Source organism: Microbispora sp. CA-102843 (assembly GCF_050936215.1).
GTDB lineage: Bacteria > Actinomycetota > Actinomycetes > Streptosporangiales > Streptosporangiaceae > Microbispora.
Map to the genome: position 1 here is coordinate 7,806,123 of NZ_JBNJNF010000001.1, position 56,710 is coordinate 7,862,832.

Annotated in this window: 49 protein-coding genes, 1 tRNA gene and 2 pseudogenes (2 of these 52 only partly in view); 17 read left to right on the forward strand and 35 right to left on the reverse strand. The window is 71.1% G+C overall.

Features of this window, described 5'->3' with window-relative positions; genetic code table 11:
• From narI to ACQEVJ_RS36125, 10 genes and pseudogenes are all read right to left on the reverse strand, one after another.
• On the reverse strand, positions 1-340 hold the start of the coding sequence (gene narI, locus ACQEVJ_RS36080) for a respiratory nitrate reductase subunit gamma (RefSeq protein WP_433109012.1). The gene continues 413 nt to the left of window position 1, outside the view; only the first 340 of its 753 coding nucleotides appear in the window; its start codon is at positions 338-340; the stop codon falls past the left edge of the window.
• Between the two features lie 187 nt (positions 341-527).
• Positions 528-989 (reverse strand): annotated as a pseudogene (gene narJ / locus ACQEVJ_RS36085) (nitrate reductase molybdenum cofactor assembly chaperone); the annotation flags it as partial.
• A gap of 79 nt (positions 990-1,068) precedes the next feature.
• Positions 1,069-1,281, reverse strand: a pseudogene (locus ACQEVJ_RS36090) (MFS transporter); the annotation flags it as partial.
• Positions 1,282-1,468: 187 nt separating this feature from the next.
• Entirely contained in the window at positions 1,469-2,263 is a 795-nt protein-coding gene (locus tag ACQEVJ_RS36095; RefSeq protein WP_433109014.1) for a lytic polysaccharide monooxygenase, read from the reverse strand.
• 107 nt (positions 2,264-2,370) lie between these two features.
• Entirely contained in the window at positions 2,371-7,779 is a 5,409-nt protein-coding gene (locus tag ACQEVJ_RS36100) for a non-ribosomal peptide synthetase/MFS transporter (protein WP_433109016.1), read from the reverse strand.
• Positions 7,779-8,927 carry a 2-oxo acid dehydrogenase subunit E2 gene (locus ACQEVJ_RS36105; protein ID WP_433109018.1) on the reverse strand — a complete coding sequence of 383 codons (1,149 nt, stop codon included), beginning with the start codon at positions 8,925-8,927 and terminating at the stop codon, positions 7,779-7,781. The genes ACQEVJ_RS36100 and ACQEVJ_RS36105 overlap by 1 nt, the downstream gene beginning before the upstream one ends.
• Positions 8,920-9,903 carry an alpha-ketoacid dehydrogenase subunit beta gene (locus ACQEVJ_RS36110; protein ID WP_433109020.1) on the reverse strand — a complete coding sequence of 328 codons (984 nt, stop codon included), beginning with the start codon at positions 9,901-9,903 and terminating at the stop codon, positions 8,920-8,922. Before ACQEVJ_RS36110 ends, ACQEVJ_RS36105 begins: the two co-directional genes overlap by 8 nt.
• Complete coding sequence (locus ACQEVJ_RS36115; RefSeq protein ID WP_433109022.1) at positions 9,900-10,907, reverse strand: thiamine pyrophosphate-dependent dehydrogenase E1 component subunit alpha; 1,008 nt, start codon at positions 10,905-10,907, stop codon at positions 9,900-9,902. The genes ACQEVJ_RS36110 and ACQEVJ_RS36115 overlap by 4 nt, the downstream gene beginning before the upstream one ends.
• Positions 10,904-12,445, reverse strand: a complete 1,542-nt coding sequence (locus ACQEVJ_RS36120; protein ID WP_433109024.1) for a condensation domain-containing protein — start codon at positions 12,443-12,445, stop codon at positions 10,904-10,906. The genes ACQEVJ_RS36115 and ACQEVJ_RS36120 overlap by 4 nt, the downstream gene beginning before the upstream one ends.
• On the reverse strand, positions 12,442-13,839 hold the full coding sequence (locus tag ACQEVJ_RS36125; RefSeq protein WP_433113171.1) for a class I adenylate-forming enzyme family protein: 1,398 nt from the start codon (positions 13,837-13,839) through the stop codon (positions 12,442-12,444). Before ACQEVJ_RS36125 ends, ACQEVJ_RS36120 begins: the two co-directional genes overlap by 4 nt.
• A gap of 290 nt (positions 13,840-14,129) precedes the next feature.
• Here ACQEVJ_RS36125 and ACQEVJ_RS36130 point away from each other — a divergent pair, with 290 nt between their 5' ends.
• The 4 genes from ACQEVJ_RS36130 to ACQEVJ_RS36145 are packed head-to-tail and all read left to right on the forward strand — an operon-like array spanning position 14,130 to position 23,684.
• Positions 14,130-20,264: an amino acid adenylation domain-containing protein gene (locus ACQEVJ_RS36130; protein WP_433109026.1), complete on the forward strand. Its 6,135-nt coding sequence runs from the start codon at positions 14,130-14,132 to the stop codon at positions 20,262-20,264.
• Positions 20,261-20,506 carry an acyl carrier protein gene (locus ACQEVJ_RS36135; protein ID WP_433109028.1) on the forward strand — a complete coding sequence of 82 codons (246 nt, stop codon included), beginning with the start codon at positions 20,261-20,263 and terminating at the stop codon, positions 20,504-20,506. The genes ACQEVJ_RS36130 and ACQEVJ_RS36135 overlap by 4 nt, the downstream gene beginning before the upstream one ends.
• Positions 20,503-21,840: a condensation domain-containing protein gene (locus ACQEVJ_RS36140; RefSeq protein WP_433109031.1), complete on the forward strand. Its 1,338-nt coding sequence runs from the start codon at positions 20,503-20,505 to the stop codon at positions 21,838-21,840. The genes ACQEVJ_RS36135 and ACQEVJ_RS36140 overlap by 4 nt, the downstream gene beginning before the upstream one ends.
• A complete protein-coding gene (locus tag ACQEVJ_RS36145; RefSeq protein ID WP_433109033.1) occupies positions 21,837-23,684 on the forward strand; it encodes a N,N-dimethylformamidase beta subunit family domain-containing protein in 1,848 nt (615 codons plus the stop codon). The genes ACQEVJ_RS36140 and ACQEVJ_RS36145 overlap by 4 nt, the downstream gene beginning before the upstream one ends.
• Before the next feature lie 77 nt (positions 23,685-23,761).
• Here ACQEVJ_RS36145 and ACQEVJ_RS36150 read toward each other — a convergent pair whose 3' ends face one another.
• From ACQEVJ_RS36150 to ACQEVJ_RS36175, 6 genes are all read right to left on the reverse strand, one after another.
• Positions 23,762-24,682, reverse strand: coding sequence for a LysR family transcriptional regulator (locus ACQEVJ_RS36150; protein ID WP_433109035.1), 921 nt, complete (start codon positions 24,680-24,682; stop codon positions 23,762-23,764).
• Positions 24,683-24,693: 11 nt separating this feature from the next.
• A complete protein-coding gene (locus ACQEVJ_RS36155; RefSeq protein ID WP_433109037.1) occupies positions 24,694-25,830 on the reverse strand; it encodes an NAD(P)/FAD-dependent oxidoreductase in 1,137 nt (378 codons plus the stop codon).
• The gene (locus ACQEVJ_RS36160; RefSeq protein WP_433109039.1) at positions 25,827-26,015 is read right to left on the reverse strand and encodes a ferredoxin; all 189 of its coding nucleotides are present in this window, start codon (positions 26,013-26,015) and stop codon (positions 25,827-25,829) included. Before ACQEVJ_RS36160 ends, ACQEVJ_RS36155 begins: the two co-directional genes overlap by 4 nt.
• Positions 26,012-27,196 (reverse strand): cytochrome P450, encoded by a 1,185-nt coding sequence (locus ACQEVJ_RS36165; protein WP_433109041.1) that lies wholly within the window; start codon positions 27,194-27,196, stop codon positions 26,012-26,014. Before ACQEVJ_RS36165 ends, ACQEVJ_RS36160 begins: the two co-directional genes overlap by 4 nt.
• Before the next feature lie 294 nt (positions 27,197-27,490).
• On the reverse strand, positions 27,491-27,943 hold the full coding sequence (locus ACQEVJ_RS36170) for a hypothetical protein (protein WP_433109043.1): 453 nt from the start codon (positions 27,941-27,943) through the stop codon (positions 27,491-27,493).
• Positions 27,940-28,098: a hypothetical protein gene (locus ACQEVJ_RS36175; protein ID WP_433109045.1), complete on the reverse strand. Its 159-nt coding sequence runs from the start codon at positions 28,096-28,098 to the stop codon at positions 27,940-27,942. Before ACQEVJ_RS36175 ends, ACQEVJ_RS36170 begins: the two co-directional genes overlap by 4 nt.
• A 52-nt stretch (positions 28,099-28,150) precedes the next feature.
• Here ACQEVJ_RS36175 and ACQEVJ_RS36180 point away from each other — a divergent pair, with 52 nt between their 5' ends.
• The gene (locus ACQEVJ_RS36180; RefSeq protein ID WP_433113174.1) at positions 28,151-28,474 is read left to right on the forward strand and encodes an HTH domain-containing protein; all 324 of its coding nucleotides are present in this window, start codon (positions 28,151-28,153) and stop codon (positions 28,472-28,474) included.
• Positions 28,461-28,997 (forward strand): NUDIX hydrolase, encoded by a 537-nt coding sequence (locus ACQEVJ_RS36185; RefSeq protein ID WP_433109047.1) that lies wholly within the window; start codon positions 28,461-28,463, stop codon positions 28,995-28,997. The genes ACQEVJ_RS36180 and ACQEVJ_RS36185 overlap by 14 nt, the downstream gene beginning before the upstream one ends.
• A gap of 66 nt (positions 28,998-29,063) precedes the next feature.
• On the opposite strand, the gene ACQEVJ_RS36190 is transcribed toward ACQEVJ_RS36185, so the two are convergent.
• The 11 genes from ACQEVJ_RS36190 to ACQEVJ_RS36240 all read right to left on the reverse strand — a co-directional run bounded on the left by ACQEVJ_RS36190 (position 29,064) and on the right by ACQEVJ_RS36240 (position 39,483).
• A complete protein-coding gene (locus ACQEVJ_RS36190; protein ID WP_433109049.1) occupies positions 29,064-29,357 on the reverse strand; it encodes a hypothetical protein in 294 nt (97 codons plus the stop codon).
• A 543-nt stretch (positions 29,358-29,900) separates the two neighbouring features.
• Entirely contained in the window at positions 29,901-30,656 is a 756-nt protein-coding gene (locus tag ACQEVJ_RS36195; protein ID WP_433109051.1) for an ISAs1 family transposase, read from the reverse strand.
• 292 nt (positions 30,657-30,948) lie between these two features.
• Positions 30,949-31,563: a hypothetical protein gene (locus tag ACQEVJ_RS36200; protein ID WP_433109053.1), complete on the reverse strand. Its 615-nt coding sequence runs from the start codon at positions 31,561-31,563 to the stop codon at positions 30,949-30,951.
• Positions 31,564-31,780: 217 nt separating this feature from the next.
• Positions 31,781-32,548, reverse strand: coding sequence for a GntR family transcriptional regulator (locus tag ACQEVJ_RS36205; RefSeq protein ID WP_357051085.1), 768 nt, complete (start codon positions 32,546-32,548; stop codon positions 31,781-31,783).
• Positions 32,549-32,640: 92 nt separating this feature from the next.
• A complete protein-coding gene (gene deoC / locus ACQEVJ_RS36210) occupies positions 32,641-33,348 on the reverse strand; it encodes a deoxyribose-phosphate aldolase (protein ID WP_433109056.1) in 708 nt (235 codons plus the stop codon).
• A gap of 42 nt (positions 33,349-33,390) precedes the next feature.
• A complete protein-coding gene (gene rbsD / locus ACQEVJ_RS36215) occupies positions 33,391-33,846 on the reverse strand; it encodes a D-ribose pyranase (protein WP_357051079.1) in 456 nt (151 codons plus the stop codon).
• Positions 33,843-35,387 (reverse strand): sugar ABC transporter ATP-binding protein, encoded by a 1,545-nt coding sequence (locus ACQEVJ_RS36220; protein WP_433109058.1) that lies wholly within the window; start codon positions 35,385-35,387, stop codon positions 33,843-33,845. Before ACQEVJ_RS36220 ends, rbsD begins: the two co-directional genes overlap by 4 nt.
• Before the next feature lie 4 nt (positions 35,388-35,391).
• Positions 35,392-36,411 (reverse strand): substrate-binding domain-containing protein, encoded by a 1,020-nt coding sequence (locus ACQEVJ_RS36225; RefSeq protein ID WP_433109060.1) that lies wholly within the window; start codon positions 36,409-36,411, stop codon positions 35,392-35,394.
• 59 nt (positions 36,412-36,470) lie between these two features.
• The gene (locus ACQEVJ_RS36230) at positions 36,471-37,493 is read right to left on the reverse strand and encodes an ABC transporter permease (RefSeq protein WP_433109062.1); all 1,023 of its coding nucleotides are present in this window, start codon (positions 37,491-37,493) and stop codon (positions 36,471-36,473) included.
• A gap of 14 nt (positions 37,494-37,507) precedes the next feature.
• Entirely contained in the window at positions 37,508-38,419 is a 912-nt protein-coding gene (locus ACQEVJ_RS36235) for a ribokinase (protein WP_363646263.1), read from the reverse strand.
• A 989-nt stretch (positions 38,420-39,408) separates the two neighbouring features.
• Positions 39,409-39,483: transfer RNA gene (locus ACQEVJ_RS36240), tRNA-Arg, on the reverse strand.
• Positions 39,484-39,611: 128 nt separating this feature from the next.
• Here ACQEVJ_RS36240 and ACQEVJ_RS36245 point away from each other — a divergent pair.
• The gene (locus ACQEVJ_RS36245) at positions 39,612-40,001 is read left to right on the forward strand and encodes a response regulator transcription factor (RefSeq protein WP_433109065.1); all 390 of its coding nucleotides are present in this window, start codon (positions 39,612-39,614) and stop codon (positions 39,999-40,001) included.
• Between the two features lie 74 nt (positions 40,002-40,075).
• Positions 40,076-40,696: a LysE family translocator gene (locus ACQEVJ_RS36250; protein ID WP_433109067.1), complete on the forward strand. Its 621-nt coding sequence runs from the start codon at positions 40,076-40,078 to the stop codon at positions 40,694-40,696.
• Here the strand turns inward: ACQEVJ_RS36250 and ACQEVJ_RS36255 are convergent, their stop codons facing one another.
• A complete protein-coding gene (locus ACQEVJ_RS36255; protein WP_433109069.1) occupies positions 40,697-41,404 on the reverse strand; it encodes an alpha/beta fold hydrolase in 708 nt (235 codons plus the stop codon).
• A gap of 81 nt (positions 41,405-41,485) precedes the next feature.
• Here ACQEVJ_RS36255 and ACQEVJ_RS36260 point away from each other — a divergent pair, with 81 nt between their 5' ends.
• Positions 41,486-42,079, forward strand: coding sequence for a TetR/AcrR family transcriptional regulator (locus tag ACQEVJ_RS36260; RefSeq protein ID WP_433109071.1), 594 nt, complete (start codon positions 41,486-41,488; stop codon positions 42,077-42,079).
• 256 nt (positions 42,080-42,335) lie between these two features.
• Positions 42,336-42,920 (forward strand): hypothetical protein, encoded by a 585-nt coding sequence (locus tag ACQEVJ_RS36265; protein WP_433109073.1) that lies wholly within the window; start codon positions 42,336-42,338, stop codon positions 42,918-42,920.
• A 56-nt stretch (positions 42,921-42,976) separates the two neighbouring features.
• Here the strand turns inward: ACQEVJ_RS36265 and ACQEVJ_RS36270 are convergent, their stop codons facing one another.
• From ACQEVJ_RS36270 to ACQEVJ_RS36285, 4 genes are all read right to left on the reverse strand, one after another.
• A complete protein-coding gene (locus ACQEVJ_RS36270) occupies positions 42,977-44,365 on the reverse strand; it encodes a glycoside hydrolase family 16 protein (protein WP_433109075.1) in 1,389 nt (462 codons plus the stop codon).
• Between the two features lie 429 nt (positions 44,366-44,794).
• Positions 44,795-45,670, reverse strand: a complete 876-nt coding sequence (locus tag ACQEVJ_RS36275; RefSeq protein ID WP_433109077.1) for an MFS transporter — start codon at positions 45,668-45,670, stop codon at positions 44,795-44,797.
• Positions 45,667-45,924: a hypothetical protein gene (locus ACQEVJ_RS36280; protein WP_433109079.1), complete on the reverse strand. Its 258-nt coding sequence runs from the start codon at positions 45,922-45,924 to the stop codon at positions 45,667-45,669. Before ACQEVJ_RS36280 ends, ACQEVJ_RS36275 begins: the two co-directional genes overlap by 4 nt.
• 136 nt (positions 45,925-46,060) lie before the next feature.
• Positions 46,061-46,567, reverse strand: coding sequence for an anthrone oxygenase family protein (locus ACQEVJ_RS36285; RefSeq protein ID WP_433109081.1), 507 nt, complete (start codon positions 46,565-46,567; stop codon positions 46,061-46,063).
• A 149-nt stretch (positions 46,568-46,716) separates the two neighbouring features.
• Here ACQEVJ_RS36285 and ACQEVJ_RS36290 point away from each other — a divergent pair, with 149 nt between their 5' ends.
• The 6 genes from ACQEVJ_RS36290 to ACQEVJ_RS36315 all read left to right on the forward strand — a co-directional run bounded on the left by ACQEVJ_RS36290 (position 46,717) and on the right by ACQEVJ_RS36315 (position 53,617).
• Entirely contained in the window at positions 46,717-47,664 is a 948-nt protein-coding gene (locus ACQEVJ_RS36290; RefSeq protein WP_433109083.1) for a cupin domain-containing protein, read from the forward strand.
• A 346-nt stretch (positions 47,665-48,010) separates the two neighbouring features.
• On the forward strand, positions 48,011-49,306 hold the full coding sequence (locus tag ACQEVJ_RS36295; protein WP_433109085.1) for an ABC transporter substrate-binding protein: 1,296 nt from the start codon (positions 48,011-48,013) through the stop codon (positions 49,304-49,306).
• Between the two features lie 63 nt (positions 49,307-49,369).
• The gene (locus ACQEVJ_RS36300; protein ID WP_433109087.1) at positions 49,370-50,392 is read left to right on the forward strand and encodes a carbohydrate ABC transporter permease; all 1,023 of its coding nucleotides are present in this window, start codon (positions 49,370-49,372) and stop codon (positions 50,390-50,392) included.
• A complete protein-coding gene (locus ACQEVJ_RS36305; RefSeq protein WP_142562647.1) occupies positions 50,385-51,209 on the forward strand; it encodes a carbohydrate ABC transporter permease in 825 nt (274 codons plus the stop codon). Before ACQEVJ_RS36300 ends, ACQEVJ_RS36305 begins: the two co-directional genes overlap by 8 nt.
• Entirely contained in the window at positions 51,206-52,621 is a 1,416-nt protein-coding gene (locus ACQEVJ_RS36310; protein WP_433109090.1) for a GH1 family beta-glucosidase, read from the forward strand. The genes ACQEVJ_RS36305 and ACQEVJ_RS36310 overlap by 4 nt, the downstream gene beginning before the upstream one ends.
• Positions 52,622-53,617, forward strand: a complete 996-nt coding sequence (locus ACQEVJ_RS36315) for a LacI family DNA-binding transcriptional regulator (protein ID WP_433109092.1) — start codon at positions 52,622-52,624, stop codon at positions 53,615-53,617.
• A 24-nt stretch (positions 53,618-53,641) separates the two neighbouring features.
• Here the strand turns inward: ACQEVJ_RS36315 and ACQEVJ_RS36320 are convergent, their stop codons facing one another.
• From ACQEVJ_RS36320 to ACQEVJ_RS36330, 3 genes are read right to left on the reverse strand one after another with little or no spacing between them, the layout of a single operon-like run.
• A complete protein-coding gene (locus tag ACQEVJ_RS36320) occupies positions 53,642-54,838 on the reverse strand; it encodes a hypothetical protein (RefSeq protein WP_433109094.1) in 1,197 nt (398 codons plus the stop codon).
• 2 nt (positions 54,839-54,840) lie between these two features.
• A complete protein-coding gene (locus tag ACQEVJ_RS36325) occupies positions 54,841-55,227 on the reverse strand; it encodes a Rid family detoxifying hydrolase (protein WP_433109096.1) in 387 nt (128 codons plus the stop codon).
• Positions 55,228-55,240: 13 nt separating this feature from the next.
• On the reverse strand, positions 55,241-56,515 hold the full coding sequence (locus ACQEVJ_RS36330; protein WP_433109098.1) for an alanine racemase: 1,275 nt from the start codon (positions 56,513-56,515) through the stop codon (positions 55,241-55,243).
• 103 nt (positions 56,516-56,618) lie between these two features.
• Here ACQEVJ_RS36330 and ACQEVJ_RS36335 point away from each other — a divergent pair, with 103 nt between their 5' ends.
• On the forward strand, positions 56,619-56,710 hold the 5' end (the start) of the coding sequence (locus ACQEVJ_RS36335) for a tetratricopeptide repeat protein (RefSeq protein ID WP_433109100.1). Its footprint extends 598 nt past the window's final position; the window shows 92 of its 690 coding nt (coding positions 1-92); the start codon lies at positions 56,619-56,621; its stop codon lies beyond the right edge, outside the window.

Consider the following 56,710-nt stretch of genomic DNA (forward strand, 5'->3'; position numbering starts at 1 on the left):
CGTCGACGAAGCGGCGGGCGACGAGCAGGACCAGTCCGGCGACGAGCATGGCGCCGGTCAGTGTGCCGCCCCAGACCGCGGTCAGGTGGTAGAGGTGCTCGGGGATCCGAAGCGCCTCGGTCACCGAGGCCGGCACCAGCAGCCCCATGGCGTGCCCGCCGATGACCCCGAACGCGCCGAGGTGGAACAGCGGCGATCCCAGGCGCAGGATCCGGTTCTCCAACAGCTGGCTGGTGTGCGTGGTCCAGCCGAACTGGTCGTGGCGCCACCGCCACACGTGACCGCCGACGAAAACCGCCAGGCACAGGTACGGCAGGACGATCCAGACGACGGTGTTCATCGCGTGGCCTCCGGCGAGGGGCAGGTGGGGTAAGGGGCGAGGCCGACGCCGCCGAGGGAGTCCGGAGGGCCAGTTCCGCGACGGCCTCCCGGTCGGTGCCGGTCAGCTCGGGCAGGACGGCGGTGACGGCGTCGAGGAGCAGGTGGTACGGCGTGCCGAGGTCGGCGAGGGCGGCGCGCAGCAGTTCGATGCCGCGCCGGTGCTGGCGCAGCGGCGCCTCCCCTTCGCCGGGGCCGACCGTGGCGGCGAACTCGAGCACGACGGGCAGCAGGTCGGGCAGTTCACCGGCGGCCAGCCGCAGGCCGTGGGCGCGGTAGCGCTGCTTGAGGATGAGCAGCGCCATCCCCCGCTTGCGGGTGTCGCCGTGCAGGTAGTACGTCAGGTAGAGGCCGGATCGGCGGCGCAGGTCGAAGGTCTGCACGTAGTGCCGCTGCACGTCGATCGGCGCGGTGCCGGCCAGCCAGGCGAGGAACTCCTCGGCCTGCCCGCGCAGCCGCGGGTGCTCGATCCGGGCGGCGGCGGCGCGCAGTTCGTCGCGGGTGCCGAGCAGTTCGGTGTCCGGGTAGGTGAGCAGCACCGACGCGAGCTGGAACAGCCGGGTCCGGTCGGCCGCCGTCACCGGGGCGGTGTCGATCGACGGTGTGGTCATGACCGGCCCCGCTGCACGGGGGGAACATGACGCGGCCGCCGTACCGGTCCGTCAGCGCACCGACCGGAATGCGGCCCAGCGACCCGACCACCACCGGCACCGCCACCACCAGCGCCTGCTGGAAGGGGCTCAGGTGCAGGGCCTCCTTGAACTTCGGCGCCAGCGGGCTGAGCAGCGCCCAGGCCCAGAAGTTGATCGCGAAGCCGACCGTGGCCAGGGTCAGCATCAGCGCCGGACGCCCGCCGGCCGGTCGGGCGTCCGGCTGTCCGACCGGCGCGTCCCCCGCACTCATGGTTGCCTCCACTGTGTATCCGCTCTGGTGCGGCGACCAGAGGTGTCACCGCCGGGCTTACACAGCGTCTCCGGCTGGTAGATCAGTGAGACAGGGACCTTTGACCTCTCTGTACGGGCCCCGCGTCACCCCTCACCGCCGCCGGCGACCGGCCACGAGGACCGGTCGCCGGCTTTTGGAGGAGGGGTCACACGGCCTGCCAGAGCGCCGGGACGTTCGGCGGCTCCCAGCCGGTCAGCGCGGTGTGCGCCTGGACGCACCGGTAGGTGCGCCCGTTGTAGGTGACCAGGTCACCGGCCTTGTAGGACGTGCCTGCGGTCCAGGCGCCGCCGGGCGTCGCCGAAGGGGTCGGGGTGGGCGACGGAGAGGGCGACGGGGAGGGTGACCGGGTGGGCGACGGGGTCGGGGAAGGACTCGGCGAGGACGAGGGCGTCGGGCTGGGACTGGGGCTCGGGCTGGGGCTGGGGCCGCCGGGGCCGACCTGGAGGTCGACGCAGTTGTAGAAGGCGTTCTCGGTGTCGGCGATGTTCCAGACGGCCAGCAGCTTGATCCGGCCGGTCCTGCCGCCCAGGCTCACCGTGTGCGTGACGACGGCCGGAGGCTCCTTGCCGTGGTCGTTGATGACCGCGATCCGCTCGTTGCCGATGTAGTACTCCCACGTGCTGGTGGCGTGGCGGGCCTCGATCAGCCACTTGAAGGTGACCGTGTCGCCGACCGTGGTGACGGGCCAGGGCTTGCTGTCGTCGTCGAGCGGAGCCCAGCGGGCGTCACCGCCGCTGCAGTTGTGCAGGCCCTTGGGCCCCTCGACGCTCTGCGGCTCCCAGATGATCTGACCGCAGTTGGGGACCTTGCCGGCGGCGCACCAGGCCTGCCGGCTCGGCGGGTCCGAGATGTAGCCGTGGGCCGAGGCGGGCGAGGCGATCACCACCACTGTTGTGGCGGCGACGACCAGCGCCGCCAGAGGCGCTAACAGTTTCCGCATGTCAGGCTTCCTCTTGCTGGGGGGTAGTGAGGCTAATATAAAAGAAAGTTTCCTAACAATAAACCCCGTAGTGGAATCCCGATACAGACGGGTGTCAGGAGCGGCGGCTACGCGGCCGCGGCCGTCTTCGCCTCGCGGCGCCTCTCGACGGTCTCCATGCCGACGAGGTCGTCCGGCAGCGCGTCGGGCATGTCGGCGTCGAAGCGGGCCAGTCGCCGTACGCGCAGCGCACCCGCCACGACGGCCGCCATGCCCAGCGCGCACACCAGGTAGAGGAACGCGACCCCGCGTCCGGGCCCGACGCCGATCAGCGCGCCGACGGTCGGGGCGAGCGCCCCGCCGGGGGCCAGCATGGGGTCGAACAGCGCGGCGCCCAGCGGTGCGACGAGTCCCATCCCGATCGGCAGGGTCGACCAGGCCACGAGCGTGTTCAGCGCGAAGACCCGGCCGTGATAGCGGTAGGGCACCTTGATCTGCACGATGGTCGAGTACATCGCGTTCATCAGGGTCAGGAAGTACGTCAGCGAGAACGCGCCCACACCGATCACGATCAGTGAAGGGCGGAGCCCGGTGACCACGCTGCCGGCCGCGACGGCCAGCGTCGACACGAGCACCCCGCGGAAGCGCCACTTGGCCGGCCCGCCCCATACGGCCATCGTCAACCCGCCCAGCATCACGCCGAGGCCGGTCACCACGGAGATCACGCTCACCTCGGTGAGCGTGGCGAACGACAGGACGAGCGGAGAGACGAGCAGCAGGAGCGGGGACAGGAAGATGTTCAGCACCGCGAAGAAGACGAGCATCGCCCGCAGGCCGCGTTCGTTCCACGTGTAGGCGAAGCCCTTGCGGATCTCGGTGCTCAGCGGTTCGCGCGGCCGCCACGGCAGCGTGTCCGGGAACCGGACCGCCAGCACGGCGACGATGGCGAAGACGTAGCTGGCCACATCGATGATCACGATCCCGCCCAGCTTGATCCAGGCCAGCAGCCCGGCGGCGATCAGCGGCACGACGAGCTGTGCGACACCGTTGGCCATCTGGGTGACGCCCATCGCGTGCCCGAGGTAGCGCTTGGGCACGAGCTGCGGAACGGCGGACGTGTAGGCCAGGCGCTGGAAGTTCGCCGCGATCGACAACGCGACGATCAGCAGGTAGACCTGCCAGAGCCGGAGCTCGCCGAAGAGGATCAGGCAGGCGAGCACGACCTGGATGCCCCCGCAGGCGAAGTCGGCCAGGAGCATGACCCGCCGTCTGTCGCCCCTGTCGACGATCGCTCCGGCCAGCGGCGAGATCAGCAACCCGGCCAGGTTGAGCACGGCCAGGATGGAAAACTGCGCGATCGAGCCGGAGTCGACGAGGATCGTCAGCGGCAGTGCCCATCCGGTCAGGGCCGACCCGATCATCGAGATCTGCTGGCCGGCGGCGACGGTGAGGAACCGGGTCATGCCGGGCCTGACGGCGGGCTCGGCCGCCGGGCCGGCATCGGACGTCCCCGACGCCGGGTCGGCGCTGGACGTCTCCGGCGTGCTCACGCCGTGGACCCACCACGTGTCGTCCGGCTCGTGCGGGGCGGGCCGGCCCAGCGAGCGGTGGGTCCGCAGGATCTCGGCCAGCTCGGCGGCCCGGTAGCGCAGGAAGTAGTGGCCGCCCTCGTCCAGCACCACGAGCGCGTTGGTGTCGGAGAGGAAGGCCCACTCCCGGTAGCGCTCCTCGTAGAAGTCGGTCGCCGGGTCGCGCTCGCCGACCACCGAGATGATCGGTGCCTTCAGCCGCCGCCGGTCCGGGGAGTCGAACAGCTCGGTGAAGAACTTCTCGGCCGCCTTCGAATCCCGCCGCATCGTACGGATGATCCGGTCGGCCACTCCGGGGTCGAGCTCGTCCAGGTCGACGCCGCGAGCCTTGAGCCGGTTGATATCGGTCTGGCTGCGGCTCAGCCGATCGACGTCCACGAGCCTCGACAGCCTGCCCAGCACTCCGCGCGGCCGGGCGAACGGGAAGATCGCCCCGATGTAGAGGGCCTCGACCTCGCGGCCCGCCGCCTCGACCCGGCGGGCCAGCTCGACCGCGAGAGCCGCGCCCACCCCGCAGTGGCCGTAGATCGCGATCGGTCCCTCGATCGAAAGGATCTCCTCGGCGCAGCGGGCCGCGAGGGCGTCGAACTCCATCGCCTCCTCGTCCAGGCCGATGTCGTGGCCGGGGATGGCGACGGCGTACAACGCGTGGTCGCCGGGCAGCGCGTCGGCCAGCGGCTGGTAGACGACGGCGCTGCCCGAGCCGTACGGCACGCAGACGTAGGTGAGGCCGGCGGTCCGTCCCGCCGGGGTGAGGCGCTGGAGCAGGGGTCGCGGACCCGCCGGGACCGGCCGCTCGGCGAAGGCGGCCAGCTCGCGCACGGTCCGGTGGGAGAAGACGTCGACCAGGCCGATCTGGCCGATGCCCGCCTTGCGCAGCTTGGCGACGATCTGGATGGCGAGCAGCGAGTGGCCGCCGAGGTCGAAGAAGTCGTCGTCGAGGCCGACCCGTCCGGCTCCCAGGACCTCGGCCCAGATGTCCGCGATCGCCTTCTCGGCGCCGGTCTCCGGCTCGGCATACTCGGTGTCGCCGGCGGAGGCGGCCGGGGCGGGCAGTGCCGCACGGTCGAGCTTGCCGTTCGGGGTGAGCGGCAGGGCCTCCAGGAAGACGAACTGCGACGGCAGCATGTATTCCGGCAGGATGCCGCGTACGGCCGCCCGCATCGCGGCCGCCTGGGCGGCTTCCTCCGGGACGCCGGCCAGGTAGGCGACGAGCCGGTCGGCCCGCACGACGACGACGGCCTCGCGGGCGCCCGCCCTCTCGCGCAGCGCCGCCTCGATCTCGCCCAGCTCGATGCGCAGCCCGCGCAGCTTGACCTGGTTGTCGAGGCGGCCGAGGAAGTCGACGGTCCCGTCGGGCAGCCAGCGGGCCGCGTCACCGGACCTGTAGAGGCCGTCGACGAACCGCTCGGCGGTCAGCTCCGGCCGGTCGTGGTAGCCGAGCGCGACGCCGACCCCGCCGATGTGCAGCTCGCCGGGCATCCCGACGGGCACCGGCCGGCGATGCCGGTCGAGGACGTGCAGCGTGATGTTCTGGATGGGCGAGCCGATCGGCACGCGTACGCGTCCCGAGAGCCGGTCGAGCGTGCACTCCCAGGAGGACACATCGATGGCGGCCTCGGTCGGGCCGTACAGGTTGTGCAGCTCCGCCGGGATCGTCCGCAGGCAGCGTGCGGCCAGGTCGACCGGGAGCTCCTCACCGCTGCAGATGACGCGGCGCAGGGAGGTGCAGGTGGCCGCGCCCTCCTCGGCGAGGAACACCGCCAGCATCGACGGCACGAAATGCGTGGTGGTCACGCCCTCGGCGTTGATCAGATCGCGCAGGTAGGCCGGGTCGCGGTGGCCTCCCGGCTCGGCCAGCACCAGCCTGGCCCCGGTCGTCAGCGGCCAGAAGAACTCCCACACCGACACGTCGAAGCCGGCCGGGGTCTTCTGCAGCACCACGTCGTCCGGGGTGAGGCCGTAGCGCTTCTGCATCCAGTCGAGCCGGTTGACGATGCCGCGGTGGCTGTTGGGCACCCCCTTCGGCCTGCCCGTCGAACCGGAGGTGTAGATCATGTACGCGGCGGTGCCGGGCTCTCCGGCGGGTTCAGGAGAGGTGACGGGCACGTCCGCCGCCTCCGCGAGCTCGTCCAGCAGGAGGACCGTGGCGTCGCCCGCGGCCAGATGCCGCTGCGCCAGCACCACGGGCGCGGCCGAGTCCGACAGCATGAACGCGAGCCGGTCGGCCGGGTAGTCCGGGTCCAGCGGCACGTACGCCGCGCCCGCCTTGAGCACGCCGAGTAGGGCGACCACGAGCTCGATCGAGCGTTCCGCGCAGACCGCGACCAGCGTGCCCGTGCCCACACCCAGGCCGGTCAGCCGGTGCGCCACCCGGTTCGCCCGCTCGTCGAGCTCCCGATACGTCAGCGACGCGCGCCGGAACGTCACGGCGGTCGCGTCGGGGGTGCGCGCGACCTGCTCCTCGACCAGGCCGTGCAGGGTGGCGTGGGCGGGGAAGCCCGCGGCGGTGTCGTTCCAGGACGCGATCAGCTCGGCGTCCTCCCCCAGCGGCAGCGAAAGCCTGCTGACCGGCACATCGGGCTCGGCGACGGCCGCCCGCACCAGCGCCTCCAGGTGCCCGGCCATCCGCTCGACCGTGCCGGCGTCGAACAGCGCGGTCTTGTACGTGAACGTGCAGGCCAGTCCGCCGCCCGGGGTGGGCACCAGATAGAGCTCCAGGTCATGGCGGGCCGAGCCGGGCCGCAGGGGAAAGTCCGACACCTCGCCGTCGTCGCTTCGGTTGGCGAAGTCGTGCATCGAGAACAACGTGTCGACCAGCGGCTGCCTGCTCGGGTCGCGCGGCACGCCGAGCTCGTCTACCAGCCGGCTGAACGGCAGCTCCTGGTGGTCGAGCGCCTCGATCACCGTGTCCCTGGTGCGGGCCAGCAACTCGGCGAAGCTCGGGTCGCCGTCGAGCCGGGCGCGCAGCACCAGCGTGTTGACGAACATGCCGACCACGTCGTCGAGCTCGGGCCGGGTGCGCCCGGCCACCGGGGTGCCGACCGCGAAGTCGTCCTGCCCCGAATATCGCGCGATCAGCGTCTGGAACGCTGCCAGCATCGTCATGAACCTGGTCGCGCCGTGCCGTCCGCCCAGCTCGGTGAGCCGGTCGACCAGCTCGGGGGCGAGCTCGTGGACGTGCGATGCGCCGTCGAAGCACTGGCGTGGCGGCCTGGGCCGGTCCAGGGGCAGGTCCGCCCTCGGCAGCGCGGCCAGTTCCCGCTGCCAGTAGACCTGCTCACGGTCGAACCGCCGCCCGCGCTGCCACAGCGCGACGTCGCCGTAGCGTACGGCGGGCGCGGCCGGGTCCTCTCCTCGGTAAAGCGCCAGCAGGTCGCGCATGAGCAGGTGGGCCGACTGGCCGTCGGCGACGATGTGGTGCACGAGCAGCGCGAGGACGTGCTCGTCCCGGCCCTTCTCCATGTCTCTGGCCACGAGCAGCGCCCTGAGCAGCGGCCCCTCCGCGAGGTCGAGCGGGGTCGCGCTCTCGGCGTCGATCAGGGCGACGGTCTCCTCGTCCGTCGCGGCCGCCGCCTCGCGCAACGGCACGTCCGCCTCGGGCACGACGTGTACGGCGGGCAGCCCCTCGTCCGTCGCCGGAAACCGGTGCCGCAGGCTCTCGTGCCGCTCCGGCAGCCGGGCCAGCGCCTGCCTGAGGCGGTCCACGTCGAGCGGCCCGCGCAGCCGTACGGCCATCGCGATCGTGTAGGTGGCGGTGCCCGGTGTGAAGTGCTCCATGAACCAGAGCGGTTCCTGGGCGGGGCCGAGCGGCGGCTCGACGCCCTCGGGGCGGCGCCGGATCGCCCCATCCGTTTGACCGGCCTCGCCGGACCGATCGGCCTGGCTGGACCGCAGTCGCTGTCTGAGCAGTTCCTTCTTCGCCTCGGACAGGCCGGCTGCGGACATCAGGTGAGCCCTTCGACGGTGGCTTTGAGCGCGTTCAGGAAGAGGGCTGCGTCCCTGCCGTTGATCAGGCGGTGGTCGTAGGCGAGGCCGATGTCGGCGAGGGTTCCTTCGCGCGGCCCGGCGACGGCGAGCGCGCAGACGGTGCCGGGGAAGACGAACGGGATCGCCAGCACGACCCCGTGCTCGGTGTGCAGGGTGACGACGAAGTTGGCGCCGGACAGGTCGCTCTCCGTGAACTCGCCGGTGGCGGCGGCGAGCCGGTGCTTCATCAGGGTCGTCGCGATGTCCTTCGTCGTACGGCTCCCCGCGTCGTGGACGACGGGGACGTACAGCCCCTCGCCGACGTCGACGGTGACGCCGATGTTCGGAGCTTCGGACAGCAGCGCCCTGGTGCCGTCGACAGTGCCGTCGACAGTGCCGTCGACAGTGGCGAAGAACAGCGGGAACCGCTCGTGCAGGCCCGCGACGGCCTGGACGAACACCTCCGCCGGCCCCACCGGGCGGCGGATCTCCATCGTCTTGGCCCGCGCGTACTCCAGCGCCGGGCCGAGATCCATGCGGACGACGGCGTACGCGGCGGGGATGGTCTGATGGGACAGCTCCACGGACCTGGCCACGGCCCGCTGCACCCGCGAAAGCCGGTGCTCGGCGCGCCCGTCGGTGGAGGTCTCGCCGCCGAGGGGTGTAGCGGCCACGCGTTCGACGTCGGCCCGCCGGACGACGGGGATGCCCAGTGCCCTGACTCGTTCGAGGTCGATGCCGAGCTCGTCGATGAGCGCCTGCGCGGGGGCCGTGATGAGCGGCGCCGAGTCCTCGGCCGTACCGTGCTGTGCCGTACCCCGCTGTGCCGTACCCCGCTGTGCCGTGACCGGTGACACCCTGTCCGGGGACGCCGGTTGGGGGCCGGAAGGTTCCGCCGTCCCGTCGATCGAGGCGATCACGTCGTCCGGGCGGCACCAGACCCCCGCCCGCAGCCGGTGGCGGAGGACGCCGGAGGCACCCGCGGTGAGCTCCTCGGCGGCCTTGGACGTCTCCACCAGCACGACCGCGTCGTCCTCGGCGACCCGCGCGCCGTCGGCGGCGAGCCACTCGACGAGGAGATATTCGGTGTCGTTGTTGTTCAGCTTCGGCACGCGGAGCTCAGCCACGGAGGGTCTCCCTGATCGCGCTGTGGATCGTGGACTCGTTCACGAGGGCCGCCCGCTCGAGATGAGCCGCGGTGGGAATGACCCCGCCGAGGGAGTGGATCAACGTGACCGGGTGGGCCAGGCGCCCCCAGTGCCGTCGATGGACGACGTGGGCCACCTCGGCGCCCCACGTCCCCCCGGCGGTGCTCTCCTCGACGACGAACACCCGGCGCGCCGCGCGGACGTCCGCGTCGAAGACATCGGGCAGGTCGAACGGATACAGCCGGGACGGCACCAGCAGCGTGCAGGCGATCTCCTCCTCGACCAGCAGCGAGCGCATCGCGGCCAGCACCCGGTGCGTGACCCCGCCGGGCGTGATGATCACGCAGTCGGGGGGACCGTCGAGGGACACCCTGGCCACGCCGTCGGAGAGCTCCACCGAGAACGGCGGCTCCACGGCGCCCATCGGGCGCGTGTAGAGGACCTTGTCCTCGAAGAACACGCACGGTTCCGCCCGGGCGAACATCTCCTCGAACACGGCCAGGTTGTCGTGGAACGGCGACAGCTCGTAGAGGGCAAGTCCGGGGATGCCGACGAAGTGCTTCTGCAGGCTCTGGCTGTGGGTCGGCCCGTAACCGCGCCCGCCGCCGACCGGGCAGCGTACGACCATGCGCATCGGCAGGCGGGAGCCGTACATGGAGACCGACTTCGACGCGAAGTTGAGCAACTGGTCGAAGGCGAGCGCGGCGAAGTCGCCGAACATGATCTCGACGATCGCCAGGTCTCCCGCCAGCGCGAGACCCGCGGCGACGCCGGTGACGGCGTTCTCGCTGATCGGGGTCGACAGGACGCGATCGGGGAAGCCGGTGGACAGCCCCCGAGTGATCTTGAAGGCGCCGCCGTACGGATCGACGACGTCCTCTCCCAGCACGTAGAGGTTCGGCTCCCGGGCGAGCAGGGCGGCCAGCGCCGCGTTCAGGTTCTCCGCGACCCTCACGGCCCCTCCCACCGTGCCCCCTCCCACCGTGCCCCCTCCCACCGTGCCCCCTCCCACCGTGCCCCCTCCCACCGTGACGGGGCCCTGCCCATGACCTCCGCGGCGACCGCGTCGATGTGCGCGCTCGCCTCCGCGTCGAGCCGCGGGAAGCGGTCGGGGCACGCCGCCGCGCACCGCGCGTACCAGTCCTGCTCGCGCAGAGCCTGTACGGCTGGGGCCGGCCTGGTGTCGTCGCCCTTGCTGTGCGGTCCGAGGCGCCGGGTGACGAACTCGACGACGAGAGGCGTCGCGCGGGAACGGACACGCGACACCAGGGGTTCGAGCGTGCGGCGGATCTCGGTGACGTCGGAGGTCTCGACGAGGCGGTGGTCGATGCCGAACGCCGCCGCCCGGCCCGCGATGCTCCCCGCCAGGTGCCGGGACGTGGGCGTCGACTGGGCGATGCCGTTGTTCTCGACGACGACGAGCAGCGGCAACGCCCACAGCGACGCGATGTTGAACGCCTCGTAGACCGCGCCCTCGCCGAACGTGCCGTCCCCGACGTAGACGCAGGCGAGGCGGCCGGGCTCGGCCCGCTTGAGGTGCAGCGCGACCCCCGCGGCGACCGGCAGGCTCTCGCCCTGCACCCCCGTGGACAGGAAGCGGTCCCTGTGGATGTGCTGGCTGCCGCCGACCCCGGCGCAGACGGCTCCCTCCCTGCCCATGATCTCCGCGAGCAGTCCGGCGGGGTCGCGAAAGCGTGCCAGGTAGTGGCCGTGCCCCCGATGGTTGCTGAACACGTGGTCGCGCGGGTCGAGCAGCGCCTCCATGGCGACCGGGATGTACTCCTGGCCGAGACAGGTGTGGGTCGTGCCGTTGAGCAGGCCCCTGCCGAACAGGTCGAGCAGCTTCAGCTCGAACGCCCGGATCATCAGCATGAGCGAGAGATCGGCGTCGTCCGGACCGGGCGTCTCCGCCGGGAAGACGGCCGGATCGGCAGGCTCGGCCGTGACGGGCCGCGTCACCGGCGGATCACCTGGAGCACGCCGGCGATCGTCGGGTTGTCGAAGAAGTCGTCCAGCTCGACCTCCACGCCCAGCCTCTTGCGCATGCGGGCGATGATCTGGGTGATGGTCAGCGAGTGGCCGCCGAGCTCGAAGATGTCGTCATTCGGCTCGATGGGAGCGAGCTTGAGCACCTCCTCCCAGATGGCGCGGATCTCGGCCGCCAGCGGATCGTCGAGATCCACTCCGGCACCGGTGTCCACGGTGTCCTCCACCGCCGGTACGGCACCCGCTGTCATGGAACTGGGGACGGGCCAGGCGACCACGGGTTCCCGGGTCGGCAGCATCTCCAGGGACCGGGTGGGATCCTGGGCGATCGCCGCCAGCACCGCCCGGAGGTCGTCGGCGAACCCGACCGGATCGGTCAGCTCGCCCGGGTCGTAACGGAGGCTGGCGGTCATTCCCGGCGCCGTCACCGCCGCGCCGTCGGAACCGTCGGTCCGGTCGGCAGGGTCGGCAGGGTCGGCAGGGTCGAGGACCTGGAGCTGCAGGGCGCCCCGCACCGCGTGGTTGAACGCCAGCCAGTCGACCTGACCGAACCCCTCCGCCGGTCCCGCGCCGTACGTCGCCGGAGCGCGCCGGTAGCTGACCGAGACGGGAGCGAGCGCCGCATGCGGTCTCAGCCCGGCGACCGCCCTGGCCAGGGGGACCTCGCGATAGGCGTACAGGCTCCTGAGCTCGGCGCGCAGCCCGGCGGCGAACGTCGCGAACGGCGCATCGGGCGACGGGCTCGAGAAGACGGCCAGTTCGTTGACGAAGGGGCCGACGTGTCCCGCCGACTCGGCGGTGCGGGTCGACAGGTCGACCGCGGTGACGACGTCGGCGTTGCCGTACGACATGAGGAGCGCGTGCAGCGCCGCGTGCAGCACCTCGAACCTGGTCAGGCCGGACAGGTCGGGGACGTCGAGCGTGAACTCCAGCAGCCGCCCCGGGCCGCCCCCGCGGGAGCGGAGCACCCCGCCCGGCACGACGGTTTCGTCCGGTTCGCGCCACCTGTCCGCCCAGAACGCGCGAGCCTCGCCGAGCAGGTCGGCCACCCGCTCCCGCTGACCGGCGGCGTGGTCGAGGGGTTCGAGCGGCGGCGGTACGGCACCGGCCGCGAAAGCGGCGAGGTCGGCGACCAGGATGTCCTTGGACCCGCCGTCGAAGACCAGGTGGTGGGCGACGATCACGAGGGTGTCGCCGACGAGCGTGAAGCGGACGAGCGGGCCGTTCTCCAGGTCGAAGGGCCGCCTGACGGCCTCCTCCACCGACTCCCCCGTCTCCAGGGACGGGGACCGGGTCGCGGGCACCAGGTGCGGCACGCCGTCGTGCTCCCGTACGGCCCGGCCCAGCAGCGGGTGCCGCGCGACCACGCTCGCGCACGCCTTGGCCAGGACGGCCGGATCGGGGGCGTGCGAGCCGTCGAAGCAGATCACGATCGGCATGTGGTACGCCGACCCCGCCCCCATCCGCTCGGTGACCCACATCCCATGCTGGGCGAACGAGACCTCCGTCATGATGCCACCTCTCGGAGTGAGCGCTTGTCGACCTTGCCGCCGTGGTTGCGTGGCAGGGCGTCGAGGGTGATGAGCCGTACGGGAAGCTCGTGCGGAGCGAGCAGGTCCTTCAGGAAGATCCGCAGCTCTTCGTGTGGGACGGTCCCGACGACGGCGACCGCGACGGCCTTGCCGAGCGTGGGGTGCGGCACCCCGAAAGCGGCCGCCTCGACGACGCCGGGGTGCCGGTGGACGGCCTCCTCGACATGGATCGTGGACACCTTGTAGGCCCCCGACTTGATCACGTCGCTCTCGCGGTCGACCAGGTAGAGGTAGCCGTCGCCGTCGAGGTAGCCGAGATCTCCCATGCGCACCCAGCCGCGGCGGAAGACCTCGCCGGTGGCGGCCGCGTCGCCGTAGTAGGCGCGGGTGACGGTCGGCGACCGCATCCACACCTCACCGGTCGTGCCGGGCGGCAGCGCCCCGCCGTCCGCCGCGGCGATCCTGACCGCCCCGCCGGAGACCGGGCGGCCCACGCTGGACGGCCGCTCGGGATCGTAGATCATCACGGTCTGCGCGGGCGCGGCCTCGGTCGAGGTGTAGTAGTTCGTGATCGTCGCGTTGGGGAACGCGGCGCTGAGATCACCCGCGACCCGCGCCGGCAGCGGCGCCGCCGCCGAGCCGAGCAGCAGCACGCTCGACAGGTCGTGCCTGGCCTGCACCCCCGCGGCGAGCATCTCGATCGCCATGGCGGGGACCACGAAGACCGTGCCCGCCCGGTAGTGCTCGATCAGCGCGGCGAACCTGCCGGGCGTGAAACGCGGCAGCGTGACCACCTCGGGGTGCGCGTCCACGGCGTTGACCAGCATCCACTGACCCGCGTTGGTGCCGACGGGGAAGGCGTGCGCGAGGTGCTTGGAATGGGTGAACGGCCTGCGGCGGCCCCCGCAGCCGTAGGCCAGGTTCGCGTGGGTGGCGGCGACCCCCTTGGGCCGGCCCGTGGTGCCGGACGTGTAGAGGATCTGCGCCGGGTCGCCGGGCGCCGCCGGTTCGAGATCCTCGCCGCCGCCCTCGGCGTACGGCAGTTCGCCCGGCCGCAGCACCGCCGTGGCGCCGCAGTGCGCGAGCATCGCGTCGACGTCCGCGCCGGCCAGGCGGTCGGAGAGCGGTACGGCGACCGCCCCCGCCCTGAGCACGCCGAAGAACGCGACGGAGTAGTCCAGCCAGTCGCCGTTGCCGAACACGAGGCCCACCCGATCGCCGCGCCGGATCCCCCGGCCGCGCAGCGCGCAGGCCACGCCGTACGATCTGCGCTCCCACTCGCCGAAGGTCAGCGAGCCGGAGCCGTGGACGGTCATCGCCACCCGGCCGGGATCGGCGGCGGCCCGCTCTCGAAGCAGGCCGGGAAGAGTCATGCTCACGATCGGCCCCCGGAAAGTCGCCAGGACGAGAATCGCCAGATCAGAGGTCGTCCGGCCACGCGGGGCACGCGTTGCCGTACGGAATATCTAATAAGAAACTTTCCTAATTAAATTTCGGGCGCCAGTCTGACACGAGCCCGCCGAGGGCGGCAACCCCCTGCGGCCGACCCGGTCCGGCGCCGCACCGGCGAAGCCTTGCGGGTGGCTGAAGATCCGTGGAAGACTGCGGCCAACCGAAAACAGTTAAGAATCTTTCCAGAAGGCCACCTGCCGGGGGAAGGCACGTGAAGACAGGTCCGCTGTCCCGTGGTCAGGAACGACTCTGGTTTCTGAACCAGCTCGATCCCGACGACCCCTCGTACAACACCTCCTACGCCTACCGGTTGCGTGGGAAGCTCGACATCCCGGCGCTCGAAGCCGCCTTCGGCGCGGTCGCGGCCAGGCACGACGCGCTGCGCACGCGCTTCGTCCAGGTCGACGGGCGGCCGGCGGCCGTCGTGGAGCCGCCCGCGCCGGTGACGATCGAGCAGGTGGCGGCGGCATCGGAGGACGAGGCCCGCCGGATCGTCCGCGCCCGCACCAACACCGCGTTCGACCTCGCCGAGCGGCCGCCGTTCCGGGTCACGCTGGTCCGCCTCGGTCCGGCCGACCACGTGCTGTGCGTCGTGTTGCACCACATCAACGGCGACGGCTGGTCGCTCAACGTGCTCAGGGCCGAGGTGGCCGGCCACTACGCGGGCCGGGCCCTACCCGAGACGCTGCCGCCGCAGTACGGCGACCACGTGCTCGCCCTCGACGACTCCACGGACCTGGACTGGTGGGTGTCGCGGCTGGCCGGGGCACCCGTCCTGGAGCTGCCCGCCGACCGGCCGCGTCCGGCCACACGGGGCACGGCGGGCGGGGAGGTGCGTTTCCGCATCCCGACCGAGCTTGCCGCCAAGGTGGCGGAGTCGGCCCGGCAGGCGCGCTGCACGCCGTACATGCTGCTGCTGGCGGCCTACCAGGCGCTGCTCGCCCGGCACAGCGGGCAGGCGGACTTCTGCGTGGGCACCCCTTCGGCCGGCCGCGACAGCACCGAGCTGGAGCAGATGATCGGCTATCTGTCGACGACCATGGTGCTCCGATGTGACCTGTCCGGTTCGCCGAGCTTCGCCGAACTGCTCCGCCGCACCCGCCGGGCCGTCCTGGACGCGCTCGCCCACCGGGACGTGTCGTTCGAGCGGCTGATCGGCGTGCTCGGGGTGGAGCGCGACCCGAGCAGGACACCGCTGTTCCAGACCATGTTCGCGCTGCACACGCACGGCGACGTGGCCGATCCGGTGCCGGGCCTGGTCACCGAGCCGTTCCCGCTCGGCTGGCACCCCGCGAGGGTCGACCTGTCGCTCGACCTGTACGCGGAGGACGACGGCGGCCTGCTCGGCGTCGCCATCTACAGCGAGGAGCTCTTCGACCACGAGACGGTCGAGCTGATGACGGAGCGCTACCTCGTGCTGCTCGCCGCGGCGGTCGCGGACCCCTCGCTGCCCGTGGGACGGCTCGGGCTGCTCACCGAGAGAGAGCGGGCCAGGCTCGCCGCGTGGAACGGCACCGCGGCCGAGCTGCCTCCGCTCACCCTGGTCGACCTGGTGCTCGACCGGGTGGCCGCCGCACCCGACGCGGTCGCGGTGGTCTCCGAAGGCGCATCCCCCGGGGATCTGACCTACCGCGAGCTGACCTACCGCGAGCTGGCCGTACGGGCGGCGGCGCTGGCGGCGCGGCTGCGCGACCGGGGCGTCGGGCGCGGTTCCGTGGTCGCGGTGCGCATGTCGCGCGGCCCGGCGATGATCCTCGCGCTTCTCGGCGTCGCGATGTCGGGCGCGGCCTACCTGCCGGTGGACCCCGACTATCCGGCGGCCCGCGTCGAGTACATGATCGAGGACTCGGGCGCGGCCCTCGTCCTCACCGACGCCGACCTCGCCGGCCTCCTCTCGGGCCTCTCGGGCGAGGACCCGACCGGCGCGGCGCATATCGAGGAGCCCGCCGAGCGGCCCTCACCCGGCGACACCGCCTACGTGCTCTACACCTCCGGCTCCACGGGACGCCCGAAGGGGGTGGTGGTGCCGCACCGCGCGCTCACCAACTTCCTGCTCGCCATGCGCGTCCTCGTCGGGTCCGAGCCGTCGGACGTCTGGCTCGCGCTCACCTCGCTGTCGTTCGACATCTCCGCGCTGGAGCTCTACCTGCCGCTGGTCACCGGCGGCCGGGTGGTCGTCGCCGGCGCGGAGACGGCGCGCGACGGCGCGGCCCTCACCCGGCTGATCGACGACACGGGCGTGACCCACGTCCAGGCCACCCCGTCGGGCTGGCGGGTGCTGCTCGCGGGCGACCTCCCGCCGGTCGTCGCCCTCGCCGGCGGCGAACCCCTCCCGCTCGCGCTCGCCGCCGAGCTGCGGGCGCGGGTACGCAGGCTCGTCAACATGTACGGCCCGACCGAGACCACGATCTGGTCGACCGCCTGGGAGGTGCCCGAGCGGCCCGAGCGGGTGACGATCGGCCGGCCGATCGCGAACACCACCGTCCACGTGGTCGACGCGGAAGGCGCCCAGGTGCCGATCGGCGTGCCCGGTGAGCTGCTGATCGGCGGCGCCGGCGTCGCGGCCGGCTACCTCGGCCGTCCCGGCCTCACGGCGGAGCGGTTCGTACGACACGGCGACGGGCTGGTCTACCGGACCGGCGACGTCGTCAGATGGTCGGCGGACGGCACGCTGGAGTTCATCGGCCGCACGGACAACCAGGTCAAGCTGCGCGGGCACCGGATCGAGCTCGGCGAAATCGAGGCCGTGCTCGAAGCGCATCCGGCCGTCCGCCAGGCCGTGGTCGCCGTACGGGACGACCTGCTGGTGGCCTTCGTCGTCCCCGACGCACCCGGCGGCTCGGGCGCTTCGACTGGGTCCGCCGAGGGCGACGCCCTCAACCTCCGGCGGCACGTCGCCGGGCAGCTGCCCGGCTACATGGTCCCCGCGACCGTCGTGACGCTCGACGCGCTTCCGCTCACCCCGAACGGCAAAGTCGACAGGAAGGCCCTGCCGCATCCTCGGGTCGCCAGGTCCGCGGGCATCCCGCCGCGCACCGACGCCGAGCGGCTGGTGGCCGGCGTCTTCGCCGAGGTGCTCGGCGCCGAGGACGTCCGGGCGGACGACGACTTCTTCGCGCTCGGCGGTCATTCGCTGCTGGCCACCATGGTCACCGCCAGGCTGCCGGTGCGGATCCCGGTGCGCGAGTTGTTCACCCGCTCGACCGTCGCGGCGCTGGCCGAACTGCTCGACCGGACAGTCTCGGGAGACCGGGCCGCCTCGGAGGACGGCGACGGGCCGCGACCCCGCCCGGCCGGAGAGCCCGCGCCGATGTCGCACAGCCAGGAACGGCTCTGGTTCCTGCACCGGCTCGACCCGGACGACGCGTCGTACAACATGTGGCTCGTCCGGCGGTTGCGCGGCCCGCTGGACGCGAAGGCCCTGGACCGAGCCCTGGCCGCGCTGGCCGCCAGGCACGAGAGCCTGCGCACGAGGTTCCCCGAGGTCGACGGCGTCCCGGTCGCGGTGGTCGAGCCGCCGAGGCCGGTGCCCGTCGAGGCGGTCGCGGCCACCGGCGCCGCGCACGCGGAGGCGCTGGTCGCCGAGCGCACGAACGCGCCGTTCGACCTGGCCGCCCGGCCGCCGCTGCGCGTGACGCTGATCCGGCTCTCCCCCGACGACCACGTCCTGTGCGTGGTCCTCCACCACATGCTGGGCGACGGCTGGTCGCTGAACGTCCTGCTGGACGAGCTGGCCCGGCTCTACTCCGGCGAACGGCTCGACCCGGTGCCGCTGCAGTTCGGCGACGTCGCCCGATGGCAGCGCGAGCGCAACCAGGACGAACTCGTCGACTACTGGGGCGAGCGGCTGTCCGGCGCGCCCCCGCTCGACCTGCCTGCCGACCGGCCGCGCACCTCGCCTCCCGCCAGGAAGGGCGGCTTCCACACGTTCCGGCTCCCCGCCGAGGACATGGCGCGGCTGGCCGAGCGGGGCAGGGAGCACGGCGCGACGCTGTTCATGACGTTGCTGACCGCCTATCAGACGGTGCTCGCCGCGCAGAGCGGGCAGAGCGACATCACGATCGCCACCGTCGCCTCCGGCAGGGACCGGGTCGAGCTGGAGAAGACGGTCGGCTACCTGGCCGACGTCCTGCTGATCCGCGCGGACCTGCCCGCCGCGGCTCCCGTCGCGACCGGCCGGGCGAGTTTCGGGGAGTCGCTGGAGCGGACCCGCGACGCGGTCCTGTCGGCGTTCGAGCATCAGGGCATCCCGTTCGAACGGCTGCGCGTCCCCGCCTTCCAGACGATGGCGATCCTGCACAACCAGGACACCGGCACCACCCCGGCCGCCTTCTCCGGCCTGGTGGCCGAGCCGTTCGCGCACGGCTTCGAACAGGTCAAGTTCGACCTGATGCTGGAGGCGTGGCAGGACGAGCGCGAGTTGCTCGTCGTGCTCTCCTACGACGCCACGCTGTTCGACCACGGCACCGTCGAGGCGATGGCGGCCCGGCTGGAGCGGATGCTGCGGCAGGACTTCGCCGTTCCCCCGCGGCTGACCAGCGCGGCGGAGGAAGCCCGCCTGCTGGAGATCGGCCGCGGGCCCGACGTCGCGCCCGAGCCGTATGTCCCCGAGCCGTACGTCCCCGAGCTGGTGGCCTCGGCCGTACGCGCGCACCGGGACGCGTACGCGGTGGGCGACCTGACCTACGGCGAGCTGGACGCGCGCGCCGACGAGCTGGCCGCGCTGCTCCAGGCGCGCGGCGTCGGCCCCGGTGACATCGTGGGCGTCCTCCTCGGCCGGACGCCGGACGCCGTCGCCGCCCTGCTCGCGGTCTGGCGCGCCGGCGCGGCCTACCTGCCGCTCGACCCCGGACATCCGGGCGAGCGGCTGGCGTTCATGCTCGGCGACAGCGCCGCCGCGCTCGTCCTGACCTCCACCGACCTGGCTGGGGGGCTTCCGCCGGGCGTCCCGGTGGCGTACACGTCGCAGGCCGTCGCCGTCTCCGCCGTGGGGAGCGCGCCCGCGCCCGTGGCCGTCACGGGCGACGCCGCGGCGTACGTGATCTACACGTCCGGCTCGACCGGGACGCCGAAGGGCGTCGTCGTGGAGCATCGCAACCTCGCGGCCAGGGTCGCGTGGATGGTCCGGGAGTACGGCCTGGGACCGGGAGACCGGGTCGTGCAGTTCGCCTCGCTCGGCTTCGACGCGCACGCCGAGGAGATCTATCCGACGCTGGCCTCCGGCGCCCGCCTGGCGCTCCTGCCGGACGGCGCGGTGACGCTCACCGACCACCTCGACGGCGTCACCGTCCTGGATCTGCCGACCGCCTACTGGCACCACATGGTCGACCAGATCGAGTCGATCGCCTGGCCGCCGGAGCTGCGGCTGGTCATCCTGGGCGGGGAGCAGGTGCACGAGGCCGCGGTGACCCGCTGGCGTGAGCGGTTCGGCGACCGGGTGCGGCTGGTCAACACCTACGGCCCGACAGAGGCGACGATCATCGCCACGCTCGCCGAGCTGGACGGCTCACCCGGGCGTCCGCCGATCGGCAGGCCCATCGGAGGCACCCGCGTATACGTCCTGGACGCGGCCGGGCGGCTCGCTCCCCTCGGCGCCGCCGGAGAGCTGTGCATCGGCGGGGCGGGGGTGGCCCGCGGCTACCTCGGTCGTCCCGAGCTGACCGCCGAGCGGTTCGCCGACCTGTACGGCGAGCGCGTCTACCGGACCGGCGATCGGGTGCGGTGGCGACCCGACGGGCAGCTGGAGTTCCTGGGCCGGCTCGACGACCAGGTGAAGGTGCGCGGATTCCGCATCGAACCGGGCGAGATCGAGGCGCGCCTGCTGGCCCATCCCGAGGTGGGTGAGGCCGCGGTCGTCGCGATCGGCGACACGCTGGTCGGCTACGTCACCGGATCCGCCGACTTCACCGAGCTCGCGGAGTTCGCCGGCGCGGCGCTTCCGCCGTACATGGTGCCGACCGCCTGGGCGCGGCTCGACCGGCTGCCGCTGACGCCGAGCGGCAAGGTGGACCGGGCCGCGCTGCCCGCTCCGCAGGCGCACCGGGAGGCGTACGTCGCACCCGGCACCGACGCCGAGGAACTGGTGGCCGAGGTCTTCGGCGAGGTGCTCGGCGTCGAGAAGGCCGGGGTCCACGACGACTTCTTCGCGCTCGGCGGCCACTCGCTGCTCGCCGTGCGGATCGTCGCCCGGCTGCGCGGCACGACCGGCCTGGATCTGCCGATCCGCACGCTGTTCACCCATCCCACGGTCGGTGGGCTGGCCCGGGCGGTCGAGGAACTCCTGATCGCCGAGCTCGACCAGATGTCGGAAGAGGAGGCGGAACGCCTCGCCAAGGAGCTGAAATGATCAAAGAGAGGCTGGCGGAACTCGTCGCGGAGTCGTCCGACGGCGCCGTCACCGCCGACGAGGTGCTGGCCGCGACCGTGCCGCTGTCGGCCCTGGGCGTCACGTCGATCACGATGCTGCGGCTGATCGACGCGATCGAGTCGGAGTTCGGCGTGGAGTTCGATCTGAGCGAGAACGGCATGGAGCTGCTGGACGATCTCGACCGACTGGCCGAGCACCTGGCTTCCGCGGCTTCCCGGTGAACGCCACCGGCCGGATGGCGTACGTCGAGTTCGCCGGGCCGGGCTCCGGTGCCGCGCCGCTCACCGCACCGCTCACCTGGGGCCAGCGGGCCATCTGGGAGGCGATCGTGCGGACGGCCCCCGACGATCATTACTTCAATTTCGGCCGCGTGCTGAAGGTGCCGGGTTCCCGCACCGTCGCCGAGGTGTGTACCGCGCTGGCCGCCCTGGTGGCGCGGCACGGTGCCCTCCGCACCAGGATGAGCGACGCGTTTCGCACCAGGCCGGCCGAGCCGTACGGGTGGGCCGAGCCGTACCAGCGGCTGGCGGAGAAGGACCGGCTGCCGGTCGTGGTCACCACCGAGGACCCCGGCCAAGTGCTGCGCGAGCTGGCGGCGCGGCCGTTCGACTACTTCGGCGAATGGCCCGTGCGGGTGGCGCTGGTCCTCGACGGCGATCGGGTCGCCCACGTGGTGCTCGTCTTCTGCCATCTCGCCGCCGACGGGCTCGGCGCGGAGGTCGCGGTGCGCGACCTGCGGATGCTGCTGCTCAGGGGACATATACGGCGACCCGCCGCTCCTCAGCCGCTCGATCTCGCCCGCTGGCAGGCCGGTCCGGAGGGGCGGCGGGCTGCGGAGACGGCGGCGGCGCACTGGGAGCGCGAATATCGGCGGATCCCGCCGACCATGTTCTCCACGCCGAGCGGCTCTCCGGCCGAACCGCCCATATGGCGGGCGCTGCTGCGCTCCCCCGCCCTGGAGCTCGCCGTCCGTTCGGTCGCCGCCGCACACGGCGCCTCGACCTCGACCGTGCTGCTGACCGCCGTGGCCGAGCTGGCCGGCCGGTTCACCGGCCACGAGACGTGCACGGTGTTGCCGATCTCGGCCAACAGGTTCCGGCAGGACACGATCGACATCGTCGCCACGATGTCGCAGGAGGGGCTGTTCACGCTCGACCGCCGTGAGGCGCCCTTCGCCGACCTGCTGCGGGCCGCCGGGCCGGCCGCGCTGCGCGCCTACCGCAGCGCCTACCACGACCCGGCCGACCGGAACCGGACCACCGCGTCGGTGAGCGCCGAACGCGGAGAGCCGATCCAGCCGTACTGCTGCTTCAACGACATGCGCTTCGCCGATCCGGGACCCGCCCGGTGCGATCCGGCCGAGATCACGGCGGCGCTGGGGCGGACGTCGGTGACCTGGCCGATGAGCCAGGACAAGCTGAACTGCCGGTTCTGCGTCCACCTCACGACGGAGGGCGTCTCGCTCACCGCCGACACCCGTTATCTGTCCCGGCCTGCCATGGAGCGCTACCTGCTGGAGCTGGAATCCCTCCTCGTCGAATCGGCCGTCCGATGACCGTCCGCGCCTACGCCACCTCGACCTCCTGCGTACAGGGGGCCTCGCTCGGCTTCGTCCTCGACCGCCCGGCGCCCGTGGTGGTGACCGACGCGACCGACGACCGGGTGGTGTTCGAGGGATTCGCCTCCGCGCCCCGGTGGGAGCTGGACATACCCGCCGGCTGGCGCAGCTCGCTCTATCGGGCGCGCTTCGGACCGGAGGAGCCGTGGCCGTTCGGACTGCCCGGGAGCAGGCCGTGCCCGGACAACGAGGTCTACTTCGTGGTGCGGCAGGCCGTGCCCAGCTCGCCGGTGCTGCTGAGCGTTCCCTTCACCACCTGGCAGGCGTACAACAGGGCGGGGGAACCGGGGCAGAGCGTCTACTGGACCGAGTCGCCCACGCGAGCCGCGCGGGTGACCTTCGACCGGCCCGGCGGCGGGCCTCCTCCCGAACGCTGGGAGGAGGGGCTGATGCGCTGGCTGCGCCGCGGCGGCTACGACGTCGCCTACTGCTCCAACCTTGACCTGCACGACGGCCTCGACCTGCTGTCCCGGCACCGGCTGCTGATCGTCAACGGGCACGACGAGTACTGGTCGCTGGGGATGCGCGACGCCGTGGAGGAGTTCGTACGGCGCGGCGGCAACGTCGCGTTCTTCTCCGGCAACACGTGCTGGTGGCAGATCAGGCTGGAGGACGGCGGCCGCACCATGGTCTGCCACCGCGACGCGGTGTCCGATCCCATGGCCGCCGCCGACCCCCGTCAGACGACCGTCGAGTGGTCCGCGGCGCCGGTGAACCGCCCGGAGAACGCGCTGACGGGGGTGAGCTTCCGCGCGGGCGCGGGAACCTGGGGGCCGCACATGTCGCGCATGCTGGAGGAGTCGTACACCACGCGTTTCGCGGCGCACTGGGTGTTCGAGGGGACCGAGCTGACCGACGGCGACAAGTTCGGCCAGGGCTGCCTGGGCTACGAGACCGACGCCGCCGAGTTCGAGGAGGTCGGCGAAGTCCCCCGGGCCACCGGCAGGGACGGCACCCCGTCGTCGTTCGTCGTCCTCGCCACCGCGGACCTGCGGCACTGGAGCGCGTACGGCCAGGGCGGCATGACGACCATGGGCGTGTTCACCAGCGGTCTCGGCACCGTCTTCACCGCGGCGACCGTGAACTGGGGAAACGGCCTGCACGATCCCGTCGTCGACCGGATCACCCGCAACGTGATCGACCGGCTGTCGGCCCCCGTCGGCGGTGGCGAGCGCTGGGACGTGATCGGCCCGCCGGCCGACCTACGGGCGCTCGCGGTGCTCGGCCGGACGCTGTACGCGGTGAGCGCGGACGGCACGCTGCTGGCCCGGGAGCTGTGCGGCCAGAACCTGCCCTGGCGGCCCGTCGGCCCCGCCGAGGGCGTACACGGGCTGGCCGTCCCGCGCGAGGCCGCGGGCGGCCTCGCCGTCGGCCTGTACGGCGTCACGCATGACGGGCGGCTCCTGCGCCACGACGAGCCGGGATGGCGGGAGGTCGGTCCCGCGCCCGAGTCCGCGATCGGCCTGGCCGTGGCCGACTGCACGTTCTGGGTGGCCACCTCCTCCGGCGAGTTGTGGCGGCAGCCGTTCGGCAGCGGCGGTTGGGAGCCTGCCGGCTCGTCGGGAGGCGCCGTCGCCCTCGGCGGGATGAACGGCAGGCTCTTCGCCCTGGACTCCGAGGGTTGTCTGCTGACCCGGCTTCCCCCGCCCGTGATCGACGGGCCGGACGACCCCGCGTGGGAGAGCCACGCGGAAGGCGTCCCGGGCACCACGTTCACCGCCCACGCCGGGCTCATCGTCGCCGCCGGACGCGGCACCCCCCTCCGCTGGCGCCACGTCTGACGGCTGCTCCTGGTACGTGCCGAGCTTAGGCGTGCCCGTGCCTCACTCGCGCCCCGGCGGCTCGGGGTCGATGCCCGTCACGTCCTCGCCGCGTCGAACAGGAGCTGGCGCAGCCAGGCGGTGAAGTAGTGGTCGCTCAGATGCGGGTTCCAGACCATGTCGATGCCCAGCCCGGGGAGGGGGAACGGGAACTCCTCGATCCGTAGCTCAACGAGCGTCCGCATCTCAGAGGCGACCCGGTAGCGAAGGAGGGCCACTCCTCCGGCACGCCCGACCAGGTACGGGACGAGCAGGAAGTCGGAGATCAACTGGCCGACACGGTAGGTGACCCCCTTCTCGTCGAGCACCGGATACGGGAAGACCCGCCGCTCGGTGTCCACGACGATGTGCGGCTGCGTGGTCAGCAGGTCGAGCGCGCTTGCCTCCGGCGGCGTGTCCGGGGAGGCCACCACCACGCAGCGGTCGTCGTACAGGCGCTCGCGCGGAAACGGCGCCGCGAACGCCTCGGAGATCAGGGCGACGTCGACGCCCTGCTCGGTGAAGGTGGACTCGGTCGGCACGGTGAACGTGCGCAGGCGGAGCGTCGCGTTCGGGGCTCGCTCGGCCACGAGCCGCCCCAGCCGTGCCCCGAGGACGAAGGCCGTGCTGGTCGTCATCGCGATGGTGATGACACGGCGATCCATCGCCGGATCGAAGCCGGGGAAGTTGACCACGTCCGCGGCCTGTTGGAGCATCGCCCGCAACGGCGCGATCAGCTCCATCGCCCGCGGGGTCAGCGCGACGTTGTTCCCCTGCCGGACAAGGAGATCGTCGCCGAACAGGCGTCGCATGCGCCTCAAGGCGTGGCTCATCGCGGACTGGGAGAGACCGACCCGCTCGGCGGCCCTGGTCACCGAGCGCTCCTCCAGCATCGCGAGGAGGGGCACCAGCAGGTTGAGGTTGACCGTCGCCAGCCGATCCAACCCGGAACCTGTGGTGCTCGCACCCTCGACGCCCATCGCGACGAACTCTACGCGGTGGCCTGGCTCAGGCGTCGCAGCCGGGGTATCGGGATCCGGTGGTTCAGCGCCACGGCCACACCGGAGCCGTCATCGTGCGACCAGCGCATCAGGGCCGGCCCGCCGGGCCCTCCCTCGACGTACGTCGGCGCTCCGTCAACCGGGAGATCGCCCACGGCCTTGAGGCCGAGCCCGAACTGCTCGGTCCAGAAGTACGGCTGGAACCGAAGCGGTGGTGTCTCGTCCCCTCGCACGAGAGCGGCTGCGGCCACTTTCGCCTGCTCGATCGCACTGCTCCACAACGGGATGCGTCGCGGACCGGAGGGCGACGGGAACGCTGCCACGTCGCCGGCCGCCGCGATCTCAGGTCGCACGAGTCCGCGCGAGTCGACCTGTAGGACACCCACCGTCGCCAGACCCGTGTCCGCGAGCCACTCCGTGTTGGGCACGTCGCCGACGGCGGACACCAGGAGATCCGCCTCGAGGACGGCGCCGTCATTCAGGACGACCCGAGCGCCTCCCGCATGCCGCTCGAGTCGCGCGGCGCCGGTCTCGACGATGGTGAGTCCCCGGTCCAGCGCGGCCTTGACGAAAACGTCGCCCAGATACGGCCCCAGCCGCGCGATCAGCGGGAGCCCTTGGGAGACGAGCATGACCCTGCAACCCGCCGCCAGGCACCCCGAGGCGATCTCCATGCCGAGCGGGCCACCGCCGACCACGACGACCGACGGACTCGCGGCGAGCCGGCCGCGCAAGGACAACGCATCGTCGAGTCCCCGCAAGGTGAGCTCCTCGGGCAGGTCGGACAGCCGCCGTGCGCGGGAACCCGTGGCGATCACGAGCCGGTCGTACGGCAGCGCGGTGCCGTCGTCAAGGCTGACGAGCCGACGCTCCACGTCGAGCCCCGAAGCCCGAACACCGAGGAACTCGTTCGCCCCGTGCGTGGCCGGCGGGAGCTCGTGGGACGACACGTCATCACCATCGAGCAAGAGCGCCTTCGACAGTGCCGGACGGCTGTACGCCGGGTGCGGCTCGTCGCCGACGATGGTCAGCTCACCGTCGAACCCACCTTCCCGCAGCGCGTCCGCGGCGGTGAGGCCGGCGATGCCGTTGCCGACGACGACGACCCGCTTGATCGGCGCACTCATACGATGCGCAGAGCCGCGACCGGGCAGACCCGGACAGCGGCCTTGGCCAGTGGGGCGTCGGCGTCGCCGATCTCCTCGCGATCGAGGACGAGCTCGCCGTCGTCGTCCAGGTGCATCAGCCGCGGCGCGGCCTCCTCACAGAGGCCGTGTCCTTCACAGCGGGGACGGTTGACGACGATCTTCATGCGGGGACCACTTCCAGGACGGGGAGCTTTTCGATGCTGCGGGTGATGTTGCTCGGCACCCGCACCTCGGTGCCGACGACGAGCCGCTCGACGCGGCGCGACAAGGCTTCGATCACCGCGTGCGCCTCGAGACGGGCCAGTCCCTGGCCGGCGCAGCCGTGCGGGCCGTAACCGAACGACAAGTGGTCGATCGGGTTACGCTCGACCAGGAACTCATCGGGGTTCTCGTAATGGCGCGGGTCCCGATTGCCGGCACCGAACAGGATCGCGACCTGGGCCCCCTTCGGAATCCGGACACGGTCGATCTCCACGTCGTCCCGGGTCGCACGACGCCCCCAGGCATGGACCGGGGCCCAGTAGCGGAGCGCCTCATTGAACGCGGCCGGCACCAGCGACGGGTTCTCCCTCACCAGCGCGAGCTGGTCGGGGTGCGCGGCGAAAAGGGCGACGATGTTCCCGATGGCGGCGATCGTGGTGTCGACGCCGGCACCGAGGTATTGGTGGATGATGTGGCCGGCCGTGCCGGGCGGGATGTCGCCGCGCGCCTCGGCCTCGAAGATGCCGCGGCCGACCGAGCCGGGTGCCAGGTCATCGGCGGTGACGCTCGAACACCAGCCGTACAGCTCGCCCGCGATCGGAAAGCTCTCCGCCGTGCGCTGGTTCATCGGCCCGATGACCTGCATCGCCGCCTGGCCCCATCGCAGCATGTTGGCGCGGACGTGGCCGGTGAACCCGATGAGATCCGCGACGACCTCGAGCGGGAAGGCGCGAGCCAGCGCGTCGATGGCATCGAAGGAGCCCTTGGCGACCAGTTCCCCGACGAGCGCGTCGGCCTTGGCGTCGATGCTCTTCTTCAGTCCGCGGAGCGCCCGCGGCGACAGATTCGCGGTCAGGGTCGCCCGCAGCCGGGTGTGCACCGGCGGATCCGAGGCGAGAGACGTGCCGGTCAGCGCCTCGTTGACCGTCGGGTTGAAGCCGATGGCCCCGGCGGAAGAGAAGCTCTCCCAGTCGCCCAGGACGTCGCGGATCACGTCGTACCTCGTGAGCACGTAGAGGTCGTTCGCCGGGAGGCTGACGACACCTCCGAGGGCGCGCAGCGCGGTGTAGGACGGGTAGGGATCGACGAGCACCTCGTCGTCGAACAGGTCGAGATCGGAGACTGGAGAGGCCGAGTCGGTCATCGGTTCACACCTCGGGTCGGAAATCGGTGACCCCAGTGAAGTGACTGGCACTCCCATCAAGCAAACACATGTTCTACATGCCCGGGCATGAATTCGATGCATAACCAGAGCGGGTCAGCGCGCCCGGGCGGCCTCGATGTCCGCCGCCGCTCGCGTAACAGCCGTACGACAGGAAAAAGACCAGCTCACAGAGCTGTGAGCTGGTCTTGATCGTGGTGCCCCTGCGTGGCACCCACCAGATCTGCGCCGGCTCCACCAGCGGTTATATCCGGACGAAGGCTGACCGTCGAAGCATCACCCGACGCGGGTGGAGTCCATGGTCCAGTTGGTCTCCCAGGTCTGGCCGCCGTCGTAGGAGAAGGCCTGCTCCCAGTGGCACGAGTCGGGCGTGATCCCCGACCAGATGAACCGGACGCGGATCGGGCGGCCGTCGTCGGTGTCGTCGGCGTAGAAGGTGCCGACCCCGTCGACGAAGCGGCCGACGACCGGGACCGGATCCAGACCGCGCCTGCTGTTGACCCAGTAGATGGACCACTCGTCCCGCTCGGCGTCGTACGTCCGGACCGTCGCGCCGTCGAAGTCCTTGGTGGGCAGCGTGAGCGTGTCGAAGCTGCCCGCGCCGTCGAAGAAGCCGTACGCGATGCAGCGGCCGGGGAACTCGTCCCACTCGTCGCTGCCGACACCCCGCTTCAGCAGCCTCCGGTTGGCCACGTCCCACCTGCCGACGAGGAAGTCGAAGTCGTTCACAGTCCCGCCCCTTCCGGCCGGGAGCCGGCCAGGTAGTCACCGCGGTCCGGGGATCCGCCCCTCGGCTCGAATACCCGCCCGGGCCGGTCGTCGTGATACCGGTCGTCGACCGCGATGGGGTCGAGCGTCCGCGTGATCTTCTGGATGAACGCCATGCCCGGGACAGTACGGCCCCTCCACTGACACGTATCGTCAGTGAATGTGCGCGTGTCCCGGCCGCTGTCCATCCTTCTGCTGCTCCAGTCGCGGGGGCGCCTGACGGCCCGCCAGCTCGCCGAAGAGCTGGAGGTGAGCGTCCGCACGATCTATCGCGACGTCGAGTCGCTGCACGATCGAGGCCGCGCTGCCCGCCGCCCTGCGGGACGGTGCCAGGCGGATGCGGGACCGCTTCCTCCTCGACGCGCCCGGCTGGGTACCACGACGGCGACCACGTGGCGCACCTGCCCGATGTCGCCGAGGCCGTGTGGAACGGCCGCGTCATCGAGGTGCTCTCTCTTCGGGTCAGTAGCCTATGCCGGTGATCCTGGCTGACCCTGACCAGCACACACTGCGCGCGGCTGTGAATGACACGTACCGCGCCGAGGCGGAGTTCGACGACGCGCGTGCCTGGCTGGAACAGCTGCTGGGCAGCTGCAGCGCTACCGAGCCGATCGCGGCTGAGGTCTGGGCGTTCGACGAGGCTCTTGAGCGTGTTCTGCTCGTCAAGCACCGCTGGAGAGGCTGGGTGGCGCCCGGCGGGAAGGTCGAGCAGGGAGAAAGTCCACGGGACGCCGCACGCCGTGAACTGCATGAGGAAACCGGCATCGTCGGCGACCTGTCGGACGTCCCCGCGGCGGTTTTCGTGCGGTCCTACCGTTCTGATTGGGCGCCCACGCTCGGCCTTGCGTATGCCGCAGTGCTCAACGGGTCGCTCCCGCTGAAAGGTGAGAGCCACCAGCCGGCCGCCTGGGTCCCGTTGCACCACGACTGGGAGGGCGCCTTCCCCGAGGACAGACCACGGATCCGCGAGTACGCCAGGCATCTGGCCCATACCCGAGAAGGTACGGGCCGCTGACCAGAGCGGCCCTGGCTGAAGGCCGCTTGTCACGCCTTTGCAGTTACGACGAAGGCCGTGAGCGGGTCACAGAAGCCCGCGGAGTGTCACTTCGGCCATGTCCACGGCTGTGATGAGGGCTTGCATGTGAACAGGTGAGAGCTTCCCGGCACCGAGCCCTGACGCGGTGAGCACGTCGTCGAGTTTCTGTCTTTGCTCCTTGGCCAGGCGGGAGCAGATCAGGTGGTGGTTCAGGACGTCGCGGGCGGCGCAGGCGTCGAGTCTGGCCACGTCCACGACGGCGTCCCGCAGACACGCCGCCCTGTCCACCTGGCTCAACGCCGGGGTGGACGCGACCGAGGTAGCGACCTGCGCCGGCAACAGCGTGGAGGGGCTTCCTGACGCGCTATGCCAAGTGCCTCGACGGCCGCCAGGAGCAGAACAACCTCCGCATCGAGGCCGCATTGACCCCGTGAGATCCGGTCCACAACTGGTCCACAACCAGCGAGCGCCAACGAGAACGGGCGGGGCTCCGTGACTGGAGACCCGCCCGTTCCTGTGTCGTTCGACCTGGTCAGCGGCTTGATCCGCTGGTCAAGGTCTGGTGCCCCCTGCGTGGCACCAACCAGATCTGCGCCGGCTCCACCAGAGGTTGTATCCGGACGAAGACTGACCATCGAAGCCCGCGTCAGTTTCCGAAGCTGACCGCATCCGTCACCCGTGGTGCGCGACACGGCGACGACCGCGACCCCCCAGGCGTTCCTACTCCGCTGGGACGGCAGGGCCTTTCGTCCACAGCCAACCTCTCCGGACACGAAATAGGCCGTGTGGCCGGCGTCTGCCGCCAAGATCGCCGCGTTCATCCTTCGCGCCAGACCCGGCGGCAGGAGCTTGTCCAGGTCCGCAGCAGGGCTGAAGGAGTTCTCACATTGTGAGACCGAGGGCGATGAGCGGGTTGCGGAAGTCGTCGCGGGCCCAGCGGGTGCCTTCGGCGATGTTGGTGTGGTTGAGCAGGCGTAACGCGCCGATCGCGTGGCTGCGCATGACGGCGAGGATGGACGGGGCTGAGGCGGTGCGGACACGGCAGCGGTCCTCGCCGAGCGTCACGTCCCGGACGTAATGATCTCTGTTTTCGATCGACCATTCGCCTCTGACCAGTTCGGCCAGGCGTCGTGGGCCGGTCAGTTCCGCGGTCAGGTTGGTGACGCCCAGCACCGCGACCGCCGACAGCGGCTTCCAGCCCAGGTCGTAGACGTGGCGTTCGAGCAGGAAGACCTGCTTGACGTGCGGGAAGCGGGTTCCGGCCGGGGCGGGCATGACCTGGATGGTACGGATCTCGGTGCGGCCGTAACCGCGGTCGTAGGTGACCCAGCCGATCGGCACGTTCTTCCAGGCCAGGGCATCGAGTTGGTCGAACAGGCCCGGCTGGTTGCCGCCGACGGGAAAGACGTAGAACGCCTCGCGCCGGTGCAGGTAGCGGGCGTGCTCGCGCTGGGTGTGCAGCCTGTCCGCGCTGATCACGACGTTGTTCAGGCAGTCGATCTGGTCCAGTAGCGGGATGAAGGCGGTGATCTCGTTGCTCTTGGTGCCGACGTCGAGGGTGGAGACAATGAGGGCATCGTCGGCCAGGTGCGCGCCAAGCCGGTCGCTGGGCGGGCTTGCCGCCGGTGGCGGTGCCACGCTGGGTCTTGCCGTCGACGGTCATCGGGATCAACTCATCAGGGTCGTCGTACAGCTCCCGCAGTTGAGCGGCCCGGTGCGCGGCGTAGGCAGCGTCCACGCCGGCGGCGTTGACCTGCGCGATGGTGCGGCACACGGTGTCGGGGTGCGGGGCTGTGAACAACCCGGTCCGCCGGTCCCGGCGGGCCCCGAGGTGGGCCAGGACCTCCGGGGGTGCGCGGGCGATCCAGTGCCTGATCGCCCGCGTAGGAGACCGCGCCGGACACGATCGCCGCCTGGACCAGCGCCAGCATCACCACCAGCGGATGCCGGCGCCCGCGCCGATCACGAGAGTCGGGGATCTGCGCCCAGACCTGGCGAAGATCGGCCATGTCCACGATCTCCTCACCGCAGGATGAGCGCCCACGGTGTGCCGGAGCGCGGTCGTGGCCGAAAGATCGCCTCCGTCGTGGGACGCTGGCGCCGCGTTCGGTCGGACGGGGATCGCCACGGGCCCGATGAGCGCGAGAACGCGACAGAGGTGAGAGGAGACGGCGAACGCCAGCGAACGCAGGGCTCGCCAGAGCGCGCGTTCGCCCACCGACAGCCAGAAGGCGACCAACGCGCCCGCCGCCGCGTGCGCGGCGAACATCGCCAGGACAGACATCCCGTCGTGTGCGGGGATCGCGCCGTGCGCGACGGCCATCGGGCCCGTGTGCCCCGGCATCATGGCGTGCGCGCCGACGCTGGATGTTCCGTCCGCCGGGGTCGTCCAGGTGAACCACACGTGCAGGTAGAGCTGGACCGTCTCCACAGCCGCCAGAAGCCAGCGGGCCGACCACTCACGACCAGCCAGGCGGTAGCCGATCAACGTCACCAGGCCCAGGGCCATGCCGACCGACCATGCCGGCACCAGCCGTGGGGCCATCAGATCATGACCTGCTTGGGACAGGCCAACGCACACCAGGGCGAAAACCCCGGTGCGCATCAGCCGAAACCATCCAGGCGGGTGCCGCACGACCCCCACCCCTGCTCTACGCCGCGTAGAGCAGCAGTCTAAAGCGGACCGGCGCACTGCCTTCCTTGCCGAGGCCTGACCGGCGTCTGCCGCCGCAGCGGTCCCATGTGGCGGACCCGTACGTAGGTCAGCGACGGGAGAGCAGCGAGGTGACCCGCATTCGTTCGCTATGGATCCACACGTCGGAGTACTCGATCGGCCGACCGTCGTCGAGGTAGGTGATCTGCTCCAGGTACAGCAGCGGGAATTGCTCCGGCACCTCGAGCGCCGCCGCGATTCGTCCAGCGGCGGCAGTCGCGCCGAAGGTACGTCGCCCAGTACTGATCTTCAGCCCGTACTCGTTCTCTAACAGGCCGAACAGGGAACGGTCGGCCAGGTCGACCCGGTCCAGGCCGGGAGCCAGATCGATACGTACGTAGTTGACCAGCCAGGCCACCGGGCCGGAGGAGGTGGCGCGGAGCCGCTCCAAGCGGAGCACTGACTGGCCGGGACGCAGGTCGAGCAGGGCAGCCACCGGCGAGGGTGCGGCCATGATCTCGTGGGTGACCACCTGGGTGGTCATGGAGACCCCCTGCCGGGCGAAGTCCTCGGACAGGGTGGTCAGCTTCTGCGCGATCGAGGGCTCGATGGTGGTGGAGGTGACGAAGGTGCCACGCCCCCGGACCTGCACCAGTAGGCCGTCCCGGATCAGGGTCGACAGCGCTCGACGCAGGGTACCCCGGGAGATGCCAAGCTCGGCCGCCAGTTCCGGCTCGCTGCGTAGCCGATAGTGCGGCGGCCACTCGGCGGACAGGATCCGCGCCCGGATCTGCTCCGACACCTGCGCGTGCAGGGGCATCGGCGCGTCACGGTCGAGGTGCTCGGACGCACCGGACGGGCCCAACTGGTCGGACATGTCACCTTCCATGGGGGACTCCGCCGCCCCTCGACCCACGGCTGCCGATCACAGCCGCTGCCTGTCGCTCGGGTCGAGGGGCGGACGGATGATCAATAGCTCGTAGTCTGTCCGTCTGTCGTGTCCGTGACAATAGCCACCCCGGCGCTGGTGCCAAGCAGCACCGCCCCGGCCCGCAGCAGGGACACGGCCTGATCGAAGGACTTGATCGAGCCGGAGGCCTTGACCTTCACGCCCTCCGGTGCCCGGGCCACCAGATAAGCGATACTCTCCGGGTTCGCCACCTCGATTGCACCGCTGCTGGCGTTCTTCAGGATCGCCGCACCGGCCTCGATCGACAGTTCGACGGCCGTCTCCCGCTCGGCTGGGGTGAGCAGCGGCAACTCGAGCATCACCTTGATCGGCACGCCGGACGCCCGGACCACCCCGGCGATGTCGTCGCGGAACGCGTCGTATCGGCCGCTCTTGAGCCAGCCGATCTGTACGCCGATGTCGATCTGCGTGGCACCGGCCAGGACCAGGCTCTCAGCTTCGGCGGCCTTGCCAGCGCTGGTGGTCACTCCGACGGTGGGGAAATCCAGCGCGGAGGCGACCTCGACGCCGGTGCCGCGCAGTACCTCGGCGACTTCTGGGACCCAGGAGCCCGGCACCATCGCGGCGTTGAAGCCGTATCGGACGGCTTCCTCGGCGTGGGCTACGATCCGGTCCCGGGTCACTCCGGTCTCAATCAGGGTGTGTTGGATGTAGGGGGCCAGCGCCGCAGGAGTGGCCGCGGCGTCGGTCTGAGTGGCAGTGCTCACGTTCTATCTCCAATTGGGTACGTCGTGGGGGCGATGACGCCGCTACATCCGGTCCTGGTAGTAGTCGGGCACGATGACGCCGGGCTCGTCGAACCATCGAGGGACGTCCACGCCGCAGATCAGCCCCACGTTGCCCCACGGGTTGAACGCCCCGGTTCGCACGATCACCTTGGCCTGGTGGGCCAGCTCGCCGAGCATCTCGGCGTGCTGCCGGGTGGTCAGCGGTACGCCGGGGAAGCGCTGCCCCAGCCAATCCGCGAGGGGCTTGTTGTGAGTGGTGACGTCCTCGGCGACCACGAGGCCCTCGACGATGATCTCGTCGGCGACGAGGTCCAGCACGGTGGTGAGCCTGGGCAGATCCTCGGTGATGGCCAGGTCGATGCGGTGGGCGGTGCGCGGGATGGGGAAGCCTGCGTCGACCACGAGCAGCAGATCGGTGTGGCCGAGGGTGGCCAGCGCCCCGGACAATTCGGCGTTGAGCACGCCCCTGCGTTTCATGCCTTCTCCTTCATAGTGTGAGCGCCGGTGGCCAGGGCCATCACCCTCTCCTCGGTGGCCTCCGCCGCAGGGATGACGCCGACCAGGGCGCCGGCGGCCATGACGGCAATTCGGTCGCTGACGGTCAGCAGTTCGGGCAGGTCCGACGAAGAGACGACGAGCGCTACGCCCTTGTCGGCCAAATTGCGGAACAGTCGGTAGATCTCCGCCTTGGCGCCGACGTCGACGCCCCGGGTGGGCTCGTCCAGCAGCATCAGCCGGGGCTCGATGGACAGCCATCGGGCCAGCAGCGCTTTCTGCTGGTTGCCGCCGGAGAGCTGCGTGATGCCCTGGGCGGTCGTCGAGGTCTTCACCCGCAGTTCCTGAGCCCGGGCGTCCGCGTCTCGACGCAGGGCCCGCCGCTGCAGCAGGCCGAACCGCTGCCGACGATTCAGGGCCAGGATGTTGACGTTGTCGGCGACGCTCATCGTCGGCAGGATCCCCTGCTGCCGGCGCTCACCCGGCAGGTATGCCACCCGGGCGGCGATGGCGTCGCGCGGTGACTTCGCGGTGAACGCCTTCCCGTCCAGTGAGAGCTCACCGCCGGTCACCGGATCGGCGCCGAAGATGCCGCGCAACAGCTCGATCCGGCCGCTGTCGGGCAGCCCGGCCAGGCCGACCACTTCGCCCGGGGCGACTTCCAGGTCGACATCTGTGAAACCGGTGCCGGAGACGCCCCGGACTCGTAGGCGGGGGGCGGCCGTGGCGACGGGTGCGGGGGTGTCATGCCGGCTGAAGTCGGCGGCGAGTTCCCGGCCCACCATCGCGGCGACGACCTGGTCGGGGGTGACTTCCGCAGTGGGCCAGTGCCCGACGTGCCGACCGTCGCGCAGGACATGGACGTGCTGGGAGAGGGCGAACACCTCGGGCATCCGATGCGAGACGTAGAGCATGGTCACCCCGTCGGTCTGCAGCGACCGAATCACCTCAAACAGTCGCTCCGACTCCGATGGGGAAAGGATCGAGGTCGGCTCGTCGAGGATCACCACTCGCGCCTCGCGGGCCAGGGACCGGGCGATGATCACTAGCTGTTGGGAGGCGGCGTCCAGGTGGCGGATGCTGCGTCGGGGGTCGACCCCCAGACCGAGCCGGTCCAGCAACTCCGCTGCCCGCTCGTTCATCCGACCGCGGTCGGGGAAGGGGCGGGATCCCGGTTCGACGCCGAGCATGATGTTTTCGGCGACGGTCCGGTCCTGGGCGAGAGCCAGCTCCTGGGGCACCAAGGCGACCCGATGCCGACTGAGCAGGGTGGCCGGATCGTACCGGCGGACCGGCTCACCGTTTACTCGCACAGTGCCGGAAGTGGGGGTGTCCAGCCCGGCCAGGATCTTCATGAGTGTCGACTTGCCGGCGCCGTTCTCACCCATCACGGCGGTGAGGCTGCCGGCAGGGACGCTCAGGTTCACGTCCTGCAGCGCGCGGACGGCTCCGAAGTGCTTCGACAGACCTGTCACCTCGACGGCGGCCGCCGTCGAGGCGGCATTCGTGGCCGGGCTGGTCATCGGCTCAGCCCTCCACTGGCACGGAGGCCACGTTGTCAGGGGTGACCACAAGTGCGCCCGTGTCCACGTCCTTGATCTCGGTGCCGTTCTTGAGGAAGTCGGCGAGAAGCTTGACCGCCTGATAGCCCTGCTCGGCCGGGCCCTGGCTGATGGTGAGGTCGACCACGCCGCTCTTGAGGTACTCCACCGTCTGCGGCTGAACGTCAAAACCGACGGCGTGAATCTTGCCCGCCTTACCGGACTGCTGAAGCCACTTGGCCCCGGCGGTGAAGCTGCAGCAGTCGAGGGAGACGAGCGCGATCGCATCGCTCTGTGCCGCCATCGTGGACTCGATGGTGTTGTAGGCCGCGCTGGGCTCGTTACCGGTGTTGATCGGACCGACGACTTGCAGGCCGGAGTCCTTCAGCCCTTCCTGGAAGCCAGAAAAGCGGTCGTTGGACCAGCCGGCACCGGAGTCGACGGAGACCACGACGACCTTGCCGGTCTTACCCTTGAGCACGCCGAGCAACTCCTTCGCGAGGGACTTGCCGGAGGACACGAGGTCTTGGCCGACGAAGCCCATCTGCTTGGACTCGGGGTTGTTGGTGTTGAACGAGATGATCGGGATGCCGGCGTCGTACGCCTGGGCGATGACGGGCTTGAGGGCGTCGTTGCTGGCCGAGGAGACGGCCAGGCCATCGATCTGCTTCTGGTTGATCAGAGTCTGCAGCTCGGCGACCTGGTCGGCGGGGTTGCCGCCGGACGGCCCGATCATCTGCGCGTCGACGCCGAACTCCTTGGCGCCACGCTCCATGCCCTCTCGGATCGGGACGGCGAAGGCCAGCGATGGGTCGTGGTAGCTCAGCTTGATCTTGAGTGGCGTGCCCTGCTTGACGTCTTCCTTGATGTAGTCGGCGAGCTTGAAGCCGCCGTTCTCGGCGGAGGCGGTGCTGGCCGGGGTGACCGCGCCGCAGGCGGCGTTCGCCAGCAGCGCCAGGCTGAGGGTCACGGCGACCGCGACCCGACGCCCGAGGGAGAACTTCATTTCGGGTGGCTCCTTACGGTGTGGGGGGACGGGTAGTCCGGGGCGCGTGCAGGTGAAGGTCACCGACGTCCGGAACGTCTGCGAACCCAGGTGTCGGCGGCTACGGCGAGGATGATCACAGTGCCGGTAGCCACCGTCTGCCAGAAGGAGGAGATGCCGCGCAGGTTGAGGATGTTCTGCAGGACGCCGATGAACGCGACGCCGATGACGGTGCCAAGCATGGTGCCGGAGCCGCCGAACAGGGCCGCGCCGCCGATGATCACTGCGGAGATCGCGGTGAGCTCCATGCCGGAACCGGTGACCCCCTGCACGTAGGAGAGGAAGGACAGACCGAGCACGCCGGCCAGACCGGCGAGGGTGCCGGAGAGCATGAAAGCGGTGACCTTCACGCGGCCGGTGTTGATGCCGCACAGCCGCGCGGCCTCGGCGCTGCCGCCGACGGCATAGGTGTTGAAGCCGTAGCGGGACTTTGAGAGGACGATCGTGCCGAGGACGGCGACGACGGCGAAGATGACGAGCTGCATCGGCAGGACGCCGAAGAGCTTGCCCTGACCGAGCAGGTTGAACTCGGCGATGTCAGGGTCGTTGGCGGACAGGGAGATCGGCGACCCGCCGCTGAGCAGCAGCGTGACGCCCCGATAGACACTCAGCGTGCCGAGAGTGACGATGAAGGACGGGATTCTGAATCCCACGGTCATCAGGCCATTGATCAGGCCTGCGACCGTGCCGGCGGCGATCCCGGCAAGAGCGGCCAGCGGCCAGGCGACATCCGAAGTCATAAGGAGACCGCAGACGACGGCTCCGAGGCCGTAAATGGAGCCGACGGACAGATCGATCTCAGCGTTGATGATGACGAAGGTGACGCCGATCGCCATGATGCCGATCTGCGCGATCTGCTGGCCGACGGTGAGGAAGTTGCTGGTCCCTACGAAGCCCGGAGCGAGCAGAGTGCCCAGCAGGAAGAGCACGACCAGGGCGAGGAAGGTGCTGGACTCCCGGGCGTGCAGGAACCGCTGGAGGGGCGAGGGGTTGCTGGGGGCCGCGACCCCGGACTTCACCGGAGGCGCCGCCTGAGTGGTCATCTGGGCCATCTCTCTCATCTCTTCAACAGGGTCGCGACATCGTCCAGGCGGGGCAGGGCGGGTATGACCTCGGCGATGCCGACGCTGTGGGCGCCGGCCGCGGCGGCGAACCGAACCGCCTCGGTGAGGTCGTCGCCCCGGACTAGGGCGACCGCGAGCGCCCCGGTGAAGGCGTCGCCTGCACCGGTGGTGTCGACCACGCGGGGCACGGTGACCGGCGCGACCCGGGTGCGCTGCCCACCTGAGTCCACCAGTGCGCCCTGGGCGCCGAGGGTGAGCACGACTGTTCCGGCGTAACGGGTCCGGAGCAGGTCGACGAGCTCATCGCCGCTGGCTGTGCTGTCCGGGTCTCGACCGGTGAGCACCCGAGCTTCGCTGGCATTGGGGGTCAGCACATCGATCCACGCCCACGCCTCGTCGGGCAGGGCCACGGCCGGGGCGGGATTGAGCAGGGTGCGGACCCCGTGCTCGTGCGCGGTCCGCAGGGCCGCGAGCGCGACCGGCAGGGGAATCTCGAGGCTGACCATGGCGAGGTCTGCCGCAGCGATTCGGTCGGCGAACCCTTCGACGTCTGCCAGAGTCAGCTCGTCCAGTGCTCCGGGTGCGATCGCGATCCGGTTCTCCCCCTCGTCGTCGACGAGGATGATGCCGACCATGGTGGCGGCGCCGGCGGTGCGGACCCGACTCGCGTCGACCCCTTCCTCGGCCCATAGCCGGCGGGCGGCAGCGCCGAACTGGTCCGGCCCGACCGCGGTCAGGAAGCTGACCTCCGCACCGAGGCGGGCCGCGGCCACTGCCTGGTTAGAGCCCTTGCCTCCGTGCCCGGAGGTGAACTGGCCGCCCGAGAGGGTCTCCCCCGCGACGGGCATCCGGGGCACCTGCATGGTGAGCCCGGCACCGTAGCTGCCGACCACTGCAATCTTCATCCTGGCCTCTTGTTCATGGACAACCATGTACAAACTTGGCGGTGACGCTACCGACGGCGTGTCGTAGGTGTCAATAGTCAGGAGGGTTCCCCTGGCACATCCCCTTGCCCAGGAAGGCGATCCGATCCTTGGCCCACGACCAGCGAGCGCTAATGAGAACGGGCGGGACTCCGTAAGACTGGAGGCCCGCCCGTTCCTGTGCTGTTGGGCTGGTCAGCGGCTTGATCCGCTGGTCAAGGTCTGGTGCCCCCCGCGAGGGTCCCAACAGAAGGGAAACAAGAGGCACCCCTTCTAACCAGGCAATTCGCACTCGACCACGATTGAGGCGGTCCACCCCCTCCCGAAGCGACGAGTCCGTACCGTCCGAGTCGCAGCGGAGAGGTGAAGACAATGCCCGATATCGCCCAACTGCTGGATCCGGCGAACGTCGACGGGGCAGTGTGCTTCTCGTTGCGCAGATCGCCGCGGTTGGTCCGCTCGCATGTGCAAGCCATCTGGCTGGGCGCTTGTTCTATGTAGCGGCCTAAATGCGCTCAAGAGTTCCGCGAACGTCTCGAACCGCAGCTCGCCATCCTGGAGGCGCAACCACCGCGGCAGGACCACGCGGAAGAGTTACTCGACCGACTCCCCCTCCTGACCGCCAACCTCGCCGAAGCTCCTGAGGAACTCCAGCGCGAGCTGTTCGAGGTCTTTCACCTGGAGGTCCGCTACGACGCCCGCGCGAACACCGCCCTGATCAGGGTCACGCTGGACGGCGACACGATCAGTGACATCGTCAGCCTGAGCGAGAGGATAGTAAGCAACCCGTCACCCTCAGGCAGACCTCAAGCATCCATGATCGAAGCCGACACCAGCTCGGGTGATCGCGAGCATGCCTGCCCGCCTATGGCCTCGACCTCCGATGGCAGCCCGGCAAACCATCCCATAGGACGCAAAAACGGGCATCCTTTGCCCCGATATGAGGTGGATGCCCGTAGCGCAGATCTGTTTGGTGCCCCCTGCAAGATTCGAACTTGCGCTCCCGGCTCCGGAGGCCGGTGCTCTATCCCCTGAGCTAAGGGGGCTCAACCGTTGATAAGGCTACCAGCACTTGAAGGCCGCTCGTGACATCATTACGGCCGCCGGAGGCCGCGGGGATGTGGATCAGCGAAAACCGCGCGCCCACCCCGTCTCATTGGCTAGCTTTGCCGCCGTGGGCGAGCTTCTGGGACGCGTGCTGGTCGTGGATGACGACGAGGTCATCCGGCAGCTCATAGCGGTCAACCTGACCCTGGAGGGGTTCGAGGTCGAGACCGCGTACGACGGGCAGGACTGCTTGGACCGCGTCCATGACGTGGATCCCGATGTGATCACGCTCGACGTGATGATGCCGCGTCTGGACGGCTGGGAGACGGCCACCCGGCTGCGGGAGGACCCGAGCACCCGGCACATCAAGGTCATGCTCATCACCGCACGGGCCCAGGAGGACGACCGCAGGCGGGGGTACGACATCGGCGTCGACGCCTATCTCACCAAGCCCTTCGACCCGGCCGAGCTGATCCAGATCGTACGGGACCTCGCCGAGGGCCCCGGGGCGCTCTGAGCCCCATTGGTCCACGGACACGGGCGCCGATTGGCCCGGGTGCGCGGGCCGGGGCGCTTCTAGCCTCGGCAAGCGTGATCGACGCCTCTACGTTCCTGGTTTTCGCCGCCACCTCGGCGGCGCTGGTGGCCGTGCCCGGCCCCAACCATCTCTACATCGCCGCCCGGGGCGTCGCCCAGGGCCGCCGCGCGGGGGTCGCCTCGGCCCTCGGCGTGGAGACGGGCACGCTGCTCCACATCGCCGCGGCGGCGGCCGGCCTCTCCTATCTGCTCGCGCGGTCCGCGGGGCTGTTCGCGGCGGTGAAATGGGCCGGTGTCGCCTACCTTGCCTATCTCGGCGTCCGTGCCCTGACCGGCCGGGGCTCGGGCGGCGACGCGCCGAGGCCGCAGCCGCTGCGCCGGGTCTTCCTCGAAGGCGTCCTCGTCAACGTGCTGAACCCCAAGACCGTGCTGTTCTTCCTGGCGTTCCTGCCCCAGTTCGTGGACCCCTCCGGCGACGTGCCGGGGCAGGTGCTCCTGCTCGGGCTGGTCCTCGCCGTGATCGGGCTGGCCTCGGACCTCGCGTACGCGCTCACCGCCGGGTCGCTCGGCCGCCGCCTGCGCGCGAGCACGCTCAGGTACGCCTCGGGGGTGGTCTACCTGGCGCTCGCCCTCGTCGCCGCGCTGAGCGGGGCCGGGCGTACGGCGCGGGGCTGATCAGGCCGGACAGGCGGGCAGGTCCCGGGCCGCCTTGTCGATGAAGCGGGCCAGCCGGGCGGGCTCGGCGAGCACGGTCAGATGGCCCCGGCCCGGCACGTGCGTGAGGCTGCCGTCGGCACAGGCCCGCAGGAACGCCTGCTCGTCGGCCCGGAAGGGGTCGCGGGTGCCGTTCAGCAGCCAGACCCGACCGGGGTAGGCCGCCAGCGAGGCGACGGGGTCCTCCGCCGTTACCGCCGCGACGACGGACGCCACGACCTCGCTGCTCAGCCCGCCCTCGATCATGGCTTCTCCGGCGGCCCCGGGCAGCATCCGGCGCAGCGCGAAGCGGCTCACCCGGTCGGCCAGCGCGGGGTTGCGGGCGGCCAGTCGCCCGGCGAGCCGGTAGGCGTGCGCCCTGGGCCCGTCCGGCCGCGCCGTGCAGCCCATCGCGACCAGGCCGGCGACGAGGTCCGGATGCCGCGCGGCGGCGGCGATGCCCACGTAGCCGCCAAGGGACAGCCCCACGACGAGCGCCCGTCCGCCCAGGTCCGCGATCGCCTGCGCGACGACGTCGCAGGCCGCCTCCGTGCCGTACGGCAGGCCGCGGCGGCGGCCGTGGCCGGGCAGGTCCGGCGCGGCGGACGGGGCCCGCAGCAGCGCCCGGACCGGGGACCACATCGTGCCGCTCAGCCGGGTGCCGTGGACGAAGACCACCGGCATGCTCATGACGCACCTCCTCAATCGCAACGCAACGTTGCGTTGCGAAGGCCATTAAAACACAACGGTGCGTTGCAGTAGGCTCCCGCCATGGCCCCACGCAAGAAGGACGACATCCTGAACGCCGCGCTGCGCCTGCTCGCGGAGAAGGGCTACGAGGGCCTGACCATCGAGGGCGTGGCCGAACGGTCGGGGGTCAACAAGACGACGATCTACCGGTGGTGGCCGTCGAAGGCCGCCCTGCTCGGCACGGCGCTGGTCGAGGCGCGGGCGCTCGACTTCGCCGTGCCCGACACCGGGAGCCTGCGGAGCGACCTCCACGCCCTGCTGGACGGCCTGGCCCGGCTGCTCACCACTCCCCCGGCGGCGGACATCGCCGTCGCGGCACTCGGAGCCGCCGCCAACAGCCCCGAGCTCGCGGAGGCGGCCAGGGGCTTCTTCGCCGACCGGTTCGCCCGGGAGCGGCCGATCTTCGAACGGGCCCGGGAGCGCGGCGAGATCGACGATTCCGCCGACCCGATGATGATCACGGATCTGCTGGCCGGCGCGGTGTGGCTGCGGGTGGTATTCCGGCAATTGCCTCTGGACGATGGCTTTACCGAGCGGGCGGTGAACGCCGTACTCGATGGGGTAGGGCGGCCAGGGGATCCGAAGGCGGGCCGACCGGCGCGGGCCGGCGGCTGACCAGGCGGATCTGTTGGACGGCCCGGCCAGGAGTGCCACTGGCGGGCCCTCCGCGACGGGTTCGCGGCGCCGCGCGCTCCATGCGCGGCCGCGTACGCCCGGCGCGTCGTTCCCGCGGACGTTCCATGACCTGCCACGGTCACGTCCGCTCACGTCGTTCGCGCACATCCCAGCCGCGCCGGCCACGTCAGGCCGCACCGTGTCATGTCGCACCGTGTCATGTCGTGCCCCAGCGCCAAGTGGAGGGAGCACACCGATGACCATGTCCAGCAAGCCGCCGAAACCTCACGGCAAGCGGCCCAGGCTCCTCCTCGGAGTCGCCGCGGCGCTCACCCTCGTGACCGGTGCCGGCCTCGCCGCGGCGGGCGCACCGGGCCACGACCAGCCGCGGTACGCCCAGGGGGGACAGCTCCGGCCCGGTCCGGAGCAGTTCGGCATGACCGAGCTCGCCCTGCTCCAGCTCGGACAGCCCCAGCAGCCTCGCACGTCCCGCGACTACCAGACCTTCACCAGCCAGACGGGCTCGGTGGACTCGGTGCAGAGCGGAGCCGTCACGGTGGAGGGCCGCACCTACACGGTCGACGAGTCGACCAGGATCGTCGCGGACTACAAGGGCCTGCAGGGGATCCAGCAGGGCGACCAGGTCTGGGTCGTGGGCACGACCGGCGACAACCCGAAGGCGCTGATCGTCGCGGACGCCAGCCGCCCGGCGCTGCCGGGACACGGCGGAGGCGGCGCACCCCCGCCGCAGACGGAGACCCCGTCCGCACCCGCCACACCCGGTGAGACCGCCACGCCCGGCGAATCGCCGTCGCCGGAGACCGTCTCGCCCACCGAGTGACGCGGAGCGCCGTTATGGGCGGGGACCCGGAGCGATCCCCGCCCATGGCGTGACGATCAGGACGTGGCGAACGTGAACCAGTTGAGGTTGACGAAGTCGGCCGGCTGGCCGCTGCTGAAGGTGATGTAGACGGTGTGGGTGCCGGTCGTCGCCGCGATGTTGGCCGGGACGGTCGTCCAGCTCTGCCAGCCGCCGGTGTTGCCGACGGCGAAGTCGCCGATCGGGGTCGCCGTCGGGCTGTCGAGCCTGACCTGTACGAGGCCGCTCACGCCGGCCGCCGCGCCGGAGGCGACCCTGGCCTTGAACTGCCGCGCCGCCGTCGAGCCGAAGTTGACGCCGTCGTAGCGCAGCCAGTCGCCGTTGGAGATGTAGGAGACGTTCTGGCCGCCGCCGCTGTCCTGGGTCGTCTCGAGCTGCGTGCCGCTCTGCGCCTGGTACTTCTCCGCCTGGATGGTGGAGCGGGCGTCCACACCGCCCGGCGGGGGCGAGCTCGGCGGCGGGCTGCTGGTCGCGCCGCTCTGCCACACGGCCACGTAGTCGACCACCATCGGCCGCCCTGACACGGTGGCGGAGGTGGGCGTGGAGAACCCGGCGACACCGTTGGGGAAGCCGCCGCCCATGGCGACGTTGAGCAGGATGAAGTATCCGGCGTGGGAGGTCATGTTCGACCACGTCGTGGCGTCGAGCTGGCCCTGGCTGATGCTGTGGAACTGCTGGCCGTCCACATACCACCGGAGCTGGTTGGGGCTGACGCTGCGGTCCCACTCGAACCGGTAGGTGTGGAAGGCCGACTGGCAGGTCGAGCCGGGGCAGGCCCGGCTGTTGCCCAGGCCGTTGGTCTCGTTGCACGCCCCGCCGGGGTTCACCCCGCAGTGCAGGACGCCCCAGACGGAGTTGATGCCGTTGACGTTCTCCATGATGTCGAACTCGCCGATGGCCGGCCAGTTCCAGTAGTTGCCCCGGTACGGCGCGCCGAGCGCCCAGAAGGCCGGCCAGTAGCCGAGGGCGGCGTCGCCCGTGACGTTCGGCATCTGGATGCGGCCCTCGATGCGCAGGATCCGGCCGTCGGCCGGCTTGAAGTCGGCGCGGCGGGTCTCGATCCGCGCGGAGGTCCAGTTCTGGCCGCTGCCGATCGGGGTGATGCGCAGGTTGCCGTTGCCGTCCAGGCTCAGGTTGGAGGTGCTGGACGTGTAGTTCTGGATCTCGCCGGTGCCCCAGTTGCCCGCACCTCCGGGGTACGCGTGGCCGGTATCGATGATCCAGTTGGTGGACGACGGAAGCGACCCGGCCGTGCCGTTGAAGTCGTCCGACCAGACGAGCGACCAGCCGGACGGCGTCCCGGGCACCGACGCGTCGGCGGGCCGTACGGCGAGGGCCATGACCGCGGCGGCCACGGCGAGCAGCGCCAGCACCGAGCGCCGCCATGGGGAGTGGAGCACACGCATGAGTACCTCTCTCCTCGGTCCGGTCGTCGCGGCGGGGGGATTGGGGGGTGCGGGTGGCCTCACGGAGCGCAGACGGTGGACGTCTGGAAGGCCGGACGGCGGTGTCCGGAGAGGGTCGTGAGGGCCCGCGCACCGCGACCGCGGACCGCTTGAGCGCCACTGTCCCCTCTGGGTCTCACTCACGTCAAGAGGGTCTGTGAAATCTGAGAGAGCGTTCTCTCGAAGAGATAGGCCGTATGAGCTGTGATGAGAGAGCGCTCTCCAACTCGGCTACCGGAGCGCGCCCAGGCCCGGGCCTCAGCGTCCCGCCGCCCGCGTCAAGTCCCGTCGCCCGCGTCAAGTCCCGTCGCCCGCCTCAGTGTCCCGCCGCCCGCGTCAGGCGGAGCCCGGTCGCGCCCAGCGTTCCGAGCAGTGCCGCCGCGGCCAGGATCAGGGCGGTCTCGCGGAAGCCCGTGAGCGGCGAGCCCGTCGCCGCGCCGCGGGTGGTGAGGAAGGTGACGATGCCCGAGCCCGGTCCCGCACGAGGTCGAGCGCCAGGGCGGCCTGCGGCCGGCGGCGGGCCCACAGCACGTAGGCGGCCAGGAGCGCCAGGCCGATGGGCCACGAGGGGGTGGCCCAACCGTGGGCGGCCACCCGTTCGACTCCGTAGGTCGCCAGCCCGAGCCCGCTCGCCAGCAGGATCAGCCCCGGCAGGTCCGGGCGTACGGCGCGGTCACCCCGGACGCCCAGACCGGCCCGATACGCCGCGAACGCGCCGGGCAGGGCGAGCAGCCCGATCGGCAGGTTGATCAGGAAGATCGAGCGCCAGCCGTACGCGCCGATCAGCAGGCCGCCCAGGGAGACGCCGAGCGCGGGCGCCGCGAAGAACGCGAGACCCGCGGCGAGCGGCACCCTGCCGCCCGAGCCCGTCGCGGCTCCGCCCTCCCCGATGAGCAGGCCGATGGCCAGTGGGACGAGCGGCGCGCCGCCCAGGCCCTGCATGGCTCTGCAGCAGATCAGCGCGCCGGCGTCGGGGCTCAGCGCGCACGCGGCGGACGCGAGCGTGAACAGGGCCAGGCTGCCGATGTACGTCGGAACCAGCCCGAACCTCCTGGCCAGGAAGGACGTGACGGCCAAGCCGACCGCCAGCGCGAGCAGGTAGCCGCTCACGGCCCACTGCACGACCTCCAGCGGCCGGTTGAGTTCGCGTGTCAGGTCGGGCACCGCGAGATTGACCACCGACGAGTCGACCATCGACAGGATCGGGCCCGCGACGAGCCCGAGGGACATGAGGCGGGTGGGCCTGCCGACCTCGGCGCCTGTCATAAGGACTCCCGCGACGCGGGCTCCGGAGGCGCCGCCTCCAGTTCGTCCAGCCAGGCCAGTTCGAGCCGATGACGCTCGATGTTGAATCGGAGGACGCGCAGGCCCCACGGCTCGTGTCCCGCGGCCGCGGCCAGCTCCTCCTGCGCCGCCAGCGAGTGCTCCACGCACTCCCGCCGCACCTCGATCCTGCGGCGGTCGGGCGCGGGCAGCAGATCGAACAGGCCCACCCTGACCTGGAACTCCTCGTCCTTCATGAGGAGCATCGGATCGGCCGTGCGCAGCAGCGCCCGCAGCCGCTCACGGCCCTTGTCGCTGATCCGGTAGACGGTCCTCGGCGGACGGCCCGCGGCGACCTAGGTTAGGTTAACCATACAGACGGTGCCGTAGAGGTCAGGAGCCGCGGCCCCAGCGGTAGACGCCGTAGCCCATCAGCAGCAGGCTCACCGCGCCGGCCACGGCCCGCCAGGTGTTCCAGGTGGTCCACCGGGCCGAGTAGTCCGACCAGATCCGGGCGGCGGCCACGGCCGGGTCGCCATGGGCCGCCGCGGCGGCCAGGGCGTCGTTCATCGGCACGTTCACCGCGGCCGTGATCAGGATCACGCCCACGGCGTACACCGCGGCCGCCGCGAAGAACGGCCAGGCCGCGCCGGAGCGAGGGGTGGCCAGCAGCAGTCCGCCCGCCCCGGCGGCGGCGACCGGGGCGAGGACGAACGCCGCCAGGAAGACCGGGTTCTGGATCTTGACGTTGACGGCGTTCATCGAGTCGATCGCCGCGGAGGCCGACGCCGCGTTCAGGCCCGGCATGACCCCGACCGAGAACCCGAAGAAGGTGCCCGCCATCCCGGCGGTCATGAGCATGGACAGGGCCGCCGCGACGGCGGCCAGAAGGTACGTCATGACGCCTCCGCCACGGTCCGTGCGCCGATGCCGGCGATGGTGATCAGGGGTTCCGCTGTCGTCGTCATGGCGATCAGTCAACCGGTGGACGGCTCCGGGCGACATCGGCGAGACGCTCGACCGCATATCCGGCCGTCTACGATCTGGGCATGGACGCGCTGGCCGACCTCCTCGACGGGCCCCGGGCGCGAGGGGCCTTCCTGCTGCGGGCGACGCTGAGCCCGCCCTGGTCGGTGCGGATCCAGGACGAGGCGCCGCTGTGCCTGGTCGCGATGGTGCGCGACGAGGCGTGGATCACCCCGGACGAGGACCGGGCCGTACGGGTGGGGCCCGGGGACGTCGCGGTCGTGCGCGGGCCCGGCCACTACACGGTCGCCGACGACCCGGCGACCGCGCCGCAGGTCGTGATCCATCCCGGGCAGGTCTGCACCACGCCGGACGGCCGCGGTCTGTCGGCGGATATGGACCTGGGCACGCGCAACTGGGGCAACGACCCCGACGGCTCGGCCGTGATGCTCATCGGCACCTACCAGATGCGCGGCGCGGTCACCCAGCGGCTGCTGGCGGCGCTGCCCACGCTGCTGGTGCTGCGCGGCGACTCCTGGGACGGCTCCCTCGTCACACTGCTCGGCCGGGAGATCGTCAAGGACGAACCGGGCCAGGAGGTGGTGCTCGACCGCCTGCTGGACCTGCTCCTGATCGCCGTGCTGCGGACCTGGTTCTCCCGCCCGGAGGCACAGGCCCCGGGCTGGTATCGGGCGCACGGCGACCCGGTGGTGGGGCCGGCGCTGCGGATGCTGCACGCCGACCCGGCCCAGCCCTGGACGGTCGCCGAACTGGCGGGCCGGGCAGGGGTCTCCCGAGCCGCGCTGGCACAGCGGTTCGCGAAACTGGTCGGCGAGCCACCGATGGCCTACCTGACCGGGCTGCGGCTGGCGCAGGCGGCCGACCTGCTGCGTGAGACGGACGCGACGCTGGAGGCCGTGGCCCGGCGGGTCGGCTACGGCACCGCGTTCGCGCTGAGCTCGGCCTTCAAGCGGGAACGCGGCGTGAGCCCCCAGCGCTACCGCGAAGGCCTGAGACGCCAGGCCGGCTGAAATCCGCCCGAGGCGACGCGTGCGTGTCCCGGGCCGCCGTGTCCCACGCAGTGTCTCCGGTGACGCGTACCCGCTTCACGGAGATCGAGAAAGCGCTCTCCGGCGGGCACGCACCGACGCTTCCTGCCACCGGACCTGATTTCTTCCCGCTCCCCCGCACCAGGCGGGACGACACTCCCACCCTGCGCCGATACTCGTGGGAGCGCTCTCACCAGCGGTGATGGCGTTCTGAGATAACGGGAATCGTTACTGATCCGCCCCTTGACGGCCTCGCGGACGGCTCCCACTCTTGTGCGAGAGCGCTCTCTTCAAGATCGATTTCATATGTGGAACCCAAGGAGGGTTCATGGGCACTCCCCACGCGGGCCGCCGGGTCGTCCGGTTCGTCGCCCCCATGCTCGCCGCCTCCCTGCTCACCCTCACGGCGTGCGGCGGATCCGATACCAAGACCGGCGACGGCCAGTCCGCGGAGAAGATCAAACTCAGCGTCGGGCTCTTCGGCGACTTCGGCTTCAAGCCGCTGTACGAGGAGTTCAAGAAGACGCACCCGAACGTCGAGATCGAGGAGCGCCAGGCGGCGTACGCCGACCACCACACCAACCTCGCCGCGCACCTCGCCACCGGGGCGGGCGCCGCGGACGTCGAGGCGATCGAGGTGGGCTACATCAGCCAGTTCACCTCGCAGCCCGACAAGTTCTACGACCTGAAGCAGTACGGCCTCGACAAGCGCCAGGGCGAGTACCTCGACTGGAAGTGGCAGCAGGGCGTCGCCCCCAGCGGCGCCCTGGTCGGCCTCGGCACCGACGTCGGCGGCCTGGCCATGTGCTACCGCACCGACCTGTTCGAGAAGGCCGGCCTGCCCAGCAAGCGCGACGAGGTGTCGGCCCAGTGGCCCACCTGGGAGCAGTACATCGAGACCGGCAAGAAGTTCGCCGCCAAGGCGCCCAAGGACGCCAAGTTCTTCGACAGCCCCGGAGAGATCTTCCGGGCCATCATCGCCCAGGCCCCGGTCGGCGTGTACGACGCGCAGGACAACATCGTCGTCGCCACCAACCCCGACGTGAAGAAGGCGTGGGACCTGTCGGTCCAGATGATCGACGCCGGCCTGTCCGCCAAGATCGGCGCGTTCACGCCGGAATGGAACACCGGCTTCGCCAAGGGCTCGTTCGCGACCGTGATCTGCCCCGCGTGGATGACCGCCTACATCCAGGACCAGGCCAAGAACGCGGCAGGCAAGTGGGACATCGCCACCGTCCCCGGCGGCGCGGGCAACTCCGGCGGCTCCCACCTCACCGTGCCCAAGCAGAGCAAGCACCCCAAGGAGGCCGCCGAGCTGATCGACTTCCTGACCTCGGCGCAGAACCAGGCCGCGGTGTTCAAGGCGATCGGCAACTTCCCGTCGATCCCCTCGCTGTACGACCAGCCGGACATCCAGAACTTCACGAAGGACTTCTTCAACGACGCCCCCGTCGGCAAGATCTACTCCGACGCCGCGAAGAACCTCAAGCCGCAGCACCTCGGCCCCCGCGAGGGCGACGTGCGCACGGCCGTCGGCAACGGCATCGGCCGGGTCGAGCAGGGCAAGCAGTCGCCCGACGAGGCGTGGGCCCAGGTCCTCAAGGACGTGGAAGGCATCAAGTAGTCCGTCGCAGGCAGGGCCCCCGGGCGATCCGCTCCGGGGGCTCTGCCCAGAGGAGGATCTCCCATGGCATCACCCCCGGGCGGGTCCCTGAGGACCGTGGCGCCCTCCCCCGGCGGCCCTCCGGCCACCCTGCGCCCGCCGGCGCGCGGGCGAGCGGCGTCGGGCTGGCGCTCCCGCCTGCACCGGCTGGACCGGCAGGCCTCGCCGTACGCGTACGTCGCGCCGTTCTTCCTGCTCTTCGCGGCCTTCGGGCTCTTCCCGCTCATCTACACGGCCTGGGTGTCGCTGCACGACTGGAACCTGCTGAGCAGCGACAACCCGTTCATCGGGCTGGACAACTACAAGGCGCTGTTCGCCGACGGCTACTTCTGGAACGCGGCGTTCAACACACTGTCGATCGGCGTCCTCTCCGCGGTGCCGCAGCTGCTGCTGGCGCTCGTGCTGGCGCACCTGCTGAACCGGCCGCTGCGGGCGCAGACGCTGTTCCGCATCACGCTCCTGCTGCCCAACGTCACCAGCGTCGTGGCCGTGGTGGTCATCTTCAGCCAGCTCTTCGGGCGCGACTTCGGGCTGATCAACATGGTGCTCGAATGGCTCGGGTTCGGCCGGATCAACTGGCAGGCGGACGTGGCCACCTCGCACGTCGCCATCGCCGTCATGATCATGTGGCGGTGGACCGGCTACAACACGCTCATCTACCTCGCCGCCATGCAGGCCGTGCCGAGGGAGATCTACGAGGCCGCGACCCTCGACGGCGCGTCCAGCCTCAAGCAGCTGTGGGGCATCACGCTCCCGATGATCCGTCCGACCGTCATCTTCACGGTCATCGTCACCACGATCGGGTCGATGCAGATCATCGCCGAGCCGCTGCTGTTCGGCGCGCAGGTCAGCAACGGCGCGGCGGCCACCGGCGGCACCGACCGCCAGTTCCAGACCCTGGCCCTCTACCTGTACGAGAAGGGCTTCCGCAGCTTCGAGTTTGGCTACGCCTCGGCGGCGGCGTGGATGATGTTCCTGCTCGTGCTCGTGGTCGTGGCGTTCAACTACCTCGTCGTACGGCGCATGCGTGGAGGACTCGATGCTTAGAGCGCTGCGCGGGCATCCGCTCACCTATCTCACCCTCGTGGCGGTGGCGTTCTTCTCGGCGTTCCCGGTCTACTGGAGTGTGATCGTCGCCTCGCACGACAACGCGGCGCTGGCCGAGGTGCCGCCGCCGCTGCTGCCCGGCGGCAACTTCTTCGCCAACGTGCAGCGGGTCTTCGACACCGCGCCGTTCGCGCTGGCGCTGCTCAACTCGTTCGTCGTCGCCGGGACGATCACCGTGTCGGTGATGTTCTTCTCCACGCTGGCCGGCTTCGCGTTCGCCAAGCTGCGCTTCCGCGGCCGCAACGTGCTCCTGCTGATGACCGTCGTGACGATGATGGTCCCCACGCAGCTCGGCATCATCCCGCTCTACATGCTGATGATCAAGCTGGAGTGGACCGGCACGATGTACGCCGTGATCGTCCCGGCGCTGGTCAACGCGTTCGGCGTGTTCTTCATGACGCAGTACCTGAGCCGCGCGCTGCCGACGGAGCTGCTGGAGGCGGGCCGGATCGACGGGTGCAGCACGGCCCGGCTGTTCTGGCACGTCGTGATCCCGGCCGCCCGGCCGGCGGCGGCGGTGCTCGGCATGCTCACGTTCATGACGGCCTGGAACGACTACTTCTGGCCATTGGTCGTCCTCACCCCGGACAATCCCACTGTGCAGGTCGCGCTGTCGCAGCTCGCCAGCGGCTACGTGCGGGACTTCACGCTCGGCCTCACGGGCACGGCGGTGGCGACCCTGCCGCTGGTGCTCATCTTCGTCCTGCTCGGCAAACAGATCATCGGAGGAATCATGCAGGGAGCTGTGAAGGGATGACGGCGACGACCACGGCTACTCGGGGGACCGGATCGTCGAAGATGGTCTTCCCTGACGGCTTCGTCTGGGGCGCCGCCACGGCGGCCTACCAGATCGAGGGCGCCGCCGCCGAGGATGGCAGGGGCCCCTCGATCTGGGACACGTTCTCCAGGGTCCCGGGCAACGTGGCCGACGGCCACACCGGCGACGTCGCCTGCGACCACTACCACCGCTATGCCGAGGACGTACGGCTCATGGCCGGCCTGGGCCTGGCGGCCTACCGGTTCTCGGTGGCCTGGCCGCGGATCCTGCCCACCGGGGCGGGGCGGGTCAACGCCGCGGGCCTCGACTTCTACGACCGCCTGGTGGACGAGCTGCTCGCCCACGGCCTCACGCCCTACCCGACGCTGTACCACTGGGACCTGCCGCAGGCGCTGGAGGACGCCGGGGGCTGGGCCGTACGGGACACCGCCGCGCGCTTCGCCGACTTCGCCGCCGTCGTGCACGAGCGGCTCGGCGACCGTGTCCGCACCTGGACGACGCTGAACGAGCCGTGGGTGGCGGCCTTCCTCGGTTACTGCTCCGGCGTCCACGCCCCGGGCAGGCGCGATCCGGCCGCCGCGTTCCGCGCCGCCCACCACCTGCTGCTCGGTCACGGGCTGGCCGCGCGGGCCCTGCGCGCGGCCGGGGCCGCCGAGATCGCGCTCACCCTCAACCTCGCGCCGGTGATCCAGACGGATGACGGCCACGAGGAGGCCGCCCGGGTGGACGCGCTGATGAACCGGCAGTTCCTCGACCCGGCGCTGCGGGGCCGCTACCCGGAGGAGGTGCTGGAGATCGTCGCCCGCCACGGCGGCCTGGACCACATCGGGGACGGCGACCTGGCCGTCATCCACCAGCCGATCGAGCTGCTCGGCATCAACTACTACAACCCGTCCTTCGTGTCGGCCGCCCCCGGCGAACCGGCCAACCCCGCCTTCCCCGGCACGGAGGGCATCCGGTTCGAGCCGCCGACCGGCCCGACGACCGCGATGGACTGGCCCATCGAGCCGTCCGGCCTGGAGACCCTGCTCGTACGGCTGTCGCGCGACTACCCCGAGGTCGGGCTGCTCGTCACGGAGAACGGCGCGGCCTTCGACGACCACCTCACCGGTGACACCGACGGGGACGTCGACGGGGGGAGAGTGCACGACGACGACCGGATCGGCTACCTCGACGGCCACCTGCGGGCGGCGCACGCCGCGATCTCCGCCGGTGCGGACCTGAGGGGTTATCTCGTATGGTCGCTCCTGGACAATTTCGAGTGGGCCTACGGCTACCACAAGAGGTTCGGCATCGTGTACATCGACTTCGAGACCCAGCGACGCGTTCCCAAGGACAGCGCGCTGTGGTATCGAGACGTCGTCAAACGCAACGCTCTTCAGGGGGAATGAATGAAACGACCCACTCTGGAGGCGGTGGCGGCGCGGGCAGGGGTGTCCCGCGCCACCGTCTCCCGGGTCGTCAACGGGCAGATGACGGTGACACCGCAGATCAGGGATGCCGTGATGCGCGCCGTGGACGAGCTGGGATACGTCCCCAACTCGGCGGCGCGCAGCCTCGTCACCCAGCGGACCGACTCGATCGCGCTGGTCGTGTCGGAGCCGCCGACCAGGGTCTTCTCCGAGGACCCGATGTTCTCCACGGTCATCCGCTCGGCCAGTCTGGAACTCGAGGCCGCCGACAAGCAGGTCGTGCTCATGCTCGGCGGCTCGGCTGAGAGCCACGCGAGGATCGAGCGCTACATCGCCAGCGGACACGTCGACGGGGTCATGCTGATCTCGATGCACGGCGCCGACCCGCTGCCCTCCGCCATCGCGCGGATGGGCGTCCCCGCCGTCTCGTACGGCAGGCCGGCCGTGCCGGTGCCCCTGCCGTACGTGGACAACGACAACGTGGGCGGCGCGGAGAAGGCGGTGCGCCATCTGCTGGACAGCGGGCGGCGGCGCATCGCCACGATCGCCGGGCCACAGGACATGATCGGCGGCCAGGACCGGCTCAAGGGCTACCGCGACGCGCTGCGCGAGTCCGACCGGCGGTCGATCGTCGCCGTCGGCGACTTCACCCGGGAGTCCGGCGCCGTCGCCATGCGCCACCTGCTGCAGGACGACCCGGATCTGGACGCCGTCTTCGTCGCCAACGACCTCATGGCCGTCGGGGCGCTGCAGACCCTGCGCCAGGCGGGCCGCCGGGTGCCGGACGACGTGGCGGTCGTCGGGTTCGACGACATCGAGGCGGCCCGCTACACCGAGCCCCCGCTGACCACGATCAGGCACCCGATCAGCGAGCAGGCCGCCGCCATGGTCCGGCTGCTGCTGGGCCTGTTCCAGGGCGGCCCGGCCGACCCGGTGATCCTTCCCACCGAGCTCGTCGTCCGGGGCTCCGCCTGAGCGGCCGGAACGCGGGGCCGGTGCTCAGGCGAGGGCCTCGGTGATGCGGCCGAGCGCCTCGAAGGGCGTCAGGCCGTACGCGTAGAAGTCGGCGGCCCCGGCCCCCGCCGTACGGGCCGCGCGGACCTTGGCGGCCAGCCGGTCGGCGGAGTCGGTGTCCGGCGCGCCCGGGCGCAGCACGACCCTCAGCTCCGGGTTCTTTCCCACGGAACGCCGGTAGGCCGCCACGTCGTCGGCCACCCGGGCGGGATCCCTGGCATACCCGAGCACCGCGAACGACGGGACCAGGTCGCCGAGCGCCACCAGGTCGATCCCGAACTGCCAGGAGTCGTGCGCGGCCAGACCGGCGGAGGGCAGCCCGTGGGCGTAACCCTTGGCCGCTCCCGTCGCGTCCATGAACGTCAGCCGCGCGCCCTCGGCCGTCACGGCCGAGGCCACCTCGCCCACCAGCGACGTGACGCTCTCTGAGCGGGCCCGCGCGTACGCCACCGTCTCCGGGCCGGCATAGGCCGTCAGCGCCGCCCGCGTGACCTCGCCCTCCGCCGGGGGATCGCCGTCGAGCACGCCCCCGACGATCCTCGCGCACTCCTGCCTGGCCACCTCGGCGTTCACCCCGAGGTCGGCGGCCCGGCGCATGCAGTGGGCGCAGAAGCACAGGCCGAACAGGAAGGCGTCCATCGGGCCGAGCGCGACCAGGCACCGCTCGTACGCGAAGGCCCCGAAGTGCAGCGACTCCGCGACGACCGTGTCCACCCCCTGCCGGGCGACGGCCCGGGCCAGCGCCACCGCGTACGCCCGCACGTCGGGATGCGAGGGGCACAGGTCGGCCGGGGAGCCGTGGTCGCCGAAGCAGTTCTCCACCGTCACGTCGGGGTGGGCCAGGCCGAGGGTGGTGTTGTGCAGGAACACCGTCCAGCCGTGCAGCCGCATGCCCCGGTCAGCGCATGCCCCGCGCAGCTCGTCGAGCGGCCGGTCCTCCGCCCCCGGCTGCACGGGCGGGGTCAGGCGCAGCCCGTCGAACAGGTCGTCGGGCGGAGGAAAGTGGACGCCGTCGCGGCGCAGCGTCAGCCGCGACGCGCCGTGCGGGGTCACGTCCCTGGCCTGGTGGTAGGCCGCGGCCACCGCGACGCCTCGCACGCCGTACGCCGAGGCTCGGCCGAGCAGCCCCCGCACGCCCTCCGTGCGCAGGTCCTCGACGAAGACGTACAGGGCGCTGTCCATCGTCAGCGGCCCGTGTACGCCACGAAGTCGATCTCGACGAGGATGTCCATGAGATCGGAGCCCACGGTGGTGCGCACCGGGTAGGGCCGGGTGAAGTAGGACTGGTAGACCTCGTTGAACGCGGCGAAGTCCTCCTTCAGGTTCTGCAGGTGGACCGTCGCCTTCACCACGTCGTCGAACGTCAGGCCGTGGGCTTCCAGCACCGCCCCGAGGTTGCGCATGGTCCGGTGCGTCTGGGCGGCCACGTCGTCGCCCACGACCTCGCCGGTCCCGGGGTCGAGCGGCCCCATGCCGGAGGTGTAGAGGAAGTCGCCCACCACGAGCCCCTGCGAGTACGCGCCGATCGGCGCGGCCCCGGCGGTCGTACGGATCTCCTGCTTGCCAGCCATTGTCACCGCTCCATCAGAAACACGTATTGATCAAATCAATCACGATGTCGTCGTCGTCCACCACGGGGATGACGCGCCATTTGTCGAAGGCCGTACACGGATGGGACAGCCCGAACGACACCAGGTCTCCCGGGCGCAGCCCGGCATCGCCGCTGAGATAGGCGTGCTGGTCCTGCACCTTGACGACCGTCACCCCGGTCAGCGGCTCGGCCGGCCCCCGGCCGCCGCCGCGCCGTACGGCCCTGGGGAACGGCAGGTGGATGTCGTAGGGGACGTCCCGCTTGCCCATGCCGACCAGCACGAGGCCGGGCTCCGGCACGGACAGGACCTGGGCCCAGACCTCCAGCGCCGGCCGCAGCTCGCCCTCCAGCCGGTTGTACGGCGTGTGCTCCCGGTAGTAGCCGTCGTCGTGGGCGATGTAGGCGCCGCTGCGCAGCACCACGGTCGAGCCCAGCTCCCCGGTCAGCGGCGCCAGCTCCTCGGCCACCAGGTCGAACCACGAGCTGCCCCCGGCGGAGACGACCATGGGGCCGGCCTCCTCCGGTGCGAGCGTCCGCGCCGCGCGGGCCAGGTCGCGCAGGTACGCGCGCACGTCGTCGGCCTCGTGGTGGGTCCCCTCGTATCCGGCGACCCCGGCCAGCTCGGTGCCCCTGGCCTCCCGCGCCGCACGGGCCACCGCCAGCAGCTCGTCCTGGCCGCGGCAGCCGGTCCGGCCGCCCGGGTGGCCCAGCTCGACCAGCACGCGGAACGGCACGTCGCCCGCCATCTCGTCGAGCACGCGCACGCCCTCGACCGAGTCGGCGTAGCAGAGGAAGTCGAAGCGCCCGATCTCGCCGGCCAGCCAGCGCAGCGCGCCGCGGTCGAAGATCTCGTTGGCCAGCAGCACGCGGGGGACGCCGAAGGAGCGGTGGACGAGCACCTGGCCCGGCGTGGCGGCGGTGACCCCCCAGGCCCCGGCGTCGAGCTGGGCCCGCACGAGCTGGGGCGACATCGTGGTCTTGGCGTGCGGCGCGAAGGCGAGCCCGTGCCGGTCGGCGAAGCGCGCCAGCGTCGCGATGTTGTGGTCGAGGGCCGAGCGCCGTGCCGTCATCACCGGCCAGGTGAACGCGCCGTCGAACAGGGAGTGCCGGGCCTCGGCGAACTCCCGTCCGCCGATCGGCTCGCCCGGCCACAGGAATCCGCGCGTGCGCGCGTCGACGACGATCTCCGGGAGCCCTCGCGGCCACGCCGGTGTGCGCTCTGTGCCGTCCTCTGTTCTGTCCTCTGCGGGGCCGTCCGCGAAACCCACGCCGCCCCCTCGTTGTCCCGGTTCAGACCACCTCGTGGATCGTACTGGACCACCACGCCGGAGGTAGACTCGCGACCTCGCACCGCGATCGGATGGGATCGGGATGAGCGGCGACGTACGACTCGAACGGGCTACGGCTCTCTACGAGCAGGCGGTCTTCGGCGGCGACGCCGCGGCTCTCGCCGAGGCCGACCG

Excerpts from the sequence above, each read along its gene's own strand:
- ACQEVJ_RS36225 (WP_433109060.1), bottom strand. The coding sequence starts at position 36,411 with ATGAAGTTCTCCCTCGGGCGTCGGGTCGCGGTCGCCGTGACCCTCAGC.
- ACQEVJ_RS36325 (WP_433109096.1), bottom strand. The coding sequence starts at position 55,227 with ATGGCTGGCAAGCAGGAGATCCGTACGACCGCCGGGGCCGCGCCGATC.
- ACQEVJ_RS36150 (WP_433109035.1), bottom strand. The coding sequence starts at position 24,682 with ATGGGCGTCGAGGGTGCGAGCACCACAGGTTCCGGGTTGGATCGGCTG.
- ACQEVJ_RS36155 (WP_433109037.1), bottom strand. The coding sequence starts at position 25,830 with ATGAGTGCGCCGATCAAGCGGGTCGTCGTCGTCGGCAACGGCATCGCC.
- ACQEVJ_RS36275 (WP_433109077.1), bottom strand. The coding sequence starts at position 45,670 with ATGACAGGCGCCGAGGTCGGCAGGCCCACCCGCCTCATGTCCCTCGGG.
- ACQEVJ_RS36160 (WP_433109039.1), bottom strand. The coding sequence starts at position 26,015 with ATGAAGATCGTCGTCAACCGTCCCCGCTGTGAAGGACACGGCCTCTGT.
- ACQEVJ_RS36220 (WP_433109058.1), bottom strand. The coding sequence starts at position 35,387 with ATGACCAGCCCGGCCACGAATGCCGCCTCGACGGCGGCCGCCGTCGAG.
- ACQEVJ_RS36175 (WP_433109045.1), bottom strand. The coding sequence starts at position 28,098 with ATGGCGTTCATCCAGAAGATCACGCGGACGCTCGACCCCATCGCGGTC.
- ACQEVJ_RS36315 (WP_433109092.1), top strand. The coding sequence starts at position 52,622 with ATGAAACGACCCACTCTGGAGGCGGTGGCGGCGCGGGCAGGGGTGTCC.
- ACQEVJ_RS36280 (WP_433109079.1), bottom strand. The coding sequence starts at position 45,924 with ATGAAGGACGAGGAGTTCCAGGTCAGGGTGGGCCTGTTCGATCTGCTG.
- ACQEVJ_RS36125 (WP_433113171.1), bottom strand. The coding sequence starts at position 13,839 with ATGACTCTTCCCGGCCTGCTTCGAGAGCGGGCCGCCGCCGATCCCGGC.
- ACQEVJ_RS36230 (WP_433109062.1), bottom strand. The coding sequence starts at position 37,493 with ATGACCACTCAGGCGGCGCCTCCGGTGAAGTCCGGGGTCGCGGCCCCC.
- ACQEVJ_RS36290 (WP_433109083.1), top strand. The coding sequence starts at position 46,717 with ATGGACGCGCTGGCCGACCTCCTCGACGGGCCCCGGGCGCGAGGGGCC.
- ACQEVJ_RS36300 (WP_433109087.1), top strand. The coding sequence starts at position 49,370 with ATGGCATCACCCCCGGGCGGGTCCCTGAGGACCGTGGCGCCCTCCCCC.
- ACQEVJ_RS36235 (WP_363646263.1), bottom strand. The coding sequence starts at position 38,419 with ATGAAGATTGCAGTGGTCGGCAGCTACGGTGCCGGGCTCACCATGCAG.
- ACQEVJ_RS36255 (WP_433109069.1), bottom strand. The coding sequence starts at position 41,404 with ATGAGCATGCCGGTGGTCTTCGTCCACGGCACCCGGCTGAGCGGCACG.
- ACQEVJ_RS36270 (WP_433109075.1), bottom strand. The coding sequence starts at position 44,365 with ATGCGTGTGCTCCACTCCCCATGGCGGCGCTCGGTGCTGGCGCTGCTC.
- ACQEVJ_RS36285 (WP_433109081.1), bottom strand. The coding sequence starts at position 46,567 with ATGACGTACCTTCTGGCCGCCGTCGCGGCGGCCCTGTCCATGCTCATG.
- ACQEVJ_RS36310 (WP_433109090.1), top strand. The coding sequence starts at position 51,206 with ATGACGGCGACGACCACGGCTACTCGGGGGACCGGATCGTCGAAGATG.
- ACQEVJ_RS36100 (WP_433109016.1), bottom strand. The coding sequence starts at position 7,779 with ATGTCCGCAGCCGGCCTGTCCGAGGCGAAGAAGGAACTGCTCAGACAG.
- ACQEVJ_RS36165 (WP_433109041.1), bottom strand. The coding sequence starts at position 27,196 with ATGACCGACTCGGCCTCTCCAGTCTCCGATCTCGACCTGTTCGACGAC.
- ACQEVJ_RS36095 (WP_433109014.1), bottom strand. The coding sequence starts at position 2,263 with ATGCGGAAACTGTTAGCGCCTCTGGCGGCGCTGGTCGTCGCCGCCACA.
- ACQEVJ_RS36260 (WP_433109071.1), top strand. The coding sequence starts at position 41,486 with ATGGCCCCACGCAAGAAGGACGACATCCTGAACGCCGCGCTGCGCCTG.
- ACQEVJ_RS36120 (WP_433109024.1), bottom strand. The coding sequence starts at position 12,445 with ATGACGGAGGTCTCGTTCGCCCAGCATGGGATGTGGGTCACCGAGCGG.
- ACQEVJ_RS36135 (WP_433109028.1), top strand. The coding sequence starts at position 20,261 with ATGATCAAAGAGAGGCTGGCGGAACTCGTCGCGGAGTCGTCCGACGGC.
- ACQEVJ_RS36320 (WP_433109094.1), bottom strand. The coding sequence starts at position 54,838 with ATGGACAGCGCCCTGTACGTCTTCGTCGAGGACCTGCGCACGGAGGGC.
- ACQEVJ_RS36205 (WP_357051085.1), bottom strand. The coding sequence starts at position 32,548 with ATGTCCGACCAGTTGGGCCCGTCCGGTGCGTCCGAGCACCTCGACCGT.
- ACQEVJ_RS36295 (WP_433109085.1), top strand. The coding sequence starts at position 48,011 with ATGGGCACTCCCCACGCGGGCCGCCGGGTCGTCCGGTTCGTCGCCCCC.
- ACQEVJ_RS36145 (WP_433109033.1), top strand. The coding sequence starts at position 21,837 with ATGACCGTCCGCGCCTACGCCACCTCGACCTCCTGCGTACAGGGGGCC.
- rbsD (WP_357051079.1), bottom strand. The coding sequence starts at position 33,846 with ATGAAACGCAGGGGCGTGCTCAACGCCGAATTGTCCGGGGCGCTGGCC.
- ACQEVJ_RS36265 (WP_433109073.1), top strand. The coding sequence starts at position 42,336 with ATGACCATGTCCAGCAAGCCGCCGAAACCTCACGGCAAGCGGCCCAGG.
- ACQEVJ_RS36305 (WP_142562647.1), top strand. The coding sequence starts at position 50,385 with ATGCTTAGAGCGCTGCGCGGGCATCCGCTCACCTATCTCACCCTCGTG.
- ACQEVJ_RS36200 (WP_433109053.1), bottom strand. The coding sequence starts at position 31,563 with ATGGCCCCACGGCTGGTGCCGGCATGGTCGGTCGGCATGGCCCTGGGC.